The 57,671-nt window shown below is 36.0% G+C and carries 58 protein-coding genes, 1 tRNA gene and 1 pseudogene (2 of these 60 running past the window's edge); 37 read left to right on the top strand and 23 right to left on the bottom strand.

Annotated elements, in window-relative coordinates; all coding sequences use genetic code 11:
* The 4 genes from AACP56_RS03245 to AACP56_RS03230 all read left to right on the top strand — a co-directional run.
* Window positions 1-5,844 carry the 3' portion of a T9SS type B sorting domain-containing protein gene (locus AACP56_RS03245; protein ID WP_339333478.1) on the top strand. Its footprint begins 2,808 nt before the window's first position, so 5,844 of the gene's 8,652 nt are visible here — the last part of the coding sequence; the start codon falls outside the window, past its left edge; its stop codon occupies window positions 5,842-5,844.
* A gap of 130 nt (window positions 5,845-5,974) precedes the next feature.
* The gene (locus AACP56_RS03240; protein WP_339333480.1) at window positions 5,975-6,274 is read left to right on the top strand and encodes a hypothetical protein; all 300 of its coding nucleotides are present in this window, start codon (window positions 5,975-5,977) and stop codon (window positions 6,272-6,274) included.
* An 84-nt stretch (window positions 6,275-6,358) separates the two neighbouring features.
* A tRNA-Pro gene (locus AACP56_RS03235) sits at window positions 6,359-6,433 on the top strand.
* A gap of 214 nt (window positions 6,434-6,647) precedes the next feature.
* Window positions 6,648-7,949 carry a metal-dependent hydrolase family protein gene (locus AACP56_RS03230; RefSeq protein WP_339333482.1) on the top strand — a complete coding sequence of 434 codons (1,302 nt, stop codon included), beginning with the start codon at window positions 6,648-6,650 and terminating at the stop codon, window positions 7,947-7,949.
* A 161-nt stretch (window positions 7,950-8,110) separates the two neighbouring features.
* Here the strand turns inward: AACP56_RS03230 and AACP56_RS03225 are convergent, their stop codons facing one another.
* Window positions 8,111-10,204, bottom strand: coding sequence for a TonB-dependent receptor family protein (locus AACP56_RS03225; RefSeq protein WP_339333484.1), 2,094 nt, complete (start codon window positions 10,202-10,204; stop codon window positions 8,111-8,113).
* Window positions 10,205-10,427: 223 nt separating this feature from the next.
* Here AACP56_RS03225 and AACP56_RS03220 point away from each other — a divergent pair, with 223 nt between their 5' ends.
* From AACP56_RS03220 to trxB, 8 genes are all read left to right on the top strand, one after another.
* Window positions 10,428-11,195 (top strand): 2-keto-4-pentenoate hydratase, encoded by a 768-nt coding sequence (locus tag AACP56_RS03220; protein ID WP_339333486.1) that lies wholly within the window; start codon window positions 10,428-10,430, stop codon window positions 11,193-11,195.
* Window positions 11,196-11,375: 180 nt separating this feature from the next.
* Window positions 11,376-12,821, top strand: coding sequence for an aldehyde dehydrogenase (locus AACP56_RS03215; protein WP_339333488.1), 1,446 nt, complete (start codon window positions 11,376-11,378; stop codon window positions 12,819-12,821).
* 24 nt (window positions 12,822-12,845) lie between these two features.
* Window positions 12,846-13,361 carry a 3-hydroxyanthranilate 3,4-dioxygenase gene (locus tag AACP56_RS03210; protein ID WP_339333490.1) on the top strand — a complete coding sequence of 172 codons (516 nt, stop codon included), beginning with the start codon at window positions 12,846-12,848 and terminating at the stop codon, window positions 13,359-13,361.
* A gap of 32 nt (window positions 13,362-13,393) precedes the next feature.
* Window positions 13,394-14,464, top strand: a complete 1,071-nt coding sequence (locus tag AACP56_RS03205) for an amidohydrolase family protein (RefSeq protein ID WP_339333492.1) — start codon at window positions 13,394-13,396, stop codon at window positions 14,462-14,464.
* Window positions 14,464-15,723, top strand: a complete 1,260-nt coding sequence (gene kynU, locus AACP56_RS03200) for a kynureninase (RefSeq protein ID WP_339333495.1) — start codon at window positions 14,464-14,466, stop codon at window positions 15,721-15,723. Before AACP56_RS03205 ends, kynU begins: the two co-directional genes overlap by 1 nt.
* Before the next feature lie 2 nt (window positions 15,724-15,725).
* Window positions 15,726-17,099: an FAD-dependent oxidoreductase gene (locus tag AACP56_RS03195; protein ID WP_339333497.1), complete on the top strand. Its 1,374-nt coding sequence runs from the start codon at window positions 15,726-15,728 to the stop codon at window positions 17,097-17,099.
* Window positions 17,092-17,502, top strand: a complete 411-nt coding sequence (locus AACP56_RS03190; RefSeq protein ID WP_339333499.1) for a RidA family protein — start codon at window positions 17,092-17,094, stop codon at window positions 17,500-17,502. Before AACP56_RS03195 ends, AACP56_RS03190 begins: the two co-directional genes overlap by 8 nt.
* A 160-nt stretch (window positions 17,503-17,662) precedes the next feature.
* Window positions 17,663-18,631 carry a thioredoxin-disulfide reductase gene (gene trxB, locus AACP56_RS03185; protein ID WP_339333502.1) on the top strand — a complete coding sequence of 323 codons (969 nt, stop codon included), beginning with the start codon at window positions 17,663-17,665 and terminating at the stop codon, window positions 18,629-18,631.
* Between the two features lie 52 nt (window positions 18,632-18,683).
* Here the strand turns inward: trxB and AACP56_RS03180 are convergent, their stop codons facing one another.
* The 7 genes from AACP56_RS03180 to AACP56_RS03150 form a co-directional block, all read right to left on the bottom strand.
* Window positions 18,684-19,136, bottom strand: a complete 453-nt coding sequence (locus AACP56_RS03180; RefSeq protein WP_339333504.1) for a hypothetical protein — start codon at window positions 19,134-19,136, stop codon at window positions 18,684-18,686.
* Window positions 19,137-19,236: 100 nt separating this feature from the next.
* Window positions 19,237-19,686 carry a hypothetical protein gene (locus AACP56_RS03175; RefSeq protein ID WP_339333506.1) on the bottom strand — a complete coding sequence of 150 codons (450 nt, stop codon included), beginning with the start codon at window positions 19,684-19,686 and terminating at the stop codon, window positions 19,237-19,239.
* 167 nt (window positions 19,687-19,853) lie between these two features.
* On the bottom strand, window positions 19,854-20,573 hold the full coding sequence (locus AACP56_RS03170) for a head GIN domain-containing protein (RefSeq protein ID WP_339333508.1): 720 nt from the start codon (window positions 20,571-20,573) through the stop codon (window positions 19,854-19,856).
* 99 nt (window positions 20,574-20,672) lie between these two features.
* Window positions 20,673-22,409, bottom strand: a complete 1,737-nt coding sequence (locus tag AACP56_RS03165; RefSeq protein WP_339333510.1) for a PspC domain-containing protein — start codon at window positions 22,407-22,409, stop codon at window positions 20,673-20,675.
* On the bottom strand, window positions 22,406-22,750 hold the full coding sequence (locus tag AACP56_RS03160; RefSeq protein ID WP_339333512.1) for a PadR family transcriptional regulator: 345 nt from the start codon (window positions 22,748-22,750) through the stop codon (window positions 22,406-22,408). Before AACP56_RS03160 ends, AACP56_RS03165 begins: the two co-directional genes overlap by 4 nt.
* A 141-nt stretch (window positions 22,751-22,891) precedes the next feature.
* Window positions 22,892-23,350, bottom strand: a complete 459-nt coding sequence (locus AACP56_RS03155) for a nuclear transport factor 2 family protein (RefSeq protein ID WP_339333514.1) — start codon at window positions 23,348-23,350, stop codon at window positions 22,892-22,894.
* Complete coding sequence (locus AACP56_RS03150; protein WP_339333516.1) at window positions 23,350-23,832, bottom strand: DUF4870 domain-containing protein; 483 nt, start codon at window positions 23,830-23,832, stop codon at window positions 23,350-23,352. Before AACP56_RS03150 ends, AACP56_RS03155 begins: the two co-directional genes overlap by 1 nt.
* Before the next feature lie 202 nt (window positions 23,833-24,034).
* On the opposite strand from AACP56_RS03150, the gene AACP56_RS03145 reads away from it, so the two are divergent.
* From AACP56_RS03145 to nudK, 5 genes are all read left to right on the top strand, one after another.
* Window positions 24,035-24,490: a DUF4442 domain-containing protein gene (locus tag AACP56_RS03145; protein WP_339333518.1), complete on the top strand. Its 456-nt coding sequence runs from the start codon at window positions 24,035-24,037 to the stop codon at window positions 24,488-24,490.
* A gap of 155 nt (window positions 24,491-24,645) precedes the next feature.
* Window positions 24,646-24,975 (top strand): YegP family protein, encoded by a 330-nt coding sequence (locus AACP56_RS03140; RefSeq protein ID WP_339333520.1) that lies wholly within the window; start codon window positions 24,646-24,648, stop codon window positions 24,973-24,975.
* A gap of 119 nt (window positions 24,976-25,094) precedes the next feature.
* A complete protein-coding gene (locus AACP56_RS03135; RefSeq protein WP_339333522.1) occupies window positions 25,095-25,892 on the top strand; it encodes a TIGR00266 family protein in 798 nt (265 codons plus the stop codon).
* Window positions 25,893-25,968: 76 nt separating this feature from the next.
* Window positions 25,969-26,622 carry a DUF2461 domain-containing protein gene (locus AACP56_RS03130; RefSeq protein WP_339333524.1) on the top strand — a complete coding sequence of 218 codons (654 nt, stop codon included), beginning with the start codon at window positions 25,969-25,971 and terminating at the stop codon, window positions 26,620-26,622.
* Window positions 26,623-26,638: 16 nt separating this feature from the next.
* Window positions 26,639-27,223 carry a GDP-mannose pyrophosphatase NudK gene (nudK, locus tag AACP56_RS03125; RefSeq protein WP_339333526.1) on the top strand — a complete coding sequence of 195 codons (585 nt, stop codon included), beginning with the start codon at window positions 26,639-26,641 and terminating at the stop codon, window positions 27,221-27,223.
* Between the two features lies 1 nt (window position 27,224).
* On the opposite strand, the gene AACP56_RS03120 is transcribed toward nudK, so the two are convergent.
* Entirely contained in the window at window positions 27,225-28,547 is a 1,323-nt protein-coding gene (locus AACP56_RS03120; RefSeq protein WP_339333528.1) for a D-alanyl-D-alanine carboxypeptidase, read from the bottom strand.
* A gap of 85 nt (window positions 28,548-28,632) precedes the next feature.
* Between AACP56_RS03120 and AACP56_RS03115 the strand changes: the two genes are divergently transcribed.
* Window positions 28,633-28,830 carry a hypothetical protein gene (locus AACP56_RS03115; RefSeq protein ID WP_339333530.1) on the top strand — a complete coding sequence of 66 codons (198 nt, stop codon included), beginning with the start codon at window positions 28,633-28,635 and terminating at the stop codon, window positions 28,828-28,830.
* Window positions 28,831-29,007: 177 nt separating this feature from the next.
* Window positions 29,008-29,283 (top strand): annotated as a pseudogene (locus AACP56_RS18015) (hypothetical protein); the annotation flags it as partial.
* Between the two features lie 5 nt (window positions 29,284-29,288).
* Here the strand turns inward: AACP56_RS18015 and AACP56_RS03110 are convergent.
* Entirely contained in the window at window positions 29,289-30,230 is a 942-nt protein-coding gene (locus AACP56_RS03110; RefSeq protein ID WP_339333532.1) for a LysR substrate-binding domain-containing protein, read from the bottom strand.
* A gap of 145 nt (window positions 30,231-30,375) precedes the next feature.
* Window positions 30,376-30,792 (bottom strand): DUF2141 domain-containing protein, encoded by a 417-nt coding sequence (locus AACP56_RS03105; RefSeq protein WP_339333533.1) that lies wholly within the window; start codon window positions 30,790-30,792, stop codon window positions 30,376-30,378.
* Window positions 30,793-30,934: 142 nt separating this feature from the next.
* Here AACP56_RS03105 and AACP56_RS03100 point away from each other — a divergent pair, with 142 nt between their 5' ends.
* Window positions 30,935-32,149, top strand: coding sequence for a hypothetical protein (locus AACP56_RS03100; RefSeq protein WP_339333535.1), 1,215 nt, complete (start codon window positions 30,935-30,937; stop codon window positions 32,147-32,149).
* Here the strand turns inward: AACP56_RS03100 and AACP56_RS03095 are convergent.
* Window positions 32,146-32,613: a GNAT family N-acetyltransferase gene (locus tag AACP56_RS03095; protein ID WP_339333537.1), complete on the bottom strand. Its 468-nt coding sequence runs from the start codon at window positions 32,611-32,613 to the stop codon at window positions 32,146-32,148. The two genes, AACP56_RS03100 and AACP56_RS03095, sit on opposite strands and share 4 nt — an antisense overlap.
* Window positions 32,614-32,776: 163 nt before the next feature.
* Here AACP56_RS03095 and AACP56_RS03090 point away from each other — a divergent pair, with 163 nt between their 5' ends.
* Entirely contained in the window at window positions 32,777-32,935 is a 159-nt protein-coding gene (locus AACP56_RS03090; RefSeq protein ID WP_339333539.1) for a hypothetical protein, read from the top strand.
* Between the two features lie 81 nt (window positions 32,936-33,016).
* Here AACP56_RS03090 and AACP56_RS03085 read toward each other — a convergent pair whose 3' ends face one another.
* The 7 genes from AACP56_RS03085 to AACP56_RS03055 all read right to left on the bottom strand — a co-directional run bounded on the left by AACP56_RS03085 (window position 33,017) and on the right by AACP56_RS03055 (window position 41,693).
* Window positions 33,017-33,631, bottom strand: a complete 615-nt coding sequence (locus tag AACP56_RS03085) for an FMN-binding negative transcriptional regulator (protein ID WP_339333541.1) — start codon at window positions 33,629-33,631, stop codon at window positions 33,017-33,019.
* 26 nt (window positions 33,632-33,657) lie between these two features.
* On the bottom strand, window positions 33,658-36,918 hold the full coding sequence (locus AACP56_RS03080; protein WP_339333543.1) for a S41 family peptidase: 3,261 nt from the start codon (window positions 36,916-36,918) through the stop codon (window positions 33,658-33,660).
* Window positions 36,919-36,971: 53 nt separating this feature from the next.
* Window positions 36,972-37,103: a hypothetical protein gene (locus AACP56_RS03075; protein ID WP_339333545.1), complete on the bottom strand. Its 132-nt coding sequence runs from the start codon at window positions 37,101-37,103 to the stop codon at window positions 36,972-36,974.
* Window positions 37,100-38,494 carry a glycoside hydrolase family 113 gene (locus tag AACP56_RS03070; protein WP_339333547.1) on the bottom strand — a complete coding sequence of 465 codons (1,395 nt, stop codon included), beginning with the start codon at window positions 38,492-38,494 and terminating at the stop codon, window positions 37,100-37,102. The genes AACP56_RS03075 and AACP56_RS03070 overlap by 4 nt, the downstream gene beginning before the upstream one ends.
* A gap of 79 nt (window positions 38,495-38,573) precedes the next feature.
* Window positions 38,574-39,266 carry a Type 1 glutamine amidotransferase-like domain-containing protein gene (locus tag AACP56_RS03065; protein WP_339333549.1) on the bottom strand — a complete coding sequence of 231 codons (693 nt, stop codon included), beginning with the start codon at window positions 39,264-39,266 and terminating at the stop codon, window positions 38,574-38,576.
* A gap of 102 nt (window positions 39,267-39,368) precedes the next feature.
* Entirely contained in the window at window positions 39,369-40,151 is a 783-nt protein-coding gene (locus AACP56_RS03060; protein ID WP_339333551.1) for a hypothetical protein, read from the bottom strand.
* Between the two features lie 261 nt (window positions 40,152-40,412).
* Window positions 40,413-41,693 (bottom strand): DEAD/DEAH box helicase, encoded by a 1,281-nt coding sequence (locus AACP56_RS03055; protein ID WP_339333553.1) that lies wholly within the window; start codon window positions 41,691-41,693, stop codon window positions 40,413-40,415.
* 132 nt (window positions 41,694-41,825) lie between these two features.
* Between AACP56_RS03055 and AACP56_RS03050 the strand changes: the two genes are divergently transcribed.
* The 10 genes from AACP56_RS03050 (at window position 41,826) to AACP56_RS03005 (ending at window position 49,047) form a co-directional block, all read left to right on the top strand.
* Window positions 41,826-43,988 (top strand): TonB-dependent receptor, encoded by a 2,163-nt coding sequence (locus AACP56_RS03050; protein WP_339333555.1) that lies wholly within the window; start codon window positions 41,826-41,828, stop codon window positions 43,986-43,988.
* Between the two features lie 122 nt (window positions 43,989-44,110).
* On the top strand, window positions 44,111-44,539 hold the full coding sequence (locus AACP56_RS03045; protein ID WP_339333557.1) for a DUF2141 domain-containing protein: 429 nt from the start codon (window positions 44,111-44,113) through the stop codon (window positions 44,537-44,539).
* Between the two features lie 4 nt (window positions 44,540-44,543).
* Complete coding sequence (locus AACP56_RS03040) at window positions 44,544-45,167, top strand: hypothetical protein (protein WP_339333559.1); 624 nt, start codon at window positions 44,544-44,546, stop codon at window positions 45,165-45,167.
* A 2-nt stretch (window positions 45,168-45,169) separates the two neighbouring features.
* Window positions 45,170-46,492 (top strand): 2TM domain-containing protein, encoded by a 1,323-nt coding sequence (locus tag AACP56_RS03035; protein ID WP_339333561.1) that lies wholly within the window; start codon window positions 45,170-45,172, stop codon window positions 46,490-46,492.
* A 160-nt stretch (window positions 46,493-46,652) separates the two neighbouring features.
* Window positions 46,653-46,931 (top strand): 2TM domain-containing protein, encoded by a 279-nt coding sequence (locus tag AACP56_RS03030; RefSeq protein WP_339333563.1) that lies wholly within the window; start codon window positions 46,653-46,655, stop codon window positions 46,929-46,931.
* Between the two features lie 47 nt (window positions 46,932-46,978).
* The gene (locus AACP56_RS03025; protein ID WP_339333565.1) at window positions 46,979-47,266 is read left to right on the top strand and encodes a 2TM domain-containing protein; all 288 of its coding nucleotides are present in this window, start codon (window positions 46,979-46,981) and stop codon (window positions 47,264-47,266) included.
* Between the two features lie 35 nt (window positions 47,267-47,301).
* Window positions 47,302-47,604 carry a 2TM domain-containing protein gene (locus AACP56_RS03020; protein WP_339333567.1) on the top strand — a complete coding sequence of 101 codons (303 nt, stop codon included), beginning with the start codon at window positions 47,302-47,304 and terminating at the stop codon, window positions 47,602-47,604.
* Between the two features lie 2 nt (window positions 47,605-47,606).
* A complete protein-coding gene (locus AACP56_RS03015; RefSeq protein WP_339333569.1) occupies window positions 47,607-47,927 on the top strand; it encodes a 2TM domain-containing protein in 321 nt (106 codons plus the stop codon).
* On the top strand, window positions 47,924-48,268 hold the full coding sequence (locus AACP56_RS03010) for a 2TM domain-containing protein (protein ID WP_339333571.1): 345 nt from the start codon (window positions 47,924-47,926) through the stop codon (window positions 48,266-48,268). Before AACP56_RS03015 ends, AACP56_RS03010 begins: the two co-directional genes overlap by 4 nt.
* A gap of 23 nt (window positions 48,269-48,291) precedes the next feature.
* Entirely contained in the window at window positions 48,292-49,047 is a 756-nt protein-coding gene (locus tag AACP56_RS03005; protein ID WP_339333573.1) for a LytR/AlgR family response regulator transcription factor, read from the top strand.
* A 79-nt stretch (window positions 49,048-49,126) separates the two neighbouring features.
* Here the strand turns inward: AACP56_RS03005 and AACP56_RS03000 are convergent, their stop codons facing one another.
* Window positions 49,127-50,317 carry an LETM1-related biofilm-associated protein gene (locus tag AACP56_RS03000; RefSeq protein WP_339333575.1) on the bottom strand — a complete coding sequence of 397 codons (1,191 nt, stop codon included), beginning with the start codon at window positions 50,315-50,317 and terminating at the stop codon, window positions 49,127-49,129.
* Between the two features lie 183 nt (window positions 50,318-50,500).
* On the opposite strand from AACP56_RS03000, the gene AACP56_RS02995 reads away from it, so the two are divergent.
* The 4 genes from AACP56_RS02995 to AACP56_RS02980 all read left to right on the top strand — a co-directional run bounded on the left by AACP56_RS02995 (window position 50,501) and on the right by AACP56_RS02980 (window position 54,717).
* Window positions 50,501-51,184: a DUF4331 family protein gene (locus tag AACP56_RS02995; protein WP_339333577.1), complete on the top strand. Its 684-nt coding sequence runs from the start codon at window positions 50,501-50,503 to the stop codon at window positions 51,182-51,184.
* 22 nt (window positions 51,185-51,206) lie between these two features.
* Window positions 51,207-51,926, top strand: a complete 720-nt coding sequence (locus tag AACP56_RS02990) for a DUF4331 family protein (protein WP_339333579.1) — start codon at window positions 51,207-51,209, stop codon at window positions 51,924-51,926.
* An 83-nt stretch (window positions 51,927-52,009) separates the two neighbouring features.
* The gene (locus AACP56_RS02985) at window positions 52,010-53,287 is read left to right on the top strand and encodes a tetratricopeptide repeat protein (RefSeq protein WP_339333581.1); all 1,278 of its coding nucleotides are present in this window, start codon (window positions 52,010-52,012) and stop codon (window positions 53,285-53,287) included.
* Window positions 53,288-53,613: 326 nt separating this feature from the next.
* A complete protein-coding gene (locus AACP56_RS02980) occupies window positions 53,614-54,717 on the top strand; it encodes a BamA/TamA family outer membrane protein (RefSeq protein WP_339333583.1) in 1,104 nt (367 codons plus the stop codon).
* Between the two features lie 11 nt (window positions 54,718-54,728).
* Here the strand turns inward: AACP56_RS02980 and AACP56_RS02975 are convergent, their stop codons facing one another.
* Entirely contained in the window at window positions 54,729-55,517 is a 789-nt protein-coding gene (locus AACP56_RS02975; RefSeq protein WP_339333585.1) for a DUF547 domain-containing protein, read from the bottom strand.
* 140 nt (window positions 55,518-55,657) lie between these two features.
* On the opposite strand from AACP56_RS02975, the gene AACP56_RS02970 reads away from it, so the two are divergent.
* Both AACP56_RS02970 and AACP56_RS02965 read left to right on the top strand, forming a co-directional pair.
* Window positions 55,658-56,377: a TIGR04283 family arsenosugar biosynthesis glycosyltransferase gene (locus tag AACP56_RS02970; protein WP_339333587.1), complete on the top strand. Its 720-nt coding sequence runs from the start codon at window positions 55,658-55,660 to the stop codon at window positions 56,375-56,377.
* Window positions 56,374-57,369, top strand: a complete 996-nt coding sequence (locus tag AACP56_RS02965) for a VOC family protein (protein ID WP_339333589.1) — start codon at window positions 56,374-56,376, stop codon at window positions 57,367-57,369. Before AACP56_RS02970 ends, AACP56_RS02965 begins: the two co-directional genes overlap by 4 nt.
* Here AACP56_RS02965 and AACP56_RS02960 read toward each other — a convergent pair.
* Together AACP56_RS02960 and AACP56_RS02955 are read right to left on the bottom strand one after the other, a co-directional pair.
* A complete protein-coding gene (locus AACP56_RS02960; RefSeq protein ID WP_339333591.1) occupies window positions 57,366-57,548 on the bottom strand; it encodes a hypothetical protein in 183 nt (60 codons plus the stop codon). The two genes, AACP56_RS02965 and AACP56_RS02960, sit on opposite strands and share 4 nt — an antisense overlap.
* 27 nt (window positions 57,549-57,575) lie before the next feature.
* Window positions 57,576-57,671: the final stretch of a cysteine hydrolase family protein gene (locus tag AACP56_RS02955; RefSeq protein ID WP_339333593.1), read on the bottom strand. Its footprint extends 477 nt past the window's final position; the window shows 96 of its 573 coding nt (coding positions 478-573); its start codon lies off the right edge, out of view; the stop codon is at window positions 57,576-57,578.

The following is a 57,671-nucleotide window of genomic DNA, read 5'->3' as shown; positions in this document are numbered from 1 at the left end:
TCAATTACAATACCACCGCAATTACAGGTTTCTCTAAACATTGTAAATGAGATACCATGTGGGGGGAATGGTGAAATGGCTATTACTATAAATGGAGGAGATATCACAGACTTAACGAATACCTCTTATACTATTTATTTGGATGGAACCCCAGTAGTTGGTCATACAGGAGTACAATTGCCTTCCAGCCCATTTAATTACAATGTGCCATTAGGAAATGATGGTCAATATACAGTTGAGGTTACCGATAATAACAATTGTACCAATACTTCACCACCAATAACATTTACGCCTCCAGTAAGTATAACAGCTACCGCAAATGTTGTGGGACCAAGTTGTGGTGATGCAAGTAGTGGATATGTTGAGATTGTACCAGATGTGTCTACAGGCGCTCCACCTTTTCAAGTTGCATTTGCACCTGGAACTGGAGTTTTCATTGATGATCCTTTTAACCCAGACCCAACAAATACGTATAACTACAGCTCGCAGACAATATTTTCAGGACTTCCAGCTGGTGACTATGAATATATCGTAAAAGATGATAGAAACTGTACAACAGGAGTACAATCTATTACAATAACACCTGATACTACAAATCCACCTGACGCTACGGTAACTCCTTTAGGAGCTACATGTAGTTTAGGAGCAGTTTCTGGTGGAATCCGTATAGATGCTATTGCTGATGGAGTACCAAATTTCATCATTATTATTGAAGATAATTTTGGAAATGAAATTATAAGAAGGGAAAATGTGACTCTCGCAGATTTGCCTTTAGATATAAATGACCCATTATTAGTTGAAGGGAATTATACAATTATTACGCTAGATTCTAGAGGTTGTATTGATCAAGATGCAGTTGCAATTAACTCGACCGATTTGGATATTGTTCCAGATTTTGTAGTTCCTGATAATTGTGCCCCTGGTATTTTACCTCAATGTGTGGATATCGTAAATGGAGTAGGTCCATTTGATATACGTTTGGTTACTGATCCACCTTCCACATATGTTGATTTAGGAGTTGGTATTAGAAGATACTGTTTTCCAGACCTTGTTCCAGGAGCAAGTTATACAGTTGAAGTATTGGACGAAGGAACCGGTTGTATATATTTTGAGACGGTAGAAATTCCTGAAGAAACAACTCCGGTCGATGTTGCACTAGCCATAGATAATGGTAACTGTAATGGCGATGATGTTGAGCTTGAGTATACCATCACTGGTGCTGTTGGCCCTTTTGACATTATTATCCGTAATTTGGATACAGGAGCCATTGTAACCGATGTAACTGGAGTAGCTACCACCAATGATACTTTCTTAGTACCTCAAGGACCTTATGGTATATCAGTAATCGATAATGGTACTGATTGTGTAGGTGCAGACACTATTGAAGCTACACTTAACATCCCCCGAGTGGATGTCATTAATAACGAAAATGCCAATTGTATTGAACTAGGCCAGTTAACAGTTCGTGGTAGTGGAGGAACACCATATCCTCCAAGTGGTGCAGGATCACTTCCTGATGGCTCTCCATATGAGTATGCTTTTGTTGATGCTGGTAATACCCCAGTAGCAGGAGATTACGGTACAGCAACTACAATTTATTTACCAGGATCATTGGTTGGTAGAGCCTATGATATATGGGTTCGTGACTTCCGTGGATGCGAATATATGACCTCGGCTACTATTGTACAATTAGACCCAGACTTACCAGAACCTGCTATTACGGTTAACAACCAATGTAACGGGACAATCCCTGCAGGAGGTTTTGAAATTGAATTGACAATGCCAGCATTTGTTGATAACCCTACATTTACACTAGGAGGGCAAACACAGACTCCAGTTTATGATCCAAATAACCCTACAGTTGCAATATTTAACGTAGGTAGTAGTATAGGTGTATTTGATATTTATGTTGTAGATGCCAATGGTTGTGATGTTACTACTACGGCTGAAGTTTATCAAATATTAACATCTTCAGGAAGTTTTACAACGGATCCTAGTTGTGAAGATTCCGATGGTATTATCACGGTTAATGTAGATGGGGGTAGTGGAGACTTTACTTTAGAATTAACCGGAACGGATTTTAATAGTGTAGCGGTTGGTCCTATATCACAAGTAAATGATGATGTATTTACCGGTGCCAGTACAAATACTATTGAAGTTTTTAATAACCTAGCCCCAGGTACGTATCAAGTCTTAGTGACAGATAATCAGGTTACTGGAGGTGGAGGTCTTAATTGTACAACAACCGTAAGTAACATTATTGCCGATATACCAACGCAACCAGAAATTTTAGATACGGGAATAAGTAACATTACCTGTAATGATGGTAATCCAGATAATGGTAGTATTAACGTTACTTTAATTGCAAATACAGATATTGATGGTATTCAAGCATATAATCTTTATAACGGTAGTTTACCATTACCTCCAAGCCCGACTGCAATAGATACAAACACTTCAGGTTCTTTTACAGGCTTAAGTGCTGGTAATTATGTAGTACAAGTAGTTACAGATAAAGGTTGTACCGATGAAGAAAATGTAACTATTGCAGAACCGGCAGCTTTCGAAATTACCGCATCTGCTCCTGACTTTTCATGTGAGCCTGGTTTAAATACCTATAGTTCTACAATTATAACTGTATCAATTGTTCAGCCAGGAACTGCATCAGGAGGATATCAATATAGTCTTACGGATGGAAGTAACTATCAGAATGGAACCGCTTCTGATCCGTTCGAATTTGAAATTATAGATAATGGTTCACCTCAAAACATTACGGTATATGCTATCGATGGGAATGGTTGTCCGGCATCTTTTACACTGCCGACCATCAATCCGCCAACAGACGTAGTCCCTACTTTAAGTGTAGAAAGTGTGTTGAATTGTGCAAATCCTGAACGTATTAGAATAGATGTTACTGGTACTACAGATTTTACTATAGTCACAAACTCAGTAGCCACAGTCGCAAATGTTGATGTAGTTGGAGCTTCTTTTGGATTTGTGGATTTACCAGATGCAGGAGATTATTTAATAGAGATTGTTGATAATATCGGTGGTTGTACATATCCATTTCCAAAGCATGAAGTGGAAAGCCCAATAGTACCAACCATTACTATTGCTGAAGCTCAACCAGTTCGTTGTGCCGTTCCAGGAAACGACGGAGAACTTTCAATTGAGGTTACGGATTATACAGGAACTTATTCTTATGAGGTATTTGCTGTGGACAATCTTGGAAATGAAACATCTACCGGAATCATAGGTAGTTTAGATACAGCAAATAATCCTGAAACAATTTCAGGGCTTTCTGGAGGTAACTTTGTGGTTAGAATAGCTTCGCTACAAGACCCTTTCTGTTCAAATGTTAGTAATCTGGCAACTATTAGAACCCCTAACGGACCTCTAGTACCCAATGCTATTGAGATAGGAAATGTAAGCTGTGCTAATAACACAGGTAAGATAGAGGCAAACTTGACTGGTGGTTGGGATGTTTCTCCATATGAGTATCGACTTTTATTAGATTCTGATAATGACACCACTTATGAAACAGAAGTAGTTACATGGGGTGCATCAAATGAATTTGAGAATTTAGCCAGTGGCGATTACAGAGTAGAGTATAGGGATATTGAAAATTGTGATACCTTTTTTGATATAACACTCGATGAAATACTTTCAATTCAAGCTGGGATAAGAGAGCCACAAGCTTTGGTGTGTCCAGATGGGAATAATGCTGTATTGGAAGCATTTGATCCAACAACGGGAGATGCCATTACAGCAACAGCCGGTGCAACAGGTGGTGTCACTGGAGCTGGATATAAATACCAGTTAATTTATTTGGGCAGCAACAATATTACTGATGAGATTTCAAGAAGTGGATTGCAAGATTCACCAACTTTTACTGGAACTGGAGGAGGTTTTATAAGTCAAGGATGGTATGCTATAGAGGTTTCCTCTAGTTTTGGATGTTCTGGACTTACCATTCCTTACTATGTAGATCCGCCACCACCGATAATTCCAAATTTGGTTCAGGTTCAAGCACCTGGATGTGGTGGATTAGGTCAAATGCGTTTGAGTATTGAAAACCCTGAGCCTGGTTTTGAGTATGAGTATAGACTTAATGATGTCGCTGGCGGGAATCCAACGGACCCATTTATTAGAATAGAGGATACTGCAGGGAATGCTTCAACTTTTGTTATTATTGAAGGAGGACCAAGTTTTTATCAATATGAGGTTAGAAAAATAAATGCAACAAATACCTGTGGGGTAATAAACTCTAATGGTCTAACATTGGTTGATGCCCAAAATATTGATTTAGTGGTAAACCAACCAGATGATATTTCTTGTGCTTCAGAAACTGATGGACGTATAGAGTCTTTCTCTTCCGGAGGAGTAGGAAGTAATACGTATACGCTATATTTAGGAGACCCAGTTGATGCTTTCAACCCTTCAGCAACAGCAACAGTTGTAGCTTCTAATGATTTTGGAACTTTCGAAGGATTATCAGATGCCACTGATTATTATATTGCTGTGACTAGTGGTGCAACATGTCAAGATATTGAAGGCCCTTATGTAGTTGCTAGACCGGAACCGATTGTTTTTGAGGCAAATGCAACTCCTATAAGTTGTAGTGGAGAAAATGATGGTACCATTACCGTTGAGGTAACAAGTGGAGGGGAAGGTCTATTACAGTTTGCAATAGGTCCAAACTTTAATGAATTCTTTAGTGATCCGGATAACCCCACCACATATACCTTTGAAGACTTGGAAGGTGACGCAAATGGTCGTGAATACACAGTATTGATACAGGATTCTCAAGGATGTTCAGAGTTGACTACAGTGATGGTCTATGAACCAGAGGAAATTAGAATTTCTTCTGTTGAGACGCCAGAAATATGTCTTGGTTTTGCTGATGGTACTGCACAATTAACAATCACAGGGGGTACTCCTTTTGTAGATGGTAGTGGAGTGTCTTATTATGAAACAAGTTTGAATTCAAATGACGATGCAGATTTTGTTCGAAATGACAGCCTTCTTTTTGAAAATCTTTCAGGAGGAGAAACCTATGTGGTATTTGTTCGTGATGCTAACGGTTGTGCCAATAGTATTGTTGTCCCGATTGAAATAGGTGTAGATATCATGGCAGAAGCCATTGTAGAATATGGTTGTGACGGTATTTTTCCAAATAGTACAGCACGTGTAGAAATGCAAAATCAGGCTGCATTATCAGAAGTTTTATTCTCTTTGGATGTGGATGATATTAATGTAGCAACCACAGAAAGAATGTGGGGAGACTTACCAGCAGGGGACCATGTAGTATACGTTTATCATCAAAATGGATGTACAACAATGGTAGAGTTTACCATTGATTTCTACGAGCCATTAATGTTAGAAGTCCAAAAAACTGGACCGGACGAAATCACGGCAATAGCAACTGGAGGATTTGGTGGTTACGAGTTCTTCTTCCAAGGGGAATCTACAGGTGAAGTAAACACCTTTAATGTAAATATAGATACCACTATTAATGTTAGGGTGATTGATGAAAGAGGATGTATAGTTGAAATGGCTTTTCCATTCGATTTTGATGGTATGGTAGATATACCTGGCTTCTTTACCCCAGATGGTGATGGTTTAAATGATACATGGTATCCTAGAAATCGTGAGTTCTTCCCTAATATAGATGTAATTATTTACGATAGGTACGGTAGAGTAGTAGCAAGACTGGATCAAGTATCTAAATGGGACGGAAATTACGATGGAGCTCCTTTACCAACCGGAGATTATTGGTATGTGATAAATGCCAACGATAATGAAAAGCAAAAATATGTTGGACACTTTACCTTATATAGATAGCTTTTTGTCATAAACAATACAAGGTTTAAAAGATACTTTTTAAAGATGATTTTATACATTTCATATACGGAGTAAGATAATATTTATATCTTTTGGTATAATTTGTAGGACAGTACCTAATATTTTTTTGATGCAAAATTACCAATCTCAAGTATTGCCTTCATTTTTATGTAAAGAAGATGACTGTCTTTGTGAAAATGCTTTGATTACCCTTAATTTAATACTAAATGGCTTAAATAGCGATAAAAAGCCATACAAGATAGATTATCACATGCTAATGATGAGTTATTCGCTTTGGAAAGGTGATAATTTAGACGAATTTTGCCATAAACAAGCATTAAGTTATTTCTTGTTCAACCCTATAAACGATTCAGCTGTAGCACGTGAAGCTCTATATATAGAAATTAGGGAGTTCCTCACAGGAATCTAAAATACCTTTCAGATTTCCACCTCTTTTCTTATCCTTCGAGGTAATTCTTTTCACTTTTAATTTATTATTTTTGCGTTCATTTTTCGGGATGTAGCTTAGTCCGGTTAAAGTGCACGGCTGGGGGCCGTGAGATCGGAGGTTCGAATCCTCTCATCCCGACAAACTACGATTTTGGTTATATCAAAGCCCTGATAATCATATGATTATCAGGGCGTCAATCAAAACTTTTTAGTAATACAATCTGAAATAACAAAAAAGCCATCTACACACTTTTAACGACAGTCCATGTAGTTGTTTGGAATTCAATAGGTTAAATTCCTATTTTAGACTAATGGCTAATTTTCTATTTGGATATCTGACTAAAAACAATTGAATGAGACGCTTCATATTGGTTTTCTTCATTTTTTATAATGCCATAAGTTTTTCGCAAAATGCTGATTCTCGGGAAAAATTCGGTCAAAAAGTAATTTGGGCAGGCTCCATGTTGGATGTTGCGGATGGGAGGATAATAAAAGATGTACTTGTTGTTATAGAAAACGATAAAATCATCAAGATTGATAGGGCATCACAAAAGAACTTGTATAAGGACACAGAAATTATTGATTTATCAGAATACACCATACTTCCGGGGCTGATCGACTGTCATGCCCATTTGGTCTTGAATTCCTATGATAAATCCATAGATCAATGGGAACTGCCAGTTGCCAACTATGGTATAATGGGCACAATCAATGCAAGAAAAACGCTTGAGGCAGGTTTTACTACGGTAAGGGACATCTGGGGTATTTTCTACAGTGATATTGCTTTGCGCGATGCGATTAATAAGGGTATTATTCCTGGGCCAAGGATGTATGTCAGTGGTCCGGCCATCACCATGACTGGTGGGCATGGGGACTGGGAAAGTTGGATGGGTCCGCACATAGAACTAAAAAAAAACCCGGCGGCGATTGCAGACGGGGTTAATGAAGTACAAAAAGAGGTACGTCGTCATGTTAAATACGGAGTAGACTTGATTAAAATTACGGCAACAGGTGGTTTTGGCACTAGCGGTTCAATTCCTGGCGCAGCTTCGTACACTATGGAAGAAATAAAAGCGGCAGTCAATGAAGCGAGAAAAAATGGTTTGAAAGTAGCCGCACATGCCCATGGTGCAGAAGGTATAAAAAATGCCATTAAAGCGGGAGTTGCTTCAATTGAACACGGAAGTCTGATGGATGATGAATCCATAGAACTAATGGAAAAACATAATGTTTATCTCGTCATGGATTTGATGGCCGCACATTATGACTTACTTGAGAAGAAAAACGATTATAGTGATAAAAAAATAGATGAAAATAATAATGAGATGTATAGCAGTTTTGCATCTAATTTTCTAAAAGCACACGAGCAAGGTGTAAAAATGGCTTTCGGTACAGATGCAGGGGTTTATCCACACGGGCGCAATGCCGAACAGTTTAAGTTGATGGTCAAAGCAGGAATAAGCGAAATGGATGCCATAAAATCGGCAACCATAATTGCTGCTGAACTCATTGGAATAAAAGATAAAACTGGAAGCATCGAAGAAGGTAAGTGGGCAGATATCATCGCGGTTAAAGGAAATCCGTTGAAAGATATTACAATTTTGGAAAAGGTTGAATTTGTAATGAAGGAGGGGAAGGTCTATAAGTCAAATTAAAAGCACTATCCAAATTGAATTATTAAAAAAAGTACAGGTATTATAATAATTTACTAAATATAATAAGGGCTTTAGCAAATATGGCAAAGAGTTAAACTTAGTTGCTTGGATTTATTGACAAGTCCAAAATCTTTTAATGAGGCTTTTAGAATAAGTACGCTTTACAACTCCCAGCCCAATCTCAAACTCCCATAATAATTAAGTTCATCACCAGGGTAGAAGTAGCGCGGTTCTCTACCTCCAAAACCTTGGGTATTGATAAGCACAGATTGCGCATAGACATCATCAAATAGGTTGTTTATACCGAAGTCAAGTCCCAATGAAAAGTGTTTGGAGAGCTTTTTATAATAGCCCATTCTGGCGTTCATAATATTGAAAGGGTCACTTGATAAGCTGTTGGCATCGGTCAAGGGAATCGCACCCACATACTGATAAGTAGTATTCAAATAGAAATCGTCAAAAAAGCGAAATTGTAGCCCGGCTGTCGCTCTTTGTTTGGGTACGCCCGTTAAGGGGTTTCTTGAAAAATTATCGCCTTCATCTATAAATTCTATAAAACTATGGTCTGTGAGGGTGAGGTTTACAAAAGGGCTTACCTGTACTTTATTAGAAATCATAAGATTATAGTTCACGCCGAGTTCCAATCCGCGGTGACGGGTCTTTCCGGCATTTCTACCTACAAATTGGTCCTCGTTTACACGTTCCGCTACCAGTAAATTTTGAATGTTCATTTGGTAAATAGCTAAATTGATGTTTAGGCGACGTTCATCAAAATAGAGCGTACTTCCCAATTCATAATTGGTGCCTGTTTCCTGTGCAATATCAGGGTTGATTACACCATCGGGCGTTAAGGTTTCTTCCAAGGTGGGGTTGGAGAATCCGCGGCTTATATTGGCGTATAATTGATAGTCTTTTGAAAAAGCATAGTTGAGGTTAAGGCTTGGTAACAGAATCGCCTTAAAATTACGGTTGGCACTTCGGTTATCTGCACCAGTATTGAACATATCTTGATAATCATAGTCCGTTTTATTGATGCTTAGACCCACCTGAGCGGATAATTTTTCAGATAGGGGATATAATAGGCTTCCGAAAGCATTCCATTGTGAACGAAACTCTTTGTTCGCGGCTTCTTGGTCTCCCTGTAGACTGCCGTTACCATTATTGTCTTCCCATAAATTTTCAAACGAATCCCACGTATATTCGTCTTTATAGAGTTCTCCCCCAAAAAAATATTCGGCCTTTTGGTCTGCTATGGCAAAACTTCCCGAAAAATTGGTCCGAAATCCGAAACCATTGGTGTATTCATCGAGAATTCCGAAGGGGCGTGCCTCGTAATGGTCTAGATAGGTATAAAACAAACTGCTCGAATTCTTAAACTTTTCGTTGAATTTGTGCTCGTAGTTTAACCCCACCAAACTATAATTATTAGCCTCAAAACCTTGGGAAACTCGCCATGTAAAGGTCGCTTGTTGCGGGTCTTCCGAGAAAGCGGTAGCGCCCAAAGAACTTGGAATCTGAGCGGTGTAATCGATATGGTTTATAAGGAGGGAAATTTTGTTTTTCGGATTGATTTGATAAGAAGTATTCAATAGAAATCCGTCACGTTCAAAATTGTTGTTCTGGCGATATCCGTCAGTTTCCATATGCCCATATTGCAAACCCAAACGGAGTTTCCCATCATTGTGATTGAAGGAGAAATTGTTTTTTACCAATCCAAAAGAACCGATTGTAAAGTTATTGGAAAAGGTAGTAGATTTTCCTAAAGCTTTCTTAGGATTCAATATAATCGCTCCCCCTAAATTGGCTCCATAGGAAGTCCCTTTTGGCCCTTTGACCACTTCAATCTGACTTAGGTTTTCCAAGTCATACGCCTCAATAGTAGAAAACCCGGAACCATCGGTAATAGGAATATCATTATAATACATACGGAGCTTATCCGTACCGAAAAGCGTTCTTGCACCAATACCTCTAATCGTAATTCTATTTGTGTTCAGCGCACCAGAAAATACATACACCCCAGGAATCTGATTGATAGCCGGAACCATAGAAACCGGACTATAATTCTGAAACACTTTCACTGAAATGACCTCTGAAGGCACAATGCCAATGCTGTTTTTCTGCTTTAAGGCATCTAAGAGAATGACTTCATCCAATTGGGTAATGCTATCATTTTCAGTAGGCTCTTGACCTTGGACCACCAAAATACTGCTTAGTGCTAAGATGAAAAACAGAAAGGTTTTTGAGTATTGGTTCATACTACTTGACGAAAAAAAATTAAGATTCAAAGATAAAGTTTCAGTTAGGAATGTGACTGGTCTTTTATATGTTGAAAGTGTTTGGTTTACTTTAGGTCACCTGATTCTCATCCGCTATCAATTTAAATTTGATTCGTATTATGAGTATAATTATGAGGGATATATTTTTAGTTAAGCTGAGAATTCGTATTATTCCACGATAATAAAAATTTTTATTGTAAGAATGAAGCAAAAGATAATTGAATTCTCTCAAGTTCTGGATACAGCGGCTAACATTGCAATACCTATAGAACAAATAAGTAATTCGACTAAATTATCGTTGGATGAGGCTTATGCAATTCAAGAAAAATCTATTGGACTTCGATTTAAAAGGGGTGAACAATTATCAGGACTTAAACTAGGCTTTACAAGTAAGGCAAAGATGGAACAAATGGGGGTTCATGACCTAATTTGGGGCAGACTCACCAATAAAATGGAAATAGAAAATGATGGTGATTTGTACATCAAAAACTTTATACACCCTAGGACCGAGCCAGAAATAGCTTTTTTGCTTAAAAAGGACATTTCTGAAGCGATTACCAAAGCCAATGTCGCAGAATATGTGAAAGGTGTTGCTGCAGCGATAGAAGTAATTGATTCCAGATACAAAAATTTTAAGTTTTCGTTAGAAGATGTAATTGCGGATAATTGTTCCTCTTCTGCATATGTCTTGGGGAAATGGAAAGATTTTACTATTGATTCTTCCAATCTTGCTATGACCATGAATGTTAACGGTAAAACTGTACAGTCAGGAAACTCTAATGCCATATTGGGCAACCCACTAAATTCATTATTGCAGGCTTTTAGATTGGCAGAACAATATAATGTGCCTCTGCTCAAGGATATGGTAATCCTTGCAGGTGCCGCCACACCAGCAGTTTTTGTCCATGAGAATGATACTATTGTGGTTGAAGTTGAAAAGCTTGGTAAGGTTAGTCTAAAAGTAAAGTAAAATAGTTTTGATGTATGTGCTTCTTTGGCTTTTAATCCGTTAGATAATTGTCTCTGGATTAAGACTTGTAGACTTATGAATAGGTCAAAAAATATAGGCTAACCAGTTATTTGAAAAAATTGAAAGTGGAAGCCGTTGAAATTCGAAAAATATAGGGAACTTTAAGCTGAACTTTTTTCAATGATTTCTATAGCTAATTACATAAACGGAGAACTAAAAGAATGTCATTCTGGAAAAGAACTAGATGTATTTAATCCGTCTAATGGAGAGGTCTATGCAAAAGTTCCTGATTCAGATGCTTCAGATATTGAAGAGGCAGTTATTGCTGCCAAAAAGGCATATTCATCATGGTCTTCCACAACTATTGAAGAACGTCATGATTATCTAATGAAGATTTCAAAGGCCATTGAAGCTGATTTAGAGAATCTTGCATTGGCAGAATCTATTGATAACGGAAAGCCATCTTGGTTAACTAAGGAAGTGGATATTCCAAGAGCTGCAAGCAATATGAGGTTTTTTGCAACCGCTATCATGCAATTTTCTTCGGAATCACATGAAATGAATGGAAAAGCAGTCAATTATACGCTTAGAAAGCCTTTAGGTCCAGTAGCTTGTATTTCTCCGTGGAACCTTCCTTTGTATCTTTTTACTTGGAAGATTGCACCAGCATTGGCTGCGGGTAACACGGTTGTCGCTAAGCCATCTGAAGTAACACCAATGACTGCCTATTTACTATCCAAGATTTGTATAGCTATAGGTTTACCAGCTGGGGTTTTGAATGTAGTTCATGGACAAGGGCAGAAAACAGGAGCTTTATTAAGCACCCATAAGGATATTAAAGCAATTTCTTTCACAGGAAGTACAAAAGTGGGTGCAGATATCGCTATGAAGGCGGCTCCTTCATTCAAAAAGTATTCATTGGAAATGGGTGGTAAAAACCCAAACATCATTTTTGCAGATTGTGATTACGAGAAAATGCTGAAAACTACATTGCGTTCCTCATTTGCCAATCAAGGGCAAATTTGTTTATGTGGCTCCAAGATATTTGTGGAAAAACCTATCTATGAGAAGTTTAAGAGTGATTTTGTGAATAAAACAAAGGCACTCAAGGTGGGTCATCCACAAAAAGAGACCACTAAAATAGGTGCAATCGTTTCTAAAGTTCACTTTGATAAAATTAATTACTACATTAATTTGGCAAAAGAAGAGGGCGGGAAGCTTCTTTGTGGTGGTAATTCAATAAAACCTGAAGGATATGAAAATGGGTGGTACATTGAACCAACTGTAATTGAAGGCCTTCCACTAAATTGCAGGACAAATAAAGAAGAGATTTTTGGACCAGTGGTTACCATAATGTCGTTTGAAAATGAAGCTGAGGCACTAGAAATGGCCAATGACAATGATTATGGCCTCGCGGCAACGATTTGGACACAAGATCTGTCTAGAGCGCACCGTATTGCGAGTGAAATAGAAGCAGGAATTGTTTGGATAAATTCGTGGTTGCTCAGAGATTTAAGAACCCCGTTCGGAGGTATGAAAAATTCAGGAGTAGGCAGAGAAGGCGGATTTGAGGCACTTCGCTTTTTTACGGAAACAAAAAATGTTTGTATCGATTATTCAAAATAATGGTTATACCTTAAAACAAAAAGTATGTCAAAAACATTCAACCCTATCAATTTTAAAAATTGGATAGAAGATAACCGAGAGTTTTTAAAACCACCTGTGGGTAACAAGGTCATATATAATGAAGATTACATTGTGATGGTAGTAGGTGGTCCAAACTCTAGAAAGGATTACCACTTAAACGAGACACCGGAATTTTTTTATCAAGTGGAAGGTGATATTGTCTTAAAATTGATTGTTGATGGTAAACCGGAAGATGTTCATATTAAGGAAGGGGAAATCTACTATTTACCACCAAATATTCCCCATTCCCCACAACGTGGTGAAAATACAGTAGGTCTTGTAATTGAACAAAAAAGAGCCGAAAACATGGTGGATGGACTGGCTTGGTTTTGTGAAAATTGTGACAATGAGCTATATAGAGAACCGTTTAAATTAGACAATATTGAAACGGATATGCCTGTTATTTTCAATAAGTTTTATTCAAATGAAAATCTTTTAACCTGTGATAATTGTGGAACCAAAATGGAACCACCTAAATAATCAAGGCCTTTGAGCCAAATAGAAGTAGTTCAATGAGAATCAACGGACATTCACATTTATTACCATATCCAGAGCAAATCCCTGCTTATTTAAAAGAAAAAGAAATTTTTTGGATAGATGAAGATAGACAGCATATGCTTCAGAAAGGGTGGAAACGTCCTGTTACGGATTCCAGCTTTTTCTTGGAAGAGAAATTGCAATGGATGGACCGTAATAAAATTGATCATGCTGTTGTACTTAATCTTTCACAGCTATATGGAAATGGGCTTCGTATTCGGGATATGAAATATGCTTTGCGGTTTCAAAACGATTTTAACAGTCAGGTACAAGACAATCATCCAACCAAGTTTACTTGTGGTTTTGTGGTACATGCGGGTTTTATTGATGGTGCCTGTTGGGAGATTGAGCGATGTGTGGAAGAATTAAAGATGCAAGTACTGTGTTTGCCTACACATTATATGGATTCTATTGGGACATGGAGAGGTATTTTTGATAAAGAGACAGCACCTATTTTTGAGTTGGCAAATAAGTATAAATTGGCTATAGAAATCCATCCATACGATGGTGAAAAGTTTATTCATTTAGAAAATCAGTCTTGGCGTTTTCATCTTATATGGATGCTGGCTCAATGTGCAGATGCTTATCATTTTTACACGCTTGATGGTCTTTATGAAAAATATCCGGATATCCGTGTTTGTTTTGCCCATGGAGGGCAATTAAATCACTTAAACATCGGAAGAAGAACTCAAGGATTTGATGGTAGACCAGACCTTTTTGAGGGTCAGACCAGACCACGAAAGGCGCTAGGTCACCCAAATATATATTTTGATACATTGGTTCACGACACTATTTCTTTTGAACTTATGGTAAGACGTCAAAAAGGAACTGACCAACTTATTTTAGGTCTAGACGACCCTTATCCTTTGGGAGAAATGGAAAGTGAAGCGCAATCGTCTTACCCTGGAAAACTACTGGACCTTGCGGTAGAAGAAGAGATTATAACTAAAAGGCAGCACGGAGAGATTTGGGATAAAAATGTTGTAAGATGGTTGTGTGGTAAGGATGCAGAGGCTTTTTACAAAAGAGTTCAGAAAAAAGACTAATGGAGAGTACTTTAAAATATGCAAGACAGCAAGATGCAAAAGATAGTTTAAGCTCTTACCGTGACAAATTTCATATCCCAAAACAAAGAAATGGTGAACCACACACTTATTTATGTGGAAATTCTTTGGGTTTACAGCCTAAAACCACTAGAAGCTATATTCAACAAGAGCTAGATGATTGGGCAACTTATGGTGTAGAAGGGCACTTTCATGCTAAAAATCCATGGCTTCCCTATCATGAGTTCTTGACTGATAAAATGGCAAAAATAGTGGGTGCAAAACCTATAGAAGTAGTGATCATGAATACTTTAAGTGTAAACCTTCACTTATTAATGGCAACATTTTATAGGCCTACAAAGCAACGATATAAAATTTTGATAGAGTCAGATGCTTTTCCATCTGATAGATATGCCGTGGAATCACAACTAAAATTTCATGGATTTGAAAATGGTTTAGTAGAATTAAAACCTAGAGATGGCGAGGTATTACTGAGATATGAAGATATAGAAAGTGCCATTGAAGATTTAGGAAATGAAATAGCCCTTATATTAATTGGATGTCCCAATTATTACACAGGACAGGTTTTTGATATTGGTCGCATAGCAGAGCTTGGTCACTCAAAAGGGTGTAAAGTTGGCATAGACTTAGCCCACGGCGTTGGTAATTTAAAACTGGAACTTCATAAGTCTAATATTGATTTTGCCGCGTGGTGTACTTACAAATACTTAAACAGCGGTCCGGGTAGTGTCGGTGGCTGTTTTATACACGAGCGCCATGCCCATAATTTTGACCTACCCAGATTTGCTGGTTGGTGGGGTCATGACAAAGAAACTCGTTTTGGAATGCGGGACGATTTTAACCCCATTCCTGGTGCAGAAGGCTGGCAATTAAGCAACCCACCAATATTGTCACTAGCTGCAATACGTGCTTCTCTAGATCTTTTTGATGAGGTAGGTATGGATAAGTTAGTTCTAAAATCAAGACAATTAACAGGTTACTTGGAGTTTCTTTTAAAGGAATTGCTTGAAGGGCAAGTTGATGTTATAACTCCAAAAGAACAGAATGAAAGAGGTTGTCAACTCTCACTGCAATTAACAAATGGTAATGGAAAATCTATTTTTAATGCTATTACAAAAAGGGGAGTGATAGCAGATTGGAGAGAACCAGATGTAATCCGTATAGCGCCAGCACCATTTTACAACTCTTTTGAAGATGTTTACAATTTTGTTTTGATCTTAAAAGAAGAAGTGGGAAAGTAGGCATGGCAAGAAAAGAAAAAATTTTAATAGTTGGTGCGGGTTTATGTGGTTCATTACTGGCTATTCGTATGGCACAGCGTGGATATGAGGTTGAAGTACACGAACGCCTTCCAGACATGCGAAAAATACCATTGGCAGGAGGGAGGTCCATTAATTTAGCTTTATCAGACCGAGGTCTCAAGGCTATTAAAAGCGCTGGATTTAAGGAAGAGATATTAGAAGAGTGCATTGGCATGGAAGGGCGTATGATCCATGGAATCGATGGCGAGGAAAGGTTTTCTAAATATAGTGGTAGGGAAGGGGAGAAAATAAATTCAGTCTCTAGAACTGGTTTAAACATTACCCTACTGGATAAGGCTGATGAATTTGATAATGTGACCATTCATTTTAACTCAAAATGTGTAAATATAGACTTGGACAATGCAACAGGTTCTTTTATCAATTTTAAGGGCAAAAAGATTCAGGTTAAGGCCACAATAGTTTTAGGAACAGATGGTGCAGGTTCTGTAGTAAGAAAAAGTATGATGTCTAGAACCCCTGAGTTGTTGTTCAATTACTCGCAGAATTTCTTAAGGTCAGGATACAAAGAGTTAGAAATTCCAGCAACAGATACTGGAGGCTATCGTCTGGATAAAAATGCACTACACATTTGGCCAAGAGGTAAATTCATGATGATTGCTTTACCTAACTTAGATGGTAGTTTTACTGTTACCATGTTCCACCCTTATGAAGGGGAAAGTGGATTTAATACCTTGAATACAGAGGAGAAGGTGCTTGGGTTTTTCAAAAAATACTATCCAGATTCTTTAAAACATTTTCCAAATTTAACTGAGGAATATTTCAATAATCCAGTAGGCATGTTAGGTACCATCAAATGCTATCCTTGGCAAGCTTTCGGAAAAACTTTGATTATGGGTGATGCTGCCCATGCGATAGTACCATTCTATGGACAGGGAATGAATGCTTCCTTTGAAGATGTCCGAATTTTTGACGAAATGGTTGAAAAGCATAATGGTAATTGGGAAGCTTTATTTAAAGAATTTCAAGAGGAAAGGGTAAACAACACCAATGCCATTGCAGATTTAGCGGTTGATAATTTTTATGAGATGCAAGATAAGGTTGCCGATGAAGTTTTTATTCGAAAGCGAAAAATTGAAATGCAATTGGAACAAACCTATCCCGATTACTATTCTAAATACTCTTTGGTTACTTTTCAGGAAAACCTTTCTTATCGTGAAGCGATGATTCGAGGACGAAAACAAGATGAACTATTATTGAAAATCTGTTCAGATTCCGATTGGGAGAAAATTTCATTGGATAGTATTTATCAGAAGCTAAAAAAAGTTAACTACTCAGATATACTAAAATATGGATAGTAAGACTATTAAAAACAAAGCTAAACCTTTGGGTAATTATCCTCACATCAAAAGGGTAGGAGACTATATCTTTGTTTCGGGTACAAGTAGCAGACGACCGGATAATACACACGTTGGAGCTACAGAGTTGGAAGACGGAACTTGGGATTTAGATATCAAATTACAAACCGAGGCGGTCATAAAAAATATTGAAGAATTAATTAAGAATATGGATGCTACTCTAAATGATGTAGTTGATATCACTACATTTTTGGTAGATATGAAAGATTTTAAAGGATATAATGAAGTTTATGGGACTTACTTTGATGGGACTGGACCCACAAGAACAACTGTTGCAGTACATCAGCTTCCTCATCCTAACCTTCTCATAGAAATAAAGGCCTTAATTTACAAACCCCTCTAATAAAAGTGTCCTTACTGAGTGAAAAACATCCAAAAGATAATCAGTCTTTGGAGTTTTCAACAAACACTCATTTTTGTTCATAAGCTATTAGCCTAAAATGTAAGTTTTTGACCAAAAAACCTACTTTTGTATTAGTAATAATTTGAGAAGAAGGAATACTATGTCTGAACAAATAGAAAGATTAAAAACATTAATTATCGGCTCAGGACCTGCAGGTTATACCGCTGCAATTTATGCTGCTAGAGCAGATTTAAAACCAGTTATGTATACAGGTATGGAGCCTGGTGGACAATTGACCACTACTACTGAAGTTGATAATTTTCCAGGCTATCCAGAAGGGATAGATGGACCTACTATGATGGTACAATTACAACAACAGGCAGAACGCTTTGGAACTGAGGTTCGTATAGGTATGGTCACCGCTGTAGATTTTAGTAATGAAGTTGGTGGAATACATAAAGTAACGGTTGATAACGATAAAACGATAAAAGCAGAAAGCATAATTATTTCTACTGGGGCTACCGCAAAATATTTGAATATTCCAAGTGAGCAAAAGTTACGCGGTGGTGGTGTTTCTGCATGTGCGGTTTGTGATGGGTTCTTTTATAAAGGTCAAGATGTGGCTATAGTAGGCGCAGGGGACACCGCAGCTGAGGAGGCCTCATATCTTGCAAATATCTGTAACAAAGTCACTATGTTAGTGCGTAAGGATTATATGAGGGCTTCTAAAGCGATGCAGCATCGTGTAAACAGTTTGGATAACATAGAAATCCGTTACAATACAGAGGTTGAAGAGGTTTTAGGAGACCAAGTTGTGGAAGGACTAAGAATGGTTAACAATCAAACTGGTGAGAAGGAAGATATTGTGATTACAGGATTGTTCATAGCTATTGGTCATAAACCAAATACTGATATTTTTAAGGGTCAGATAGATATGGATGATACCGGCTATATTATTACGGAAGGAAAATCCACAAAAACAAATGTACCAGGAGTATTTGCTAGTGGAGATGTACAGGATAAAGAATACCGTCAGGCAGTTACTGCTGCTGGGACAGGTTGTATGGCTGCGTTAGATGCAGAGCGTTATTTAGCTGCTGTAGAGTCTAAAGAAGAAGTTTCGGTCTAAGTTATTTTAGAAATTGTCACTATTAAAAAGCCGCATTAATGCGGCTTTTTAATTAGTCTATGCGTACATAATTTTCTGAATGTACCCTGTAACCTTCAGCGTCCAGTGTTATTTGACTAAAAGAGTTCTCTTTCAAAATAAGTTCAAATTCAAACACCTCTATACTATCCATCATTTCCATCATAGTGGATGAGCCGTATTCCAAGGTTTCAAAAAGTTTACTTTCAGTAGTTCTGTATGAGCCATAACCAAACCATTCTGCAGAAACAGAAGGGACAATACGGGTCCACATTACTTTATCATTGTTGTACATTTTAATTTGTCGGGCTCCTGTCCCTTTTTCTATAATGGTATCAGTAATATTGACCCCATCATAAATATAATGGCTTACTAATTCCCAAGTACCGTTTATAGATTTCGCAGTTTCGGATTGTCTTTTTTGTTCTGGTGTAGTTGCAGCTACCGTAACTAAAAGCAACAATACTATTACAAGGATTTTTTTCATCAATAAAAAGTGTAATTTTTTAATCATAAATACTATTTAAAGTATAACAGTATATTATGAACGAAAAATCTGACAAATATTGTATGTATATTACAATATTTTAATCAATCCTTTTATAATTTTCAGAAAAAGTATAGTTGCCTTCTTCATCAAAACTTATTTGACTGTAGTTATCGTCTGTTAAGACTAAGTCAAAAGTAAATACGCGCATCGTATCCATTGCTTTCATCATTTCTGTATCGCCATATTCTATAGTTTCAATAAGTTGGTTATCTGTTATTTTATAGGAACCATATCCAAACCTTCCGTTGGGTTCATCGGGGACATACCGTGACCACATTATTTTTCCATTATAATACATCTTTACCTGGCGATAACCAGGAGCTTTGGCAACGGTATCTGAAATATTTTGCTCTTCATCGTAATTATAAAAACTTTCAAGTTCCCAAGTACCTTCAATGGAATGATATGAATTTGGTTTTGCCGAGGTAAGCATGGTAAAAGATACCAATACTACCACTAAAAAGAGCGATGTTAATAGTTTTTTCATGGTCAACTGTTTTAAGTGAGGAATTAAGTTCTTTTAAGATACAAAAAATTGTTAAGTGCTTAATTATTAAGCGCTAAAAAATGGAAGTCTTATATTTTTATACATAGAAAAAGCCTCGAGCTTAGCTTGAGGCTTTGGTAAGGGTAGATTGGTTTGGTTGTTAATTCCTAATATTTATGGACACTACCGGACACCGATTTTTTCTTAGATACTTGGGGGTCACCTGAATAAGATATATCCGCACCGCTGCTTGCATCAGCAGTTAACGATTCTGACACATTAACAGAGATGTCTGAACCGCTACTTGCATCTGCATTACAACGTTTTGCCAATAAGTTTCTTGCTTTTATATCCGCACCGCTACTAGCATCAGCATAAAGTACATCAGTTTGGCCAGAGATTTTAATGTCTGCACCACTACTGGCATCTGCTTCGATTTCTGTAGCAATTACTTCTACTTCCAGGTCTGAACCGCTACTGGCATCTAAATCCAGTTTCTCCGCTTTTATTTCATTTTGCCCTATTAAGTCAGCGCCACTAGAGCTTTCCAATACTGTAATTTTTGGTAGGGTTACATAGACATTCTTTGTCGCTCTTCCAATATTTTCGACAGTGTGGACCTTTAATTTACCATCCCTAATATCAGTTGCGATAAGTTCAATTATGTTTTCATCTGCTTCTACCAAAATTCTGAACTCATTACCTTGGGTTACAAATACGTCAAGTCCTTCTGCAGCAGAGATTTCTGTAAAATCTTCAGTTACTTTTCTTGTCTCTTCGGCTATTACGCCGTTTCCTTTTTTGCCATCTCCAAAGCTAATGTTAACGCAGGATGAAGCGAATAATGCTAATACAAGGCCAATTGCAATTCTTGCTAGTGTTGTCATGATTGTTGTTGCTTTTAATGATTGATTAAAATTCGTGTTTTAGTTTGTTCTTTATCAATAATAGTCACCCAACTGTTAAATTGAGTGACCCAATTGTAATTAGTTCTTTTCTTCTGCTTTTATTTCTACGCCGTCTTCGTCAATTTTAAGTTTAAATGAGTCTGTCTCATCTTCAACATCAATATTGATTCCGTCTTCGTTAATGATGATTTTTCCATCACTATTATCATCGTCATCCCAATTATTGTATTCCTCTTCTGGGCATTCATGGCATTTTAGTTCACCATCTTCTCCCATTACCCACGTATGATTGGCTATGCTACTTCTGTAATAGTCCCGGTCATTTTTGGTGCTTCTTCCAATATGACCTTTGGTAGATTCATCAAAAGAGATGTAGCTGCCAACGGGAATGTAAACTGTGGAGCGTACTTCTTGCTGCCTTGCCTTATTTGATGTAGCAGTAATAAGAAAATCATTCAGTACAATTTCATTACCATTAACGCTATACTCATAAGACACTTCTTTTGCTTTGTCTCTAGCAATTTTAAAAGTACTACCATGACTATCTTTTCTCACATTCAATCTTACTAAGGAATCTTCAGACTTTTTTATGTCAAAGCGTACATCATCAGAAACTAAGATTGGTCTATCATTTTCATCATATGATAAGGTCATACGCCCAAAATGGACTCTATCTGAACCGTAATCATATTCATTTTCGTTCATACGGATACGTATGGTATCGTTAAGGTCTGCTATTGCTATCACAGCTTTTTCATTTACACTTCCCACGGTGGCGAATTCTGCTGCTTGGCGAACTCCAAATACTGTTAAAACCCCAATGGATATCAGCCATAGCCCTAGTAGTGAAAATTTAGCAATATTACCTATTGATTTTAAATTGGTCACTAAAATCTTTAGACCTAAGTACATGATAAAGAAGAACGGTATACCAATGGCAAAAAACAATAACAATGAAATTAACCAGACCGGAGATCCAGAGGTGTTCACTATTTCATAAAAATCCACACCAGGGAAATGTACCGCATCAATAATACCTACGGAAAATAGTGCAATGAACAAACCTATAAGGGTCGATGCACCAATGATGATCAACAATATCCCTATAAACTTTCCAAAAATCTTGAATAGGAACATGATAATATCACCAATAGTATCAAAAAAGGTCTTGGAGCCGCTTTTTACCTTATTACCTACCTTTTCGTAGTCGACGCTTTTAACTGCGTCAGAAACATCATCAAACCCCTCTTTAACTTTGCGTTCTATATTGCTGATGTTTATAGGCTTTCCCGTCATGTCCAACTTTTGGGAAGTTGAAGATGCCTCCGGAACTAAAATCCAAAGTAAAATATATGCTATAAAACCAAATCCGGTAAAAACTGCTAATAGAATAAAAATTAGCCTTATCCATAAAGCATCTATACCCAAATAATATTCCAGACCAGAACATACTCCGCCAATATATTTTTGATCAATGTCCCTGTAGAGCTTTTTGGTCTTACGCTCAGGTCTTGGTTGGGAAGATCTTGGTTGGTCTTCAAAAATATCTTCGTCTACCATATAATCTTCTGGCTGTCCCATAATGGTGATTACTTCATCCACTTCTTTTTGGGTTATCACCTGACGCTCATTTTCCATTTTCTCCAGGAAAAGTTCCGCTACACGGGCTTCAATATCAGCTATAATTTCATCGCTTCCTGCGGTCCCGGAAAATGATCTTTTTATGGATTCCAAGTAACGCCTAAGCTTATTATACGCCTCGTCATCTATGTGAAAGAGGGTATTTGCTAGATTTATATTTACTGTCTTGTTCATTTTGTTGCTGCTTGATTTGTGTTGGTTACTAAGTTTACTGCATTTCTAAGTTCATCCCAGGTACCATTGAGTTCGTTGAGAAACAATTGCCCGGTTTCTGTAAGCGCATAATATTTACGTGGTGGACCAGAGGTGGATTCTTCCCAACGATAGTTGAGCAGACCAGCATTTTTAAGCCTTGTGAGCAATGGATAAATGGTACCCTCTACCACAAGCATCTTAGCGTCTTTTAAAGCTCCTAAAATTTCTGAAGCATACTTATCCTTATCTTTTAGTATGGATAGAATGCAATATTCCAGGACCCCTTTGCGCATTTGTGCCTTTGTGTTTTCTATATTCATAATTTCATGGGTCTATTAAATTAACTGTTCGTTTTGCTTCCGTGCCGTCCCGCTATGATGAGTAGCGGGCACGGAAACGTTTTTTGGTTGATTGTTGATTGATTGAATTTTTTTCGTTTTTTGATTAATAAATAAACTCTTTTAATTTTTATGTAAACTAATTACCCTCGATAATGTCCACTTGGAATCGTCATTTTTCCAGACAGATATAAATCTACTTGGTTTTGATTCCACATTTGGTTCTTGATTGTTATAAAATTTGTGCATACCTATTTCTACTGCTCCAAAACCTTTAATTTCATGTACTTCAACACTGTTTTCAACTAAAGTTCTGGTTACTTTTCCACATATATTTTGTTCAATACTCTTTAAAACATTACTTTTTGAAGTGGACAAACCACCCATATCATGATAAAATTCTAAATCCTCATCCATTAATCTGGCTTGGGTTTTCATATCACAGTTATTGTATGCATCGAATAAGGTTTTATCCAATTCCATTACTTTTTTAAATAGCTCGGATTCTTTTGCTACCTGGGCATTAGTGGCAAAGGCCAGTATTAGAAAAATAAACCCGATGATTTTTTTATATACTTCCATTACTTTATAAATTTTATAGTGAATGGGTACTTAAAAGTCTGTCCCTCATTGGTTCTTATGGTAGCCAAAATGGTATAAACAACATTCACAATGACGAGTCCGGCTTGTAGCACCCCAGTAATACCTGCGGGCCATAACCAACGACCAAACCGGAAATCGTCACTATTGATATGAATGTCTAGGTTGTTTAAATTGTTTAATCTATGAAAGCCAAAAAAATCACCATCAAATAAATCTGGTAAAAAGCCTATAAAGAATGGAATGCTTATTAATCCAATTACAATTGAATACAGTAACATACTTATTTGAAAGTTCAATGCTTGTTTTCCATTATAATCTACAAATTCAAGCTCTTTTTTATTAGCTGTCCATAAAATGAGCGGAAAAATAAAATTACCAAAGGGAACAAAGTACTTCGAAAAAGTCGAAGCATGTATGATGGCAGCTAAATTTCGCTCGTGTTTGGTTAATGATTCGGTCATGTTGATTTACTTTTTACCTTAAAACTATTTTAAGATATGTTGGTGTTTTTTGATTAATGAAATGGCTAACCTAATAGCTTACGATACAAATATATATCCAAAAGATGGTACTATGCAACACATAGTACTAAATATTAACATTTAATTAACATATTGTAGTGATTATTTAATTGTCTATTTTTGAGAAAATATAGTAATCCCTATGGCCACTAAACCCAGTAAATTCAACACCTTCACTTTTTTTAAATTACCCTCAGCATGGTGGTGTGGGGTACGATTAAAACATTTAGATGAAAAAAAGGCAGTTACCACAGTTACGCATAGATGGATAAATCAAAACCCGTTTAAATCTATGTTTTGGGCGGTACAGGGTATGGCGGCAGAGCTTAGCACTGGTGCCATGGTGATTGACCAAATCCGGAATAGTGGCCGTAAAATTTCTATGTTGGTACAGAACAACAATGCCAATTTTTCAAAAAAGGCCACTGGAAAAATCACTTTTACCTGTGAGGATGGTCACTTGATTGCTGATGCCATTAAAAAAACAATTGAAACTGGCGAAGGGCAAAAGTTTTGGATGAAATCAATTGGAGTAAATAAAGATGGGGTAGTAGTATCTACTTTTAATTTTGAGTGGACAGTTCGTTTAAAGAAATAAGATTGTGTATACAAGAGTGGTACTTGTCACCCTGAGCTAACTCAAAGGGTTGAATGTACGGTAAGATTAAAGTGTTGAAACTGTAATTTTTTAGTGAATTCATAATCTTTTTAGTATTTTCAAAGTCAATTATAACAGTAAATAGAGTATATAACATGGGAAAATTTGAAATTAAAACTGGAAGTTCTGGCAAAACAATGTTCAACCTTAAAGCAGGTAATGGACAGGTAATACTAACAAGTCAGTCCTACGAAAGTAAAGACGGTTGTAAAAATGGTATCGAATCCGTTAAAAAGAATTCACAAGACGACGCTCGTTTTGACCGTAAAGTAGCAAAAGATGGTAGTCCTTTCTTTACGCTTACTTCTACAAACGGACAAATAATTGGCAAGAGCGAAATGTACTCTTCCAATGATGCTATGGAAAATGGTATTGCTTCTGTAAAGAAGAATGCTCCAGATGCTGATGTAGATGATAATTCTTAGTTATCTTAACAGCGATAGAATAGAAAAAGCAGCCCAACAGGCTGCTTTTTTATTTACTGTATGACGTAACAAATCAGTGTTGATTGTAACTAATAAGTAGAAATCAAAAAACAAAAAATATGAACGCACACGAAATAGATTATGAAATATTTGGCGAAGAAATGCAATATGTGGAACTAGAGCTTGATCCGCAAGAAGCAGTTGTGGCAGAAGCGGGTAGCTTTATGATGATGGATACGGATATAAAGATGGATACCATTTTTGGAGATGGATCTAACCAAGATAAAGGCGTACTTGGAAAAATATTCTCTGCCGGTAAACGTATGCTCACAGGAGAAAGCCTTTTTATGACGGCCTTTTTAAACATTGGTCAAGGTAAGAAGAAGGTAAGCTTTGCTTCGCCTTATCCTGGTAAAATTTTACCTATAGATTTATCTGAAAAGGGTGGAAAGTTCATTTGTCAAAAAGACGCCTTTTTGTGTGCTGCGAAAGGAGTTTCTGTAGGAATAGAGTTTTCAAAGCGTTTGGGCCGTGGACTTTTTGGTGGAGAAGGTTTTATTATGCAAAAATTGGAAGGTGATGGAATGGCTTTTGTACACGCGGGTGGAACAATGGCCAAGAAAGAACTTGCGGTAGGTGAGGTCTTAAAGGTAGATACAGGTTGTATCGTAGGTTTTTCCCATACTGTAGATTATGACATTGAATTTGTTGGGGGTATTAAAAATACGGTATTCGGTGGTGAAGGATTGTTCTTTGCAACGCTAAGAGGTCCAGGAACTGTGTATGTGCAATCCTTACCATTTAGCAGATTGGCCGGTAGGGTATTGGCTGCAATACCCCGTGGTGGAAAAGACAAGGGTGAAGGAAGCATTTTGGGTACACTAGGTGATATTGTTGGCGGTGATCGTGGATTTTAGAATTTTAGCTAGAAAGATTAAATTATTTTTTCGCCCCTAAAGAAAACTTTAGAGGTGTTTTTGTTATGTTCGCCCTATGGATTTTAAAAACCAAATCAATTTTTTAAAAGAGCTCCAAAAAAACAATACTAAGGAATGGATGGATGCTAACCGTAAATGGTACCATGAGGTTCGCAACGACTATATTGCTTGGTTGGATACTATGAATACCAAGCTTACTGTTATCGATGATGAATATTATGATACCCCAGGTAAAAAGGGCATTAATCGTATCAACAATAATTTAATGTTTCATCCCAATAAGCCAATTTATAAAGATCATTTTGGAGCAGGTTTTGACAAAAAACCTGGCACTGGAGATTTTTATATAGAGATTGGTATTGAGCGCTGTATGTTTGCTGGGGGCTTATGGCGACCAGACCCTAAAAGATTACGTAGTGTTAGAGAAGCAATAGATTATGACGGCGAAGAGCTAAAAAAAATACTGGCCAAGAAATCATTTAAAAATTTATTTGGCGGACTATATGAAGACGTAAAATTGACCAATGCACCTAAAGGTTTTTCAAACGACCATCCTTATATTGGTCTATTAAAAAACAAGACTTTTGCCGTGGCTACAGAGTTTTCAACTTCTGAAGTTTTCAAAAATAATTTTGAGCAAAAAGTGATTAATGCCTATAAAGAAATGCTACCCTTTCGCAGGTATTTAAATAAGGCCATAACAGTTTGATTTTAACAGAAAAACCTTGAAGAACAAACAGGTAAAAAACATAACAAAGGAGTTGTTATCTGATAACTGGTATACTCTTAATAAGTTCACGTTTGATTACCAAAAAAATGATGGTACTTGGGAAACCCAGCATAGAGAAGCTTATGACCGCGGAAATGGAGCAGGTATTTTGCTTTACAACAAAGATAAGGGAACGGTGGTTTTGACCAGGCAATTTAGAATGCCCACTTATGTAAATGGCAATGAAAATGGGATGATGATAGAAGTGTGTGCAGGTCTCTTGGATGGTGATAATCCTGAAGATTGTATTCGAAAAGAGACAGAAGAAGAAACAGGCTATAAAATCGATAAAGTTCAACGTGTTTTTGAAACCTATATGTCACCAGGTTCGGTTACCGAGATTTTATATCTGTTTATTGGTGCTTATGAAGAAAAAATGAAAGTTTGTGAAGGTGGTGGTGCAAAAGATGAGACAGAGAACATAGAAGTATTGGAAATTCCTTTTAAAAAAGCTATTCAAATGATGGAATCTGGTGAAATAAATGATGCCAAGACCATTATCTTACTACAATATGCTAAGAATTCTGATTTATTTCATTAAATCAATATGTATTATGTATTTGTCGTAGCGCAGTATAGATATCTTGTCTAACTTGACTAGTTGGCCTTCTAAAATGATTATTCATAAAACTAAAAAGTAATAGCTTTCCTGATTTGGTTTTTAAATAACCGCTCAAATTATAAGTGTTTCCCATAGAACCGGATTTTGCAAAAATGAACAGTTCATTCTTAATGTTTGGCTTTGTTATAGTTCCATTGTTGTCCCATGCAGGTAAGAGATGAAACAAGCGTTTTTTATCAGTCTCATCATAGAGTTTTTGGAGTATGGCAACCAAGGATTCTGGTGTAAACAAGTTGTATCTGGAAAGCCCTGAACCATCTACCCATCTTGGCTGCTGTTTAAGGTTTGACAAGTAATTTTCTAAAACAAAATCCTTGGATATTTTAAAACTTAATGTGTCGGATAACATAGAAGAGGTGCTAAGCATTAACTGTTCTGCAAGAAAATTATCGCTCTTATAAAGCATTCTTTTCAATATGGAATCAGTAGGTATTCCATAAAGTAATTTTTTAGATTTTTTTGAGCGGTTTTGTGTCAATGTTATCTTTTGGTTTATTTTTTTTTGTATCAGTTTTTTTGTCAAAGCTTTACTCGTGATAAAGGGAACTTCTAGCGTGTCAGTTAGATTTTCTGGAACGGAGAATTCATTTTTAGTTAAATCTCTGAGCACTTTAGTTTTTTCTCTTCTGGTATTTAAACTAAATAAGTTTGGAGAAACAACAAGGCTATCTTTTTCATAAAAAGAGACCACATTCCCGTAAAGAGGTATAGGGCCTAATTCCGGAGAGAAATAATATTGGTAATCTTCCCAAGCCCAACCAGGTCTAAATTTCTCATCGTGAAAATTTGATAGGTTCAAAACTATTTTGGCTTTGGTATTTGACAGAAATTCCAAAGCTGTACTATCCATGAAATAGGGATGGAGCCAAGATGGATCGCCAGTACCTTCTATATGTAGCGAGTCCTTGCTTTCCACATATTTTAAAGTAGGTATTTTTTCTGGTAATAGTTTTAGGGAGGCATAGAGCGTTACGATTTTTACATTGCTGGCTGGAATAAAGTATTTAGTAGAATTTTTGGCTAAAATGGTGTCTTTGGATTTTGCATCTACCACAAGGAAACCTGTAAACTGATTTTTAAATCTATCATTTTCAACCCCTTCACGTATTTGCTTTAATCTTGCGGAGGAACAAGAGGCAAAGAGTATGATTATTAATACTAATGAAATTATTTTACCGCTAACCCATTGGTTTAAAACGACTTGAAAAATGTAATTTATCGACTTTAACAACAATTTATCCAATTTTTAACTGTTATAGTATTTCAATATATACCTTTTATAGGTAACTTAGTACACAACCTATAATCTAAATATTCATTTTGTCATTATGGCTAGAGCTATGTTGGAATACACCAAAACTGTTTTGCAAAAAGTTAGTTTTGATGCGAAATTGTTCGCGAAAGAAGTGAAAAAAGCAGTTTCCTTGTTATTACCACAGGAAATTGAGGAATTAAGAATCTGGTTAAAACAATTTATTGATGATAAGCCAGAACTACATCAAAGTTTATTACTATTAAAAGCATAAATAAAGCCACCCAAACGGGTGGCTTTTTAATTAAATAGCGCAACCTTTTTTAATTTTTGCTTCTTAGAATAAAGATGTGATGAAATATTTTTATCTATTTTTTATATTATTTGGTTTGAGCTGCTCTGATGATGAAATCACAACAATAGACTTTCTGGTGTTAATCTCCTAGGGAAATGGCAGCTAGAGGCAACCAAGATAAGTCCTGGAGGTCCAGTCGATTGGTCTACTGTAGAGAATGGTACTATTCTCGAATTTAAACCTAATGGTTTTTTAGAGCAAAGTAATTCCGAAAATAATGGAACTGGAATCTATAGGGTAGAGGAGAATAGCATTTCGATTACCTTTTCAGAAACAAGCAACTATATTGGCGCAATACAGGACGGAAAACTTGTCATAGGTTTTATTGGCTGTATTGAAGAATGTTCTTTTCGTTACAGGCGTATAAACTAATAACTCTATTTATTGTTGAGCGGGCTGATAATATCAACATCTTGAAAGGTTATCGCACCTCTTACAATGGAAGAAATTACATCTTTTAAGGCTTCCGTTATTTGAATTTTTAATTCACTTTTATGGTGGATTAAACTAATCTCCCTTGCAGGAGAAGGTTTTTTAAAGTGCTTTAGGTTTCCTTTCTTTTTATCATCAAGTTCTAAAGTATTCAAATAGGGCAGTAGGGTCATACCCATACCTTCGTTAGAGAGATTTACCAAAGTTTCAAAGCTCCCACTTTCAATTTGAAAATGGTCCGTAGTTCTATTTTTTGGTGACTTGCACAAATTTATGACCCCATCCCTAAAACAATGCCCGTCTTGGAGCAATAACACATCATTTATTTCCAAATCATCTGTTGCCAGTTCCTTAGAACCAGAAAGTCTGTGATTTGGTGGTACATAACCAACGAAGGGTTCATAGTATAGTGGTTTTTCTTTAATGAATTCTATCTCTAGGGGTGTAGCGGCAATTGCAGCATCTATATGTCCATCTTGTATATTTCTAATTAGCGTATTCGTCGCTTGCTCTTTTATGATTAGGTTTACTTTAGGGTATTTTTTGATAAATGTTGGCAGAAACATTGGGAGTAATGTTGGCATTATTGTGGGAATGATTCCAAGTATAAAATCACCACCAATAAACCCCTTATCTTGGTCAACGATATCTTTGATGCGTTCTGCTTCGGCTACTATATTTTTAGCTTGTGCAACTATTTTTTTTCCAACTTCTGTAATTGCTATTGGTTTTTTACTTCGATCAAAAAGTAATATATCAAGTTCGTCTTCCAACTTTTGGACCTGCATGCTCAAGGTAGGTTGGGTCACAAAGCTCTTTTGCGCTGCCAATGTAAAATTTTGATGTTCGGCAACTGCTAAAACATATTGTAATTGGGTAATTGTCATTAACGATAGTTTTGAAGTATAAAAATACAAAAAACCATTGATAAAACTTATTGAAAATCTTTATGACGATTTTGTTTTATGATAAAAAATTAAAAAAGCCTAGCGCAAATACTAGGCTTTTATTTTGATTGATGGATTTTATTTTTCAGAACCGGATAGTCAATTCTAAATCTTCGTCTGCAACTTCAAACTTGGCATCTGCAAAAGTTGGAGGTCCCATTGTCATTTCGTTATTGGACATTCCATAGTTCTCTTTTGGCATGCCATTAGCTTCATAATCCATTCGTTGGTTATTGTTTTCATCATGCAATACCATTATTGCATAGCTGCCAGGTTTTACGTTTTCGATAGTAAAGCTTATAGAGCCTTTCTTCGCTTTTTCTGCCAAGTTTACAATGCCAGCACCTTTCATAAAAGTTTCATTGGTGTGTAATGATGCTAATACGTTTCCATTATCGTTCATAACATTTTCTAAAGTCACTTTTAGTGTAACTGTTTTTTCCTGTGCTTTTACTGAAAAAGCAATTAAAAATATCCCTAAAGCAAGTACTAGATTTTTCATTTTATTTATTTTAATTGTTAATGATGGTTCAAAGTTGCTTCAAGGTGATTCAATTTTATAATTGATATTACCCAGTTGTAAATAATCACTTCCGAATTGTAACATGGCAACATTTTTGCTACCTTTTTTAAAAATTCTAGCCATGAGAGTGAGCCATTCTATCCGAAAAATTCTAATTCTGATTTTGTTCTTCCATGGTTTACTAGGCTATTCTCAAAAATCCTATACTCCAAATACTTTATTAAGGACTCAGATTAGAAAAGATATATGGAAAGAGTTAAAGTTAAAGACCCCGCAAAAACATCGTTTCATGACCGGGTTGGTCTTTAATTCCAATGAATGTTTTGGTCTTTATGAAAAAGCGGCAAAAAAATATGGTTGGAAGCCGTATGAACTACACACTGCAGCTGCTTTTTACAAAATTATTCTAGAAGAAGTAATAGCTAAACGTAGTTACACTGATGATGAAGTTAAAACTATATACAATAAGATCAAGGCTAATTATCTTAAGAGCAAAACGGATTTTGCACTAAAAAATGAACTTTTACAGCAAAAATACGACCCTTTAGTAATAGAAGCATTATGGATTAATACTGTTTTCCAACTCTCAAAAAAGAATAATCAAGAGATTGAAAAGTTGGCCAAAACCCTATTAGAAAACTTTGAAAATATTCCTTCATCTGCAGTCCAAACTGAAAATAACTCACCTGAAAATAAAATTAGTGTCAAACAAAAGACTTCGAATAAGAACAATACAAGTTATAGTGCTAACTCTAAAATTAGTGAGATTATCCTAAGAACAGCAACAAAATATGGACTAAATGGCGTATACGTAGCTAATGATGTGAGTGTACTTTATAGTAATGGAGATATATTCACAAATCCATCTAAGCCTTTGGAGGGGTTAAATATTACCGGATCAAAAAGCAAGAACCCTAAAAAGTGGCGGACTTGGAAAAAGCAAGGAGGTATACTATACATAACCGATCCTAGGAAAAGAAAAACCTATAATTGGAAAAAATGGTTCAAGGTACGCTCGGGCACCAAAGGTTTTAAACTTTCTGGTAAGTTCAATACTTCAGACGGATTCGGAGGGGCTACGGTAATAAATGCAAGCACTGTAGTTTTTGATAGGCAAGGACGCTTTGCATGGAAAACCGTTAAAGGTGGAAATACAGATTGGAAAGCTATTTTTTCTAAAAGCAGTTCAGCCGGTACTTATAAAATTGAAGATTATACCATTACCTTAAAATATAACAATGGAGTAGAAGAAGCTTTTTTCTTTGGCTTGTACCCAAAGGACGACCAACATTTTATTATTGGTTCAAGTCACTTTGTTCCTGTAAAAAATAACTAAAGATTAAGTTCCATTTGATAATCGGAGCGTTCATAAGGACTTTCAATACCCTTTATTTCTTTGAAGCCTAACTTTTTATACAGGTGAATCGCCGGTTGGAGTGATGTATGGGTTTCTAGAAATATATTTTTTGCACCCAACTCTTTCGCTTTTTTTATTATCGCTGTGCCAAGTGCATAACCAATACCTTTTCCATGAATTGTAGGTGAAACACCCATTTTTGCCAATTCATAATCAAATTTGTAATTCTCCATTTTCACAAGAGCACAAACCCCCGCTGGTTTATTCTCCAATAATGCAATAGCGATATAACCACCCCTGTCGAGAATGTAGCTTTTGGGATTGTCCAACGCTTTATGGTCCATTTCTTCCATTTTAAAGTATGCTTCAATCCACCATTGATTCAAACCTTTGAATGCTTGTTGGTACTTCTTTTCAAAAGGGACAATAACAATATTTTCCAAAGATTTAGTATTCACTCCCTATGCAGCTATATTTTTTCGCTTGCTTATAATTTCTACAATCCAGTAGATTAATTGCCCAATTCCACTAACAAACACAAAGAGTAGAATCCAAACTATTAATAGATTATTCTCTTTCAAATTAGGGTTTTGTACGGCATGAACAATGAAAAAAATCATACTACTAACGGAAATAAGAATTGTTAGCATAACAAAACCAAAAAACCATGCAAAATTCCCAAGAATAATTGAAGCTGATGTATTTGCATCCATAGCCTGGTTAGCTTCAATGGAAGTTATCAAATTGAAAATAAAAAAGAAATAAAAAATTATAGCTAGCACTCCTATAAGTATTGGAGCCAATGCAAAAAAACCTTGCCAAAATTTACTGTTTAGCATAATAGTATTATTTATGAGTTGATTGTTTCTCTATATGTCTTGCAATTTCTTTTGATGTTACATTGCCTCCATTTAATTCTTTGATTATGGCAGCATGATCTTCGGGTCGTGTTTGTGAAAGTTTATAGGCTGCTTGTATGTCCGTAATCTCAATTTTAAACCCAACAACTCCTTTTACTTGGCGAAGTGTTTTTGAGGACATTTCATGTAGAGAAATAGGGGATTTAGAGCCCTTTTCATACTTATTGACCAGCTTGTGGAGCGATGCCATGACAGCTTCCTCATCAAGAATGGTCAGTTTTCCATACACATGTACAGCGATGTAATCCCATGTTGGAACCTCTTCCTCTTTATACCAAGAAGAAGAAATATAGGAGTGTGGCCCATTAAAAATACAGAGAACCTCAGGTTGCTTTTCAAACTCCTTCCATTGCGGATTGGCTCTAGAAATATGACTTACCAGTAATTCTTTGCCATTTTCATCTTCTTCTAGTTCTAAAGGAATATGAGTTGCCCACGGTTTACCATCTACTTGGTTGATAAGAATTCCAAAACTATTTCTTTTTAGAAAATCTTTTACCTCGGCTACATTTTCGTTTTTATAATAATGGGGAATGTACATTACTATGAGTTATCTAGAAACTAGTATTAATTTTTGGTTTTAATTGGATATGCTGGTCGCTGCATTTTCTTAGGTGGGTTTTCCTTTAATTGTTTTAGTATTATTTCTAACGCCTTTTCCAATTGTGGGTCTTGCCCTTTGATAACCAATTCAGGTAATTGTTCAACCTCAACGTCAGGTGCCACCCCTTCATTTTCCACTCTAAACCCATTCTCAGTATAGAAAGCAACATTAGGTGCGGTTACAACGCCTCCATCGATAAATTCGGGATAACCCAATACACCTACAAGTCCACCCCAAGTACGTTTCCCGACGATGGTTCCCATTTTAAATTTACGGAACATCCAAGGTAAATAATCACCCCCTGAACCAGCAGTTTCATCTATAATCATAACTTTTGGTCCTTGTATTGATGCACTAGGAGATTTCAAATCTTGACCATATCTAAAATTCCAATAAGCTTGCTCTGGTCTTTTTAAAATATCGATATAATAATCCGCTAAAGAACCACCACCATTAAAGCGCTCATCTATAATAATTGCTTTTTTATCAGCTTGTGGGTAAAAATAACGCTTGAAATATTCAAACCCAGCGACAGTGGTATTGGGGACATAAACATAGGCAACATCACCATTGGATGCTTCGTGTACTTTTTTCATATTTCCTTCTACCCAATCCCTATTTCTAATTGCCCACTCTGTTCGTAGTGGAGTTACTTTGTAGGTTTTTGCGTTTGAACCGTCAGCATTTTTGCTCACCGTTAAATCTACTAGCGTATTGGCTGTATTTTCAAAAAAACTATAGAGGTTATCAGTTCCCACCACTTCTTCACCATTAATGGAAATAATGTAATCACCTTCTGAAATAGAGATACCGGGTTCTGTAAGTGGAGACCTTAGGTCAGGTGTCCAATTAAGTCCCCCATATATTTTTGAAATCTGGTAGCGGTTGTTGCTTACTTTATAATCAGCTCCTAGAAGCCCTCCGGATACGCGGTCTGGATTATTAAGTGCATCCCCATCACTTCCAAATCTGTGATGACCGACAGCTAGCTCACTAAACATCCATTGCATTATACGGTACAAATCGTCTTTACAAGAAGCTTGTGCAGCAAGAGGCTCATACTTAGCCTTCATAGCATTCCAATCCACACCGTGCATTCCTGGATCGTAGAAATAATCGCGATTTACCCGCCAAGCTTCATTAAAGATATTGTTCCATTCTTCTTTTGGATTTATTTTAACTGAAATTTCTCCAAGGTTTAGAGGACCGTCATCGGATTTCTTTCCTAAGTCAGAAACAAACCAAGAACCTCCCGAACTATAAAACATCTTTTTGCCCCCATCAGCAACTTCATATTGGTCTACGAGGAAAAGTTCTTCCCCTTTTCTATCTTTAAATGTAAACTTATTTAGCTGTGAAGTAGGAGAGTGGAATGAGGAGGATAAGTAATACAATTCACCTTCTTTCACCGAGTTTAAACTACTGTAGACACCGGGTTCAACAGGTAATGCCAACATTCTATTTTGAATGCCGTTCCAATCAATTTTAAGTGTTTTTATATTTGAATCTTCTTTCTTGCCTTTTTTTGAAGCTTCCTCAGAGGCATCTGAACTCTCTTTTTTATCCCCTTTTTCTTCATCGTTTTCTTTTTTCAAAGGAGATACAACATCTTTTTGGAGTGTAACCAGATAAATGGAATTGGTTAACTCCTTATCAATATTCGACTGATCAAACCAATTCACTAATGGACCTGCATCTGTAGAAGCAAGGAGGTAAACATATTTTCCACTTGGGTCAAAAACGGGACTTGTAACATTGGACAATCCATCTGTTAATTCATAGGACTTGTTTTCTGAAAGAGAGTACAAAAAAGCTTTCTCAAAATTGGTGCCTATTATTTTGGTATAGGCAATCCAATTGGAATCAAAAGACCAATCACTAAATAAGTCTCTAATATCTCCAGGAAAAAATAAATCGTCTTGGGCAATTTTTACGGTCTTACCGGTAGTAATTGTAGTAACATATAAGTTACGACCATTATCTACATAGCTAACTTTCTTACTATCTGGAGACCAATGAAGATTGGCATAAAACCCAGTACCATCTAATTTAATTTTTTTAACTGAACCATTTGAAGCATTCTGGACATGCATTGCATATTCTCCCGAAGCATCTGAAAAATAGGCAATAGACTTACCGTCCGGGGACCAAGCTGGAAATTTTTCATGAGTACCAGTAGTTTGTGTAAGATTTGCAACATCACCTTTTTTCGCTGGGAGGGTTACTATGTCACCTCTAAAATCTAAAACAACTCGAGTACCTGAGGGAGATATATGTCCTGAACGCACATATTGTTGTCCAGACACATATCGTTCACGAAGTTCCAATAAATCTGTCTTGATATTTAGCGTTAGTTTTTTATCTGACCCTGAAACTGCATCGTAAATATGCAGTGTTCCTGCATGTTCATATATAACAGCATTCTTATGCGCTTTTACGTTTATTACAGGAAAGTCTTTATAATCTGTATGCTTTTTGATGGATTTGGTTGATGTGTTATAACTGAAAAGATTAAACTCCCCATCTCGGTCACTTCTAAAAAACACATCTTCGCCTATCCATTGTGGTTGTGTGTCATTACTTCCACCTTGGGGCTTTGGAACCTCTACCACTTTATGATTGGCAGTATTGTAAACCCAAATACGCGAAGTACGACCACCGCGATAATGCTTCCATTGTGTAAAAGCATCAAATATTGTTGTATAAGCGATATGAGATGAATCATCTGAATAACTAGCCCAAAATGCATTGGGAATATCCAATTGTGTAGTTGCACCGCCATTAATCCCGACTGTATATAATTGAAAATAACGATTGGTGTGTGAATTACGTCTAGAAGCGAAAAGTACATTTTTACCATCGGGAGTAAAATCTCTTACTAAATCAGTATAGGGATGCCAAGTTAGCCGTTTTGGAACACCACCAGTGGTTGGAACTATAAAAACATCTGAATTACCGTCGTATTCTGCATTAAAAGCAATCATACTACCATCAGGGGAGAAAATCGGACTCGATTCCACACCCTCATCTATCGTTAGTCGTTTTGGGTTGGAGCCATCCCTATTGGCAACCCAAAGGTCTTGGGCATATACAAAAGCGATGTGTGAATCACTTAATGCGGGTTGGTGCATTAATTTGGTTTCGTTTTGAGCGTTTCCAATAGAAATGAATAATAGATAAAGAAATGCTGAAAAAATAAGGGTTTTGGTAGCTTGCTGTCTCATTTTAATAATGCTAATTTGATTGATTTTAATTGGAGCTTGAAGATAGGGTTTTGCTATGAAATATTTTCATCGTTGGGGTTTCCCTTTTCTTCTTTCTTTAATTCTTGATATTTTGAATACAAACGAAAACCAAGTCGTGCGAATAATATGATTGCTACTAAGGTTATAATGTCAACTGTATTCATAGTTGCTCTTTCTCTACGGGTTTGCCAAACCATTTGGCAATGGTATTCTCTGCAGGCTTAAAACGTGGTGAAAAGTCCAAGTTTTTAGAAGCGTTTGCTTTAGTGCTACGGTGGTCCCATTGCCAAATATAAACACCAGCAAACCATCTCTTCCCCCATAATTGTTTAAAAAGAGCTTCATGTGCCAATTGCTGTGTTCTATCTGACTTCTTTTTGTAAAGAGCGCTGAAAGTGGAATCCCATTCCCAGGGTTTTATGGTTGCAGACACATCACTTCTGTATCCCACTTCTGTAAACAATATTGGTTTTTCATATGTTTTATGAAGTATTTCCAACCGAGTAATATGCTTTGCCCATCCCTTTTCTATGGTTTCCAAATCTGGAGTTTTGTTCTTGGTTAGCGGAAAGTAGGCTTGTATGCCAATAAAATCTAAATCGTTCCAAAAATCTATATGTTCATATTCGTCGTGCCAATTTGCTGCATAGGTCAGTTTGCCAGAATAAATGTTTCTTATTTTTTCTATTAGTTTTTTCCAACGTTCAGGTTGTTTTTTAATTGATGACTTAAGTTCTGTGCCTATACAAAATAACTCTACACCAGTATGTTCTGCCAAATGTGCATAGTAAAGCATATAATTTTCATAAGAGTCAAACCAAGTATTCCAATCTTCATCAGATTGATGCATTAAATTAGCCCTCCATCCTTCAAAAGTCCATAAATGTGGTTTAAGCTGAACACGCAGTCCCCTTTTATGTATCTCTTTGATTGACTTAATAAAAACAGAATCTCTAGATAGCCATTTTACTTTAGGATTTACAGGATTTCTTACTGTCTTTGAGGTTTCATCTTCTTGATCTATAAATGGGATTATAGCAATCCACTCAACATTTGCTTTAATAAGTGCATCTGTAGCATCTTTATTGGCTATCGACCCCCAACCAAAAACACTCATGCCACGATGCATTTTATCAGTACTATAAAAATCATTTGGCTCACCTTTGGTATTCATTACACTTTCTGTCCAATCAAAAGAATAGTTTTCATTGGAATTTGCAAAAACTAAGGTTTTATAAGTGATAAGAACAACTAACAATGGAATCAAAAAACGAAATGCAAGCTGTTTTATCATTATTCTCAACCCTTTCTTCTTATAGATTCTAACAAAGTATCTAATAATCCAAAAAAGGACTAGGGTTAGTCCAAAAAGAATATGAATGGCTACAATAAAACTTGAGTTGGATAGAAATTCAAAAAATAAGTTTGCAGCCTCTAAAAATTCACGTTTACCTCTAGAAATGCGTAGCGTGACAAGTATGAAAATACCTAGCCAGGTTAAAAAATAAATGACAAGGATGTTACGGATTTCTTTCTTTGATGATGATTGATGCATGTTGAACTAAAGATACTGAAATTAGCTTTTACCTTATTTGGTTTTGGTAGCCATCATTTAAAAGAAAACATTAGTTTTTTTAACTAATAACCTCATTAGCTATTTGCTCTTCAACCACCTGCCCATCTTTTAGATATACATAGTAGGAATGGTTGTCTTTATCTAGAGAGATAGATTTGTGCACTTCCTCATCAATAAAATGGATTGCAGAACGGTCGTCACAAGCATACCCATCAGTTAAATTCCCTTCCAAAATATTTTTATGATATAATGGTCTTCTGGATTTCTCGGAATTGTAATGTGGACAATGACTTTTGTCTATAAAAGCCATTCCTTTTACAATACTTAGTTTGGCTGGTCTGGAATCTGTCGTTCCACCATTTGTCCAACATAAAGAACCGGCACTTCCCCCGCCCATCACTGTACCATTTTCGTAAGCCTTTTTTAGTGCAGCGTCAATTCCTTGGGCTTTCCAAATAGCAAGCATATTTAACGTATTGCCACCACCAACTACAATGGCATCCATTTTAGAAATTAGCTTTTCAAAGGTCTCTTTTTGATCATAGGAATTGATCCAAACCTTTAAAACATGGGGAACTACTTCTATTTGGTCACAAACTTCATAAAAACGGTCAATATAACCTTCATCATCGCCACTTGCAGTTGGTAAAAAGCAAACGTTTGGCTTTTTCTTTCCAGTAAGTTGTGCCATGTAATTTATAAAAGGAACAGTGTGGCGTCCGCTCCCATAAATGAGGAGTTGCTTTTTCATCTCGACTAAAATAAAAAACCCTGACTAAAAATCAGGGTTTATACTTTTAATTTGAATTGAGATACTCCAATTAAGAAATATGCTGTTGCAACAACTTTAGACCTATTGTCCCGAAGTAACAACTACTTCCCCAGAAAGACCACTTAAATCTTGCCTGAACATCCACAACTCTTGCCAATCACCTTTCGTTGAAGCCTCAAAATCTTTCAAGAAACCAGTAAAGCTGCCTTCACCATGTACTTCTTCATACCATTGTGGAAATTTATCATCCTCACCCATCCATGACATGCTATCAAAAAAATTGATCCATACCATATCTTGGCCATCAGTATTGGGCATTTGATTCCAGTATACCCCCCATTGTTCATTTGCATCCTTAGTTTTATAAACTTTAGTTACTTTATCTAAAACGGTCATGAATTTTTGGTTTTGAAACCGTTTCATATCCAAATAAAATACAGCTAGATTTTTTAGTTCAAAGTCATTAGTGAAATTTGAATGAGCAGCATCCCCTTTCCAATAATTAGTCTCTGTTGTTGCTTCTGCGTAAGGAGCCACATTAGTATTCCAATCATTGCTATGTGCTTCATCTGGATTATTTGCGCCATCAAATGCAGTCCATGCGGTTGGTCCCATGCTCCAAATATATTTTCCTGCATTTTTTCCACTTGATATCCAGTAGACGCGAACAGCATTCGCCCCACTGGCATGAAACTTTTTGTTATGGGACTTAATACCTGCTTCAAACTCGGTGATTTTTGCTGGATTCGGGGTCAGCATAACATTCATAAAAATAGGTTCTGGTTGGCTTTCTTGAGCATTAAGACCAAAAGTAAAGGTCATTGTAATCATAGCTATGAATAGCTTTGTTCTAATTGTTTTCATATAGTTTGTATTAATTGGTTATGTTTTAAAAAATATTAATTCATTTAAACATGATTTAGTCTATACCAGAAGGACTAATATGGAGTTAGGTTTATTCAAATTTTTGGATGGGAACTGTTAGAAAGAAACTGGGGGAGTAAATACGTTACTTTCTGATTTTCAATATACTAATTATAAACCACAAAATGTTAAGAAAATATAAAAACCTTGTTAAAACTGTGGTTTTCGTTCAGCGTCGGCGAAAATAATTATTTGCTTATTTCAGCTTTTTTTATGTCTGTTCTTATGATTTTGATTGTTTTGTCGATTTGAACCACTAGAACGACTACGGTTTCTATTACGATTGCGGTTTCGATTTCTGGAGGAGTTTGATTTTTTAGGCTTTTGGGCCACTTCTTCTTTACTATCATCGACAAAGGGGTGTTCGTTTATTTTAGGAACCTCTTGCTTTATTAATTTTTCTATATCCCTTAAATAAGGACGTTCTTCAACATCGCAAAATGATAAAGCAATTCCACTTGCACTAGCTCTTCCAGTCCTTCCAATACGATGTACATAAGTTTCAGGAACATTGGGCAAATCATAATTGATAACAAATGAAAGCTCTTCCACATCAATGCCACGGGCAGCGATATCTGTGGCAACCAATACTTTTAACTTACCCTCTTTAAAAGCGCTCAATGCTTTTTGTCTTGCTGTTTGTGATTTATTACCGTGAATTGCTGCTGAGCCAATATCAGCTTGCGCCAATTTCTTTACGATTTTATTAGCTCCATGTTTGGTACGCGAAAAGATCAATACAGAATCTTGCATTTTGTCTTGAAGTAAATGCACCAATAATTTCACTTTATTGGGTTTACTCACAAAATAAACGCATTGCTCCACTTTTTCAGCAGTGGCTTGTTGTGGTTTAATGGTCACTTGTTCAAAATCACCCAATATTTTTCTGGAAAGCTCCACAATGGTTTTTGGCATTGTTGCCGAAAAAAAGAGCGATTGCCTTTTGGGTGGAAGTTTGGCAATGATTTTTTTAATATCATGGATAAAGCCCATATCCAGCATTTGGTCTGCTTCATCAAGTACAGCATATTCTATATCACGTAATGAAATAAAACCTTGGTTCATTAAATCCAATAACCTTCCTGGGGTAGCAATTAGAATATCTACACCATTTTTTAAGGTATTTACTTGCTTCCCTTGTTTTACGCCACCAAAAATAACAGTGTTTCTTAAACCAGTATGTTTTCCGTAAGCGCTAAAGCTTTCCCCAATCTGTATAGCCAATTCACGAGTTGGTGTAACTACTAAGGCTTTGATACTTCTTCTTTTTTGTTGTTGGTTCTTGGCTAAATAAAGATGATGCAGGATTGGAATGCCAAAAGCTGCTGTCTTGCCCGTACCGGTTTGTGCAACACCCAATAAATCTTTTCCCTTTAAAAGGATTGGTATTGCTTGTGATTGTATTGGAGTAGGAGTGGTGTAGCCTTCAGTCTTAAGGGATTTTAGGATGGGTTCGGCCAGGCCGAGGTCTTTAAATGTCATGGTTTATAATAAGCGGCGAAGGTACTGGAATTTGTAACAACCCAGTCACATAAACTTACAGTTCGGTAATTCTTATTATACAAAACAGGTATATCTACTGACTTTTGAACCGTCAATCAAAAATGAACAGACATGAAAAACCAAATTACTTTATTCGCTTTTTTACTAATGCTCAGTGTTTCATCAGCACAGATTACCATAAGTGGAAAAGTCACTGACAACTCTAATCAACCTATCTCAGGAGCAAATGTGTATTTAGAAGGTACTTATGATGGTTCTTCAACGGATGAAAGCGGTGGATTTTCTTTTGAAACGACTGAAACAGGGACACAAACCTTGGTAATCTCCATGTTGTCTTATGAGCCTCATTACGAAATGGGCGATGTTTCCTATTTTAAAAATATAACGATTCAGCTTGTAGAAGCTATAAACTCCTTAACGGGAGTAACCCTTACCGCAGGAACATTTGAGGCGGGGGATAATTCTAAGGTTTCGGTCTTAAAGCCATTGGATATTGTTACCACAGCGGGGGCAGCGGGAGATTTTGTCGCAGCATTGCAAACTTTGCCAGGAACGACAACGGTTAATGAAGATGGGCGTTTGTTTGTACGGGGAGGGGATGCGAGTGAGACGCAGGTTTTTATAGATGGCTTACGTGTTTTTCAACCTTTTAATGCAACAGCAAACAATATTCCTACTCGAGGTCGTTTCTCACCATTTTTATTCAAAGGGATAACCTTTAGTACTGGTGGGTACTCCGCAGAATATGGACAAGCTTTATCCAGCGTACTTTTATTAAATACCATTGATGTACCAGACCAAGAAAAAACTGATATTCAGGCAATGACCGTAGGTGCAGGCTTGGGACATACAGAGATTTGGGGGAACGAGTCTTTAAGCTTTAATACTCAGTATATCAACTTAGCACCATATGAAGCTTTAATCCCATCCAATCAAGGGGTTCGTTGGAACAGTCCTTACGAATCCATTTCTGGAGAAGCAGTATTTAGAAGTAAGGGTGAGAAAGGTATATTCAAGCTCTATACAGGTTTTAACCATGCAGATCTGGATATTGAGCAAGAGAATATCAACTTTGAAGATTTTGTTCGCTTTCAGCTTACAAACAACAACCTATACTTCAATTCATCCTACAAACATTTTTTTGCTAAAGATTGGACCTTGACTTCAGGTGCAAGTGTTTCTTGGGATACCAATGATATTGGGTTTCTTGAAAATAGGATAGCTATAAAAGAAACAGGCTCACATTTAAAGCTAAAGCTAAAGAAGAATTTTACCAATAGGTTTTCTTTAAGTTTTGGAACAGAATTATTCAATCTTGATTATGAAGAAAATTTTGTTGCACCAGATGGCTTTGAGTTTGACAGTTCTTATGATGACCAACTATTTGCGGGTTTTGTGGAGAGCGATATTTTCTTTAGCAATAAATTCGCTATGAAATTAGGGGCAAGAATTGAAAACACCTCAGTATTAGATGAGTTTTCTTTCTCTCCGCGTATCTCTTTAGCATACCAAAGTAGCGATAAAGGTCAATTTTCCTTTGCTTACGGAGATTTTTACCAAAACCCACAGAGTAGTATTCTTAGATATGATCAGAGTTTAAGTGCAGAAAAGACTTCGCATTATATCCTAAATTATCAATATTTAGATAATGGGAAAACTTTTCGCGCTGAGGCATACTACAAGGATTACGATGGGCTGGTAAAGTATAACACAGAAATGCCCCAATTTGATTCGCAGTATTCAAATTTGGGTGGAGGTTATGCAAGTGGTTTGGATGTATTCTGGAGAGATAATAAGAGTATTGAAAATTTAGATTATTGGATTTCTTATAGTTATTTGGATACCGAGCGTGATTTTAGAAATTTTAGAGAACAGGCGACACCAAATTTTGCCCCTAAACATAATTTATCTTTTGTGACCAAGTATTGGGTGAATAAACTACGTTCTCAGGTGGGTTTATCCTATAACTATGGCTCTGGGAGGCCATACGATAACCCAAACACAGGAGAGTTTTTAGCTGAAAAGACAAAACCTTTTAATAACCTAAGTGTTAATTGGGCCTATTTAATAGATCAGCAAAAGATTTTGTATTTCTCTGTAAACAATGTGTTGGGTTTTAACAATATTAATAACTATCAGTATGCGAACACTCCTAATGTTGATGGTGTTTTCGATAGGCAAACCATAAGGCCTGCGGCAGACAGTTTTTTCTTTGTCGGTTTCTTCTGGACAATTAGTACTGATAAAAAGAGTAATCAGTTAGACAATCTTTAGATAACAATTCATCCTAAGGAATCTACAGTTGGGTAATGGATATTATTTATAGCGCTTATTCATAATCATATTTGTATTGAAAATCAACAATTGAATTAGAATCAACCAAAAATAGGACAGTTATGAAACAAATTTTAGCATCCTTCTTACTCTTAGTTCTAACAAGCGCTATGACACTAAATGCACAGAGCCAAGATATGGGAAAAATTAGAGTATTTGTTACTGAAGCATCCAACGATAAAGGAAACATGATTATTGGGCTATACAATAGCGAGAAGGAATGGTTAGAAAAGGTATATGTGGGAATGGTGTCTGAAATTAAGAATGGCAAGTGCGAAGTGTTGTTTGAAAAAATCCCATATGGTAACTATGCGGTATCACTGTTTCATGATAAAAACAACAACAAAAAGTTTGATATGTTTTTGGGCTTCATGCCCAAGGAAGATTACGGAACATCAAATGATGCTAAAGGCAATTTTGGACCTCCAAAATGGGAGGACGCAAAATTTACATTATCACAAGAAGAAAAATCAATAACCATAAAATTATAATACAATGAAAAAATCAGTTTTACTTTTATTATTTACAGTAACAATAAGTCTAAATGCTCAAGACCAGTATACCAAAGGCATGCAAAAAGCGATGCAATTATGGTCCGAACAAAAAATCGTAGATGCATCAAACTTATTTGAGCGTATAGCAACTGCAGAAATGGATAATTGGCTTCCCTACTACTACGTAGCTATGGTGAACACTACAGCATCATTCGGAGAGAAGGATAAGGAAAAGTTAAGCCTTCAGCTTGGTAAAGCAAAGGAATATATAGATATGGCAAAAAATATTTCACCAGATAACGCAGAAATATTGGTTTTAGAAGCAATGACAAATACCGCTTGGATAGCATTTGATGGTGCAACCTACGGGATGACACTTTCAGGAAAGAATGTACAGCTCTATCAAAAAGCGGCAGAACTTGCTCCAAACAACCCTAGAGTCGTATTTGGAAAAGCAGAATGGGATATGGGGGCAGCAAGATACTTTGGTAAAGATGTCACGCCATATTGTGCAGATATTGAAAAGTCTTTAGAACTTTTTGCTACATTTAAACCAGAATCAGAATTTCACCCAAATTGGGGCAAAGACCGTGCAGTCTCTGTTGCGGAGCAATGTAAATCATAATTATGAAGAGTTTTATAAAGGTTCTTAAGGTTTCTATCCTAATTACGGTATTTATTTCCTTAATGAACCTTTTTATTTTTACTGATGGCGATTATACGATAGAGAACGTTATTAGGCAGATTGTCATTAGTTTTATTTTTTCTTTTGGGCTTACAGCGGCTAACTCCTATTATTATGATGGTATAAGTATACGGTATAACTGGGAGAAAGACCCTAAAAAACGATTATGGTTTGGAGCTATAGGTTCAATCTTGATCACTTTTGTGGTTTTTGCAATTCTTAGGTATTTCTTGACCTTTTATTATACAGGTAGATCAGTCGCTGAATTTATTGAAAAAGAAGAGATTACACCATATATAATTGCACTTGTAATTACCTTAATAGTTTCACTTTTTATACATGCTTTTTATTTTTATAGAGCACTTCAAAAAAAACAGGTTAAAGAGCAAAAAATAATAGCTGGCACTGCTTCTGCCCGTTTTGATGCATTAAAAAATCAATTAGACCCCCATTTTTTATTCAATAGCTTAAACGTGCTTACAAGCCTGATTGAAGAGGCACCGGACCAAGCACAAAAATTTACTACTTCTTTATCAAAAGTTTATCGTTATGTGTTAGAGCAAAAAAACAAGGATTTAGTAACAGTAAATGAAGAGCTGGATTTTGCCAGAACTTATGTTCGACTTTTAAAAATGCGTTTTGAGGATAGTATTGTTTTTGATATTCCAACCGAGGCCAGTCTAGCAGAGGCTAAAATAGTACCATTATCGCTTCAGTTGTTACTGGAAAATGCGGTTAAACATAACGTTGTTACATCTTCTAGGCCCTTGCACATTAAAGTTTACGAAGAAAAAGGAAATCTAGTGGTTAAAAATAATCTTCAAGAAAAACAAGTGGTCAAAAAGAGCAGTGGTGTTGGGCTGCAAAATATAAAGCAGCGTTATGCCATTCTTTCAGATAGGGAAGTCCAGATAGAAAAAACTTCAAAGGATTTTAGTGTTGCCCTGCCCATGTTGAGCAAAAAAATCACTGTTATGGAAACACAGGAAACACATATTGAAGAAAAAAGATATCTGAAAGCCAAAGAGCGTGTAGATGCTATTAAAGGATTTTATGGTAATCTAACGTCATATTTAATAGTTATACCTCTTTTGTGGTGGCTAAACTTTAAGACTACAGATTTTTTATGGGCATTTTTCCCTACACTTGGCTGGGGATTTGGCCTTACCATGCATGCCATGGAAGCTTTTGGCTACAACCCGCTTTGGGGGAAACGATGGGAAGAAAAAAAGATAAAAGAGCTTATGGATAAAGAGGATTTTTAGTAGTTGAACATATCTTTTAGGTGCTATCTATAACTTGTTTTTCACAGTTTTCACAACCCATCCCCAAAAAATTACAACTCGGTAATTCAGTTTTTCAAAACCATTTCATGATTCAGAAATTTGGTTTGTAATTAAAACTAATCTTAAAAAACATATCGTCATGGAAAATAATAACGAATATAAATATCAAAAGGCAAAAGAAAGAGTAGAGGAGATAAAAGGTTTTTATAGCAATCTAATGACTTACCTAATCGTAATACCAGTTTTAGGTTACTTAAATTATGTAACCACAGATTTTCTTTGGGTTATTTTTCCAGCAGTTGGCTGGGGTCTAGGGCTCTTATTTCATGGAATATGCGCCTTTGGTTTCAACCCATTCTTAGGTAGAGACTGGGAAGAACGTAAAATCAAAGAATTAATGAACAGTGACAAATTTTAAACTATTCGTAAATTTAAATACACCAACTAACTATAAAAACCAGATAGATGGAATTCGATATACAGGAAACTAAGCTTTTAAAAGCTAAAAAAAGGGTAAGAACACTCAAAAAATTCTACGGAAGTATTACCAGAGGCAGTATAGCCATAATATTGGTGGCAGCTATCAACTATTACCTTGATCAATGGGAACACCCATGGTTTTTATGGGTTGTTTTTGGAGTTGGACTAAGTGTCACCATAAAAGCAATACGAATTTTTGGGTTTAATTTTATTTTAGGGAAAGACTGGGAAGAGCGCAAGATTAGGGAATATATGGATAACGGTAAGTTCTAATTTTTAGCACTAAATAATTTAATAAGATTTTAAAAATGGAAATCAATAAAAACGAGACTAAATATATAAGGGCAAAAGAACGTGTTGTTGAGCTTAAAAAATTTTACAGCCACTTAACTTCATATATTCTAGTGATTGGGGGACTCGCTGCCTTAAATTATTGGACAGATGGATGGCGTTACATGTGGTTTTTATGGGTGGCTTTTGGATGGGGAATAGGAATTATTGCACATGCGGTTGGAACATTTAATCTTAACCCTTTCTTTGGAAAGGATTGGGAAAAGAGGAAGATTCAAGAATATATGGAAAAGCAAGAAGAACAAGAAAAATGGAAATGATAATGGAAGACAATAAAAACAAATATACAAGAGCGAAAAAGCGAGTAGATGAGCTAAAGGGGTTTTATATACATGCCTCCATCTACACTGTAATTAACACTTTTATTTTGGTGAACATATTTATTAGAAGTGGTTATGATGGGGAGGGATTTTGGCAGATAGAGCATTTCTTTACCTTGTTCTTTTGGGGAATAGGGCTTTTCTTCCATGCCTCGAAAGTCTTTGGTTTAAACCCTTTTTTCAACAAAGATTGGGAGAAGCGTCAGATTGAAAAATACATGGAAGAAGATAGGGAAGAAGCTAATAAATTCACAAAAAGATGATTAACGAATTTGTAAACAGCGACTTAGCAAGAGCGCAGAAAAGAGTAGAAGTGCTAAAGAATTTTTACAAGCACCTTACAACTTATATTTTAATCAATAGTTTTTTGCTATTGTTTGCCAAAAGCTTCACAATTGTTCTTTTAAGTAAGCAAGCTCTTGGCAACCCAGAATTTTTGGAATGGGTAAATTGGAACTTTTATGGTACACCAATAATTTGGGGGATAGCGTTGCTTATACACGCAGTTTATGTTTTTTTACCTAGCCCATTCAAAAAATGGGAGGAGAAACAGATAAAAAAGTATCTTGAAAAAGATAAAGAAGAAACTGAAAAATATAGATAGTTTTAAATTCTTAGAAAAATAAAATGAACGCAATCATCATTGAAGACGAAAAACCAGCAGCAAGAAGGTTAGGAAGGTTATTAGACCAGCTTAATGTAAATGTTTCAACAATGCTACATTCTGTCGAAGAATCCATTGAGTGGTTTCAGAATAATGCCCATCCAGAACTCATATTTTTGGATATTCAACTTTCGGATGGACTTTCGTTTGAGATTTTTGATGTTATCGAGGTTAAAAGCGCCATCATTTTTACAACGGCTTTCGATGAATATGCACTACAAGCTTTTAAGTTAAATAGCATTGATTATTTGCTAAAACCTATTGATGATGAAGAGCTCGAAAAAGCAGTAAAACAATACCGTGATTTTAAGCCTGAAAAGGAACGAATTTCAGTCGATTTTGAAGATATAAAAAAGTTGCTTGTAAACCCACTTGAAAGGGAGTATAAAAAACGGTTTACTACTAGGGTAGGGCAGCACTTAAAAATTATAAATGCTGATGAGGTCGAATGTTTTTTTAGTGAAAATAAAGGTACCTATGCGGCAACCTTAGATGGTAGAAATTATTTGCTTGATACAACTTTGGAAAATTTAGAAGAGGAGTTATCTCCTAAAATGTTCTTTAGAGTAAGTAGAAAATTTTACGTAAACATAAATCATATCAACGACATCATTTCTTATACAAATTCTAGACTTCAGATTAAGCTAGATCACTTTAAGGAACAAGAAATCATCGTTAGTAGGGAAAGAGTTAAAGATTTCAAGCTTTGGTTGGAGTAAATATATTTAAAAGTCTGATTTATAATCATTTAAATATAACGATAGATTTTTCTTATATTAGTGTTTTTCACTAAAAAACCTAATTTTCTTCAATCCTATTGTCATCAAAAGCAGATGGTAACAACTTTGGTATCAACTTTATAAATATAGGCAATAAAACGGCACCACCGGGTAACATAAAAATTGCTAGTGAAGGGATAGATTTAAAAATGTCCAATAGCTGCATTTTTATTTTTTTTTGCTCTTCCTCGTTCAATTCTTTAGTAGTGGATTTTGTCAATAGTAAAACTAACTCCTTACTTTCAGATAACTCTTTTTTAAGTCTTTTACTATTTCTAAGGATAATCTTACTCACATTTTTGGTCATCCCATCATAGAATTTTGAAGCCAAATTTGTGTCTTTTAAATAGGGTATTTTCTCACGATTTTTTTCAAAGAAAACACGTACATTTTTTAAGGCTTTTTTAATGCTAGTTTTAGTATGTTTTAAGTCCTTGCCTAAGCCATAAATATATTCCGATTCCGTGTAGTCTAGAGAGTGGTCTTCCCAAACTGTCAAGCATGCAATATCTAGAAGATATTTTTTTTCAATAGAAGTAAAATTGTTTTGCAATATATCTAGATAACTCCCATCAAAATTTGCGTTAGCTATATCTACATAAGTTAATGATGAGGCTAAAAGTTGAATCAGTTTTGCATCTGATTTACTGGTCTCTTTGGAGTTTAATGCTTGATAAGCAATATTCACCGTTACATATTCTAATAACTGCGCATGTTTTATTAAATTATTTTTATCTGCTAGATAGGCTCTAAAGAGCAGTATATCAATAAAAAGAAGCGAGTTGGTAAGGCTGTTGCCAAATGTTCTATTAAATATGTTCCCGTTTAAATAGATTCTGGAATCTATTAATTTCTCCAGCTGTGCATCTGTCTTGGTGCCAGTAAGTATTTTGTTTAAAAAAGAAATCTTCCCTAAATCTAAAGTATTGTAATAATTGAATACAGTATCAACAAAAGCTTCAAAATTGGAATTACCAGTATCAAACCTGTATGAATAGTATAGTGCTGATAATAAATTGATTTTAGCTACTTCATCCTCTGAGAGCTCATGTTCTGTTTCAATAAATAAAGGTACTGCCAGATGAATTCCATAAATAAACCCATTGTCCAATAAATCACCATATAGGGAGTCAAAATTTGAGTAGGATCCTAAATATTCATTTGATAGAGAACCAAATTTAGAGATCCATCCTGAAGCTGAAGGGTTCATAAGGTAGGTTAATTAGTCTTTCAAAGAAAGCGAAAATATAGAACTTCACCTACACTTGGGTTCAAAGACTAATATTTCATTACACAAAAATGCTGTTAAGTTTTTTTTAACATTTAAAAACCAAACCCCATTTTTTATTACTGCGTAGGTACGGTTGTATTAATCTTCAAAAAAATATTAAAAATGAAAAAAACAACCAAGTTAATTACTGGTTTTGGACTATTGGCGGTTGCGACGGGAATTTTTGTTGCAGCAGACCATATTGATGCACCCAGTAGTATGGGAACTACAGCTGATATTGCTGATTACTTTGCTTTTGAACCTTCATTGGATTCAGATAATACTGTCTTTATTGTGGATTTACAGTCCAATGTAGTGGATGGATTGGCTTATGGAACATTTGATGAGGATGTCCTAACCGAGATAAATATTGATGTTGATGGTGATTTGATTGAGGACATGGTCATACAGGCCATACCAAGGGATGGTAGAATGTATTTCTTTGGTCCTGTTGCACCGGACCAAACAGGTTTAAACAGTCAAGTACTTGTAAACACTCCGCTTGGAGATGTAGGAATCTCTGGAGAGACAGCTATAACTGAGACAACTACAGATGGTGTTTCACTTTTTGCAGGTCCTCGCCAAGACCCTTTCTTTTTCGATTTTTTCCGTTTTAATGAGGTTTTAGCACCTACTACTATGGATAATTCGGGATTCAACGTGCCGGGTGAAGATACATTTGACGGAGCAAATACGATGTCTATTGCAATTGAGCTGCCAAATAGTTTAATAGGTGAGACAACAGCTACAAACGTTATTGGTGTACAAGTGTACAAAACATGGGTAACCACAAATAGAAAACAATAATTATAACTCTAAAAATAATAAAATGAAGCTATATAATATAAAATATGTATTCTTTTCACTAGCACTTACGCTAATGGTGGCATCCTGTAATAATGATGATGACCAGCAAATGGTAGATATGGCTACCTGTGATGATGGTATAATGAACGGAGATGAGACAGGTGTGGATTGTGGTGGATCATGTACGCCTTGTGAGACAATGTCCATGGATCCAGATTTTTCTGGTACGTATGCTCAAGTAGATCATATGGGTCGCCCTGGAATCAATACCGTTTTAGGTGCTGATGATGATACCAAAGATTCGCACAATGTCTCTATTCCATCTGAACAAGAGGTTACTTTTCAGGAAGGTTATGAGGCTCGTTTAGAGGCATTACATGACGCTTATGCAGTTGCCTTGGGAGCAGATCCAGCTGATATTAACTATGAACCGAATATATTAAGTGATATTCTTGGTTTTGATGTAACCGCTGAAATTTTGACCACAGTACTTTCCAAAGATGTTCTCGAAGTGGCTCCAAATGCACAAACAGTATATTTTGACGGCAATGTCCCGATTGGTTTTACTGGAAGAAAATTAGAAGATGACGTTATTGATGTCTCTTTAATCCTTCTTTTTGGAGGTAGGGATGGAGCTCGTTTCAATGGTGAAGGTGGCTTGCCCCAGTTGGTAACCGATGGTGTTGGCCTTACTGCTGACAACATAACTACAACATTCCCTTATATAGGGGCTCCTGAGTAGATTATAATGCTATGAAAAGGAGTTGGAAGGGAGCTGGCAATAGGTTCCCTTCCTTTTATTAAAAACAACTAAAAATTTATTCAATGAAAAATATAGTCTATATCATAGCTGTTTTACTCATTGTTTCCTGCAATGATAAAAACACAAATTTTAGAACTGATTCTATTGATTATGAAGCCTTTCTGGTTTCTAATTCCGCAGAAACTACTTCTAAATATTTCGAATTGTGGAATTCGAAGATAAAACCAGATAGTATTCAATTATTAAGCTTTCCCAACGTTGCTGGTGAGTATAATCGCTTTTTTAAGAAAACAGGTGATATTAAATATTTAAAGAAAGCTGAAAAAGCATTGGTAAAAGCAGTTGAAATAGCTAATATTAACAAAGCTGCTTATCGCAGGGCCTTGGCAAGAAACTATATCTCCCAACATCGTTTTAAAGAAGCGCTTGTACTTGCAGAAGAAGCAGATGAAATTGGTGGCGGCAGAAAAGGAACACAAAGCCTGTTATTTGATATCCATATGGAATTGGGTAATTATGACCTAGCTGAAAAGTACTTGGACAGTATCAAAAACATGTCAGATTTTGGGTATTTAATCCGTATTGCCAAGTGGAATGATCACAAAGGTAATCTGGACACTACCATTAAATTTATGGATAAAGCCATGGCAAAGGCAGAATCATCAAAAAACAAAACACTCTTGCTATGGTCATATAGTAACATTGCAGATTACTATGGACATGCAGGCAGGATAGGTGACTCTTACCGATATTATCTAAAGACATTAGAATTGGACCCGCAAAATGCATATGCAAAAAAAGGCTTGGCTTGGATTGTTTTTTCGTATGAAAAGAATGGAGAGGAAGCTTTACGAATTCTAGATGCTGTAACAGAAAATCACAAAGCTCCAGATTATTATTTATTGAAAGCTGAAATAGCAGAATTTATGAATGATAAAATTGCGATGACAGCAAACTTAGACCGTTATTATACAGCTGTCCAAGCAAATGATTATGGAAGCATGTACAATGCTTACGATGTTGGATTTTATCTAAATCATACCCAGCAATATGAAAAGGCCTTAAACCTAGCTTTAAACGAGGTTATAAGTAGGCCAACAGCAGAAGCTTACGGACTACTTGCCAATGTTTACAACAAAATGGGAAAAACAAAAGCAGCCTTAGAGATTGTAGAGAAACAAATTGTTGGCAAAACGTTTGAACCTGCAATTTTGCTACAGGCGGCTGAAGTTTATAAGGCAAATAATCAACTGGATAAGGTTGCGAGCTTAAAGCTTGAATTATTGGGAGCTGTCTATGAATTAGGTCCCGCATCCGAAGAACAGATTGCTCAACTATAAGCTATAGTTATAAAAAGATTTTGTGTTTGATTAAAAGAAATCCATTGTAGGATGTTTAGTTGTTTTTAGGAAGCTCCTTGGCAATTTGCTTGGGAGCTTTTAGCATATAAAACCCTGAAGGGAAAAATTACGTAGGTAGTATAAACCCAAATCTTATGTATTATTTTCTATTTTTCTGTTGGGCTTTCATTATGATTGCGCTATTGGCAAAGGCTTATTTTGCTACTAAATCCTTAAAAAAACTTCTCCTGGCATACTCTTCTGATCTGTAAAAAATAATAGTTGGATGTAGTGGGTAATTAAGATTGGCTATGTAACTTACGTTCATGAGAAAGGTAATTCTTATCACTGTTTATGCGGTCTTATTTCTTTTCTGCCTTCTTTCCCATAGTCAAAATGATACCACTTCTATAAAAAGCGATTTAATTAAAGACTTTGATTTAACTGCGTTACCTGTTTTATTTTACTTGCCTGAAACTGGGCTGGGTTATGGAGGATTAGGGATAGCAACTTTTAAATTTAAGGAAGAACCAGAATCGAGTAGGCCATCTTCTGCCCAATTTGGAATCAGTTATACTACAAAAAATCAATTACTTGTATTTGCTCCCTATGAGTTGTACTGGGACAATGAGAAATGGCGTGTTGTTGGTGAATTGGGTTTTTATAAATACTTCTATAATTTTTACGGTGTAGGGATTAATTCCCTAGAGGAAGATTTTGATACTTATGATGTTACTTTTCCAAGATTTCGATTTTCAATTTTAAGGGAGGTATTACCTAAGATTTCATTAGGAATAGGGTACGAGTTAGATGTTTTTTCCAGATTGCGAATCACAGAAAGAGGAATTCTGGAAACTTCAAATGTTATTGGTAAAGATGTAGGTGGCACAGTTTCCAATATTGGTATACAAGCATTCTATGACTCCAGAGACCATATTTTCTATCCAACAAAGGGGTTCTTTATCCAAGGCAGCGTTTTTACAGCTGCGGAATTTTTAGGTTCCTCATTTTCTTATTCAAAGTTTAGCCTTGACAATAGATTTTATCAAAAGATAAAAGGGAAGCAGGTTTTGGCTACGAACTTTTTTATTGCAAATAATGGTGAAGGAACGCCTTTTTTTGATTTTAACAGACTTGGAACAAACAGAACTAGAGGTTTTAATGACAGGAGGTATCAAGATAATGCGGAGTTAAGCATTACGACTGAATATCGTTTCCCAATATCTGGCAGGTTTGGAGGAGCAATTTTTGCCTCAACTGGAACTGTGTCACCGACGTTTAGTGACCTTTTTGCAAGTAAATATAGAAATGCAGGCGGAATAGGATTGCGCTATATTATAAATAAAAAAGACGGCATCCGTATTCGTGTGGATTACGGATATGCCGCTGAAGGTGGAAATCTTTATTTTACTATTCGAGAAGCCTTTTGATAAACACTAGCTTACAAGTCAATAAAATTGTCCAAATCAAGGGTCCAATCGTAATTATTATAAACCAAATCCACTCCTTTTGTATCCTTAATGATACCTTGTTCTTTTAATATTTTTTTTACACCGCTTTTTCCGCCAAAATCCCCTCTAAACCAACTAAACAATGAAGTTACGCCCACTTCATTTTTATCGGAATCGTATTCTGATGTTCTCTTAAGATAGATTTCAGTACCCTTCTCCAATTGTTCTTTAATTCGTTTCGGGGTATAGATGGCAACAGGTGGACAATCTTTTGCACCACAATTTAAAGCAAAATGTATCCTATAATCCCGCTTTTTTACACGTAGTTTACGTTCAAATTTATCAGGAAACCAAGTTCTAAAATAGCCAAGACCCAATTCCCACTGAGATTTTCTAATAATACCATGTTCAATTTTAGAAAACGCAACAGTTTCACCAGCTATCTTTATTTGCTCTTTAGAGAAAAAAGCTCTTCGGTCATTATAATATTCTGGGTGCTCTTTTAAAATTACTTGAATGTATCCGTTATAGATATTTATCCAGAATGCAAATTTTTGTTCATCGGTCACCAATGTTTCGCTTAATTCTTCTAAGGTAACATTGGCTAACTGATCTTGTAAGGCGTTGGTGTCTTTTCCATCTCTTGCAAATTCAAGAAATTGCTCGGATATCTTGTTAAAATCTGTGGTTTTTATCGCTTTACTTTTCAAAGGAGCCTCTTTTACTTTACAGCAACTCAGTAAAACCAAAAAAAGTAAGAGGATTACATTATTTTTCATTGTTTTTCTTGTTAGATTCGCTCATACGTACGGAAAAAACTTTGCATGGGTTCAGTCGTTAAATGTAAAACAATCTTTCACCATTATTTTTAAAACTTCATGATATCATATTACGTATATAGCTTAAAGAGCGACACTGTATGATAAGTGTAATAATACCAGCACATAACGAGAAAAAAAACTTGGAAAATCTACTGCCAAGACTATCTAAATTGGCTTATGGTCATAAAGTAGAAGTTTTGGTGTGTTTATCCAAGGATACAAAAGATGGTTCTAAAACAATAAATGGCTTTGATGCATTAAGCTATATCAGATGTGATAAGAAAGGGCGTGCAGTCCAAATGAATGGCGGTGCTGCTGCTGCCAAAGGAGATATTCTGGTCTTTTTGCATGCAGATGTGGTACCTCCAAAAGGTTTTTTTGAGGATATCCTCCAAACCATAAATAATAATAACGATGCAGGCTTTTTCTCATATAAGTTTGATAAAGAAAACTTCTTTCTAAAATTAAATTCTTCTTTTACATCTAAAGATGGGATTTTTACCGGAGGAGGAGACCAATGTCTTTTTATTAGAAAATCGGTTTTTGAAAAAATGGGGGGCTTCAATGAAAAACAAGTTCTCATGGAAGATTTTGAGTTTTTTAGTAGAATGAAAGCTGAAAAAGTACCCTATAAAATCATAAAGAATGATTTGGTTGTCTCCTCAAGAAAATATGAAGAGAACTCATATCTACGAGTTAACCTGACCAATTTTTTGTTGGTAATCCTCTTTAAATTTGGGTATGCCCCTGAAAAATTGAAAATAATCCACAATAGATTGTTACGGTTGCCCTATCAAAATAATAAGGAGAAGTTTTGAACTACACTGTAAACGGTATCCAACAAATTGGAATAGGAGTTACCAATGCCAAAGAGGTTTTTAACTGGTATAAGAATCATTTTGGATTTGATATTCTTGTTTTTGAAGACACCTCGGAAGCTGCCTTAATGACCCAATATACTGCTGATCAAGTAATGAGTCGTTATGCTTTATTGGCTATGAACATGAAAGGCGGGGGCGGCTTGGAAATATGGCAGTTTAAAGATAGGACTCCAAAACCACAGATTACGGATTTTAAACTGGGTGATTTGGGCATCAATATGATGAAATTACGCAATACGGATATAATCCTTCCCAGTAGTTGCTTAAAAGACCCATGGGGTAACTGGATACAATCTGTTCAGGATAATTATACTTTCTGCAATTATAAGGATAGAAATGGGGGAGTAATGGGTGCTGTTATTGGAGTTTCCAATATGGAAAAATCACTTTTATTCTATCAAGGTCTTTTTGGATTGGATAAAATAAAGTCTGATGAAACAGGAGTTTTTGATGACTTTAAAAATATCCCTGGAGGGACTTCAAAATATAGAAGGGTTTTAATCTCTAGAAACACTTCAACAGTTGGTGGGTTTGGAAAACTTTTGGGACCATTTGAATTAGAACTTATTCAGGTAATCGATAGAACTCCGAGTAAAATATATGAAGATAGAATATGGGGAGATTTAGGATATATTCATTTATGCTTTGATGTTGCTGGAATGGATGCTCTCAAAAAGGCTTCACAATCAATTGGTCATCCATTTACTGTAGATAGTGCAAATAGCTTTGATATGGGTGAGGCTTCAGGTAGATTTGGATATGTTGAAGACCCAGATGGAACTTTAATAGAATTAGTGGAGACACATAAAGTCCCCATTCTTAAAAAATTGGGGATTTATATCAATCTAAAAAATCGAAACCCAAAAAAGCCTTTACCAAATTGGGTGGTAAAAGCAATGCAAGTACATCGGAAAAGAAAGGATTTTTAACTTTTTGATGTATTTCGAATCAATCCTACACCAGCAAAGAAAAAAACAGCACCTAAAACACCATAGGTAATCATTGCACGGGTAGTTCCCGTATTATTTCCAAATAAAATAGCGGTATAAATTAGTCCACCAATTCCAGCTAGAGTAAGTATTGCTCCAAATATTTTCTTTAAATCCATGCGGAAAAATAATAAAAAGTTTTAAAATTAGCTGTTCAATAGCTGTAACAAATCTTCCATTTTCATTACTTCGGCAAATTCCTCGTTAAGGCTTGCCAAGGTAGTTTGATGGATAAGTTCTGC

Origin of the sequence: Croceitalea sp. MTPC6 (assembly GCF_036985525.1) — a bacterium.
In the GTDB taxonomy this organism is placed as follows: domain Bacteria; phylum Bacteroidota; class Bacteroidia; order Flavobacteriales; family Flavobacteriaceae; genus Croceitalea.
Note: the sequence above shows the minus strand (reverse complement) of the source record. Positions and strands in the feature narration are given on the sequence as shown.

Coding starts and splice junctions, on each gene's coding strand:
- AACP56_RS03240 (WP_339333480.1), top strand. CDS start 5,975: ATGCAAAATTACCAATCTCAAGTATTGCCTTCATTTTTATGTAAAGAA.
- AACP56_RS03230 (WP_339333482.1), top strand. CDS start 6,648: ATGAGACGCTTCATATTGGTTTTCTTCATTTTTTATAATGCCATAAGT.
- AACP56_RS03225 (WP_339333484.1), bottom strand. CDS start 10,204: ATGAACCAATACTCAAAAACCTTTCTGTTTTTCATCTTAGCACTAAGC.
- AACP56_RS03220 (WP_339333486.1), top strand. CDS start 10,428: ATGAAGCAAAAGATAATTGAATTCTCTCAAGTTCTGGATACAGCGGCT.
- AACP56_RS03215 (WP_339333488.1), top strand. CDS start 11,376: ATGATTTCTATAGCTAATTACATAAACGGAGAACTAAAAGAATGTCAT.
- AACP56_RS03210 (WP_339333490.1), top strand. CDS start 12,846: ATGTCAAAAACATTCAACCCTATCAATTTTAAAAATTGGATAGAAGAT.
- AACP56_RS03205 (WP_339333492.1), top strand. CDS start 13,394: ATGAGAATCAACGGACATTCACATTTATTACCATATCCAGAGCAAATC.
- kynU (WP_339333495.1), top strand. CDS start 14,464: ATGGAGAGTACTTTAAAATATGCAAGACAGCAAGATGCAAAAGATAGT.
- AACP56_RS03195 (WP_339333497.1), top strand. CDS start 15,726: ATGGCAAGAAAAGAAAAAATTTTAATAGTTGGTGCGGGTTTATGTGGT.
- AACP56_RS03190 (WP_339333499.1), top strand. CDS start 17,092: ATGGATAGTAAGACTATTAAAAACAAAGCTAAACCTTTGGGTAATTAT.
- trxB (WP_339333502.1), top strand. CDS start 17,663: ATGTCTGAACAAATAGAAAGATTAAAAACATTAATTATCGGCTCAGGA.
- AACP56_RS03180 (WP_339333504.1), bottom strand. CDS start 19,136: ATGAAAAAAATCCTTGTAATAGTATTGTTGCTTTTAGTTACGGTAGCT.
- AACP56_RS03175 (WP_339333506.1), bottom strand. CDS start 19,686: ATGAAAAAACTATTAACATCGCTCTTTTTAGTGGTAGTATTGGTATCT.
- AACP56_RS03170 (WP_339333508.1), bottom strand. CDS start 20,573: ATGACAACACTAGCAAGAATTGCAATTGGCCTTGTATTAGCATTATTC.
- AACP56_RS03165 (WP_339333510.1), bottom strand. CDS start 22,409: ATGAACAAGACAGTAAATATAAATCTAGCAAATACCCTCTTTCACATA.
- AACP56_RS03160 (WP_339333512.1), bottom strand. CDS start 22,750: ATGAATATAGAAAACACAAAGGCACAAATGCGCAAAGGGGTCCTGGAA.
- AACP56_RS03155 (WP_339333514.1), bottom strand. CDS start 23,350: ATGGAAGTATATAAAAAAATCATCGGGTTTATTTTTCTAATACTGGCC.
- AACP56_RS03150 (WP_339333516.1), bottom strand. CDS start 23,832: ATGACCGAATCATTAACCAAACACGAGCGAAATTTAGCTGCCATCATA.
- AACP56_RS03145 (WP_339333518.1), top strand. CDS start 24,035: ATGGCCACTAAACCCAGTAAATTCAACACCTTCACTTTTTTTAAATTA.
- AACP56_RS03140 (WP_339333520.1), top strand. CDS start 24,646: ATGGGAAAATTTGAAATTAAAACTGGAAGTTCTGGCAAAACAATGTTC.
- AACP56_RS03135 (WP_339333522.1), top strand. CDS start 25,095: ATGAACGCACACGAAATAGATTATGAAATATTTGGCGAAGAAATGCAA.
- AACP56_RS03130 (WP_339333524.1), top strand. CDS start 25,969: ATGGATTTTAAAAACCAAATCAATTTTTTAAAAGAGCTCCAAAAAAAC.
- AACP56_RS03115 (WP_339333530.1), top strand. CDS start 28,633: ATGGCTAGAGCTATGTTGGAATACACCAAAACTGTTTTGCAAAAAGTT.
- AACP56_RS03110 (WP_339333532.1), bottom strand. CDS start 30,230: ATGACAATTACCCAATTACAATATGTTTTAGCAGTTGCCGAACATCAA.
- AACP56_RS03105 (WP_339333533.1), bottom strand. CDS start 30,792: ATGAAAAATCTAGTACTTGCTTTAGGGATATTTTTAATTGCTTTTTCA.
- AACP56_RS03100 (WP_339333535.1), top strand. CDS start 30,935: ATGAGAGTGAGCCATTCTATCCGAAAAATTCTAATTCTGATTTTGTTC.
- AACP56_RS03090 (WP_339333539.1), top strand. CDS start 32,777: ATGAAAAAAATCATACTACTAACGGAAATAAGAATTGTTAGCATAACA.
- AACP56_RS03085 (WP_339333541.1), bottom strand. CDS start 33,631: ATGTACATTCCCCATTATTATAAAAACGAAAATGTAGCCGAGGTAAAA.
- AACP56_RS03080 (WP_339333543.1), bottom strand. CDS start 36,918: ATGAGACAGCAAGCTACCAAAACCCTTATTTTTTCAGCATTTCTTTAT.
- AACP56_RS03075 (WP_339333545.1), bottom strand. CDS start 37,103: ATGAATACAGTTGACATTATAACCTTAGTAGCAATCATATTATTCGCA.
- AACP56_RS03070 (WP_339333547.1), bottom strand. CDS start 38,494: ATGCATCAATCATCATCAAAGAAAGAAATCCGTAACATCCTTGTCATT.
- AACP56_RS03065 (WP_339333549.1), bottom strand. CDS start 39,266: ATGAAAAAGCAACTCCTCATTTATGGGAGCGGACGCCACACTGTTCCT.
- AACP56_RS03060 (WP_339333551.1), bottom strand. CDS start 40,151: ATGAAAACAATTAGAACAAAGCTATTCATAGCTATGATTACAATGACC.
- AACP56_RS03055 (WP_339333553.1), bottom strand. CDS start 41,693: ATGACATTTAAAGACCTCGGCCTGGCCGAACCCATCCTAAAATCCCTT.
- AACP56_RS03050 (WP_339333555.1), top strand. CDS start 41,826: ATGAAAAACCAAATTACTTTATTCGCTTTTTTACTAATGCTCAGTGTT.
- AACP56_RS03045 (WP_339333557.1), top strand. CDS start 44,111: ATGAAACAAATTTTAGCATCCTTCTTACTCTTAGTTCTAACAAGCGCT.
- AACP56_RS03040 (WP_339333559.1), top strand. CDS start 44,544: ATGAAAAAATCAGTTTTACTTTTATTATTTACAGTAACAATAAGTCTA.
- AACP56_RS03035 (WP_339333561.1), top strand. CDS start 45,170: ATGAAGAGTTTTATAAAGGTTCTTAAGGTTTCTATCCTAATTACGGTA.
- AACP56_RS03030 (WP_339333563.1), top strand. CDS start 46,653: ATGGAAAATAATAACGAATATAAATATCAAAAGGCAAAAGAAAGAGTA.
- AACP56_RS03025 (WP_339333565.1), top strand. CDS start 46,979: ATGGAATTCGATATACAGGAAACTAAGCTTTTAAAAGCTAAAAAAAGG.
- AACP56_RS03020 (WP_339333567.1), top strand. CDS start 47,302: ATGGAAATCAATAAAAACGAGACTAAATATATAAGGGCAAAAGAACGT.
- AACP56_RS03015 (WP_339333569.1), top strand. CDS start 47,607: ATGGAAGACAATAAAAACAAATATACAAGAGCGAAAAAGCGAGTAGAT.
- AACP56_RS03010 (WP_339333571.1), top strand. CDS start 47,924: ATGATTAACGAATTTGTAAACAGCGACTTAGCAAGAGCGCAGAAAAGA.
- AACP56_RS03005 (WP_339333573.1), top strand. CDS start 48,292: ATGAACGCAATCATCATTGAAGACGAAAAACCAGCAGCAAGAAGGTTA.
- AACP56_RS03000 (WP_339333575.1), bottom strand. CDS start 50,317: ATGAACCCTTCAGCTTCAGGATGGATCTCTAAATTTGGTTCTCTATCA.
- AACP56_RS02995 (WP_339333577.1), top strand. CDS start 50,501: ATGAAAAAAACAACCAAGTTAATTACTGGTTTTGGACTATTGGCGGTT.
- AACP56_RS02990 (WP_339333579.1), top strand. CDS start 51,207: ATGAAGCTATATAATATAAAATATGTATTCTTTTCACTAGCACTTACG.
- AACP56_RS02985 (WP_339333581.1), top strand. CDS start 52,010: ATGAAAAATATAGTCTATATCATAGCTGTTTTACTCATTGTTTCCTGC.
- AACP56_RS02980 (WP_339333583.1), top strand. CDS start 53,614: ATGAGAAAGGTAATTCTTATCACTGTTTATGCGGTCTTATTTCTTTTC.
- AACP56_RS02975 (WP_339333585.1), bottom strand. CDS start 55,517: ATGAAAAATAATGTAATCCTCTTACTTTTTTTGGTTTTACTGAGTTGC.
- AACP56_RS02970 (WP_339333587.1), top strand. CDS start 55,658: ATGATAAGTGTAATAATACCAGCACATAACGAGAAAAAAAACTTGGAA.
- AACP56_RS02960 (WP_339333591.1), bottom strand. CDS start 57,548: ATGGATTTAAAGAAAATATTTGGAGCAATACTTACTCTAGCTGGAATT.